We start from the raw sequence: 55523 nt of genomic DNA, 5'->3' as shown, positions 1-55523 counted from the left end.
GGGTCCGGCGGGGTCCGGCGGGGTCCGGCGGGGCCGTCATCGCTCGAAGCGGTAGCCCATCCCCGGCTCCGTGATGAAGTGCTTGGGGTGCGACGGGTCCGCCTCCAGTTTCCGGCGCAGTTGTGCCATGTAGACCCGGAGGTAGTTCGTCTCCTTGCCGTAGGACGGGCCCCAGACCTCCTGAAGCAGCTGTTTCTGGCTGACCAGGCGGCCGGTGTTGCGCACCAGGACCTCCAGCAGCTGCCACTCGGTCGGGGTGAGGCGTACGTCCTCGCCGCCCCGGTCGACCTTCTTCGCGGCCAGGTCCACGGTGAACCCGGCGGTCTCCACCAGGACGTCCTCGCCGGCGGTGGGTTCGGCGCGGCGCACCGCCACCCGCAGCCGGGCGAGGAGTTCGTCCATGCCGAAGGGCTTGGTGACATAGTCGTCGGCGCCCGCGTCGAGCGCCTCGACCTTCTCGTCCGAGGTGTGCCGGGCGGACAGGACGATGATCGGCACCCGGGTCCAGCCGCGCAGGCCCCTGATGACGTCGACGCCGTCCATGTCGGGCAGCCCCAGGTCGAGGACGACCACGTCGGGGTGGCGCGAGGCGACGAGCTGAAGGGCGGTGGCTCCGTCGGACGCCGCGTCGACGTCGTACTTGCGCGCCTTGAGGTTGATCACGAGCGCGCGCACGATCTGTGGCTCGTCGTCGATCACGAGCACCCGGGTCATCAGCTCTGCCTCTCGGTGGGTACCAGGTGGTGCGGCTCCGCGGTCGCCGCCGGTACGGGCTGCCGGGGTCCGGTGCCCGTTCCCGCGGCGCGGAGGGTCAGGACCATTGTGAGGCCGCCGCCGGGGGTGTCCTCCGCGGTGAGGGTGCCGCCCATGGCCTCGGCGAAGCCGCGGGCGACCGCGAGGCCCAGGCCGACCCCCGCGCCGCGCGGGGCGTCGCCGTGGCGCTGGAAGGGCTCGAAGATGCGGTCCTTCGCCTCGTCGGGGACGCCGGGACCGCGGTCCACGACCCGGACCTCCACCCGGTCGGCCAGGGCGCTGGCCGCGACCACGACCGGCTCGCCCCGGGGGCTGTACTTGACGGCGTTCTCGACGACGTTGGCGACGACCCGCTCCAGGAGTCCCTTGTCCGTGACGACCATGGGCAGGCTCTCCGGCACGTCCAGGACGACCGCCACCCCGGGGTCCGGAATGCCGCCCATCGCCATGGGGACGACCTCGTCCAGGTCGGTCTCCGTCATGAGCGGGGTGACGGTGCCGGTCTGAAGGCGTGACATGTCGAGCAGGTTGCCCACCAGGTGGTCGAGGCGGTCGGCGCCGTCCTCGATCGCCGCCAGCAGCTCGGCCCGGTCCTCCTCGGACCACTCCACGTCGTCCGAGCGCAGCGACGACACCGACACCTTGATCCCGGCGAGCGGGGTGCGCAGGTCGTGGCTGACGGCGGCCAGCAGAGCGGTGCGGATGCGGTTGCCCTCGGCGAGTTCCTCGGCCCGGTCCGCCTCCTGCCGCAGCCGCTGGCGGTCCAGGACCACGGCGGCCTGGGCGGCGAAGGCCGCCAGCACCCGGCGGTCGGAGGCGGGCAGCACCCGCCCCGACAGCGCGAGCGCCATGTGGTCGCCGACGGGCATGTCGACGTCCGCGTCCTCGGGGCTCCCGGCGGGGCGCGGGCCGACGCTGCCGGCGCGTATCCAGGGGTCGACGTCGCTCGTCCGTTCCAGCAGCGCCGCCGACTCCATGGCGAAGGTCTCCCGGACGCGTTCCAGCAGCGCCTCCAGACTGGTCTCGCCGCGCAGCACGCTGCCGGCCAGGAAGGAGAGGATCTCCGACTCCGCGCGCAGCCGGGCCGCCTGGTGGGTGCGCCGGGCCGCCAGGTCCACGACGGACGCCACCGCCACCGCCACTCCGACGAAGATCACGATGGCGAGGATGTTCTCGGGGTCGGCGATCGTGAGCGTGTGGAAGGGCGGGGTGAAGAACCAGTTCAGCAGCACGCAGCCCACCACGGCCGAGGCGAGCGCCGGGTACAGGCCGCCGAGCAGGGCCGCAGCCACCGTCAGCGCCAGGAACAGCAGCATGTCGTTGGCCAGGCCGGCGTCGGGCCCGAGCTGGAGCAGCAGGGTGAGCAGGACGGGCCCCACGACGCCGACGAGCCAGCCCGCGACGATCCGCGCCCGGCCGAGCCGGGCGCCGCGCGCCACCGGCAGTCCGCGCCCCTTGCCCGCCTCGTCGTGCGTGATCAGATGGACGTCCAGGTCGGGGCCCGAGTCGCGGGCCACGGTCGCGCCCACGCCCGGTCCGAACACGTACTGCCAGCTCTTGCGGCGCGAGACCCCCAGCACGATCTGGGTGGCGTTCACCCCGCGTGCGAAGTCCAGCAGCGACGCCGGGATGTCCTCGCCGACGACGTGGTGGAAGGTGCCGCCCAGGTCCTCCACCAGGGTGCGCTGGACGGCCAGTTCCTTGGGCGAGGCGGAGGTCAGCCCGTCGCTGCGGGCGATGTAGACGGCCATGACCTCGCCGCCCGCTCCCTTCTCCGCCAGCCGGGCCGCCCGCCGCAGGAGGGTGCGTCCCTCGGGACCGCCGGTCAGGCCGACGACGATGCGCTCCCGCGAGCCCCATATCGTCGACACCCGGTGCTCGCTGCGGTACTCCGTCAGGTACTCGTCGACCCGGTCGGCCACCCACAGCAGGGCCAGCTCGCGCAGGGCGGTGAGGTTGCCGGGGCGGAAGTAGTTGGACAGCGCCGCGTCGACCTTGTCCGGCTTGTAGACGTTGCCGTGCGCCATGCGCCGCCGCAGTGCCTGCGGGTCCATGTCGACCAGTTCGATCTCGTTGGCGCGGCGCACCGTCTCGTCCGGCACGGTCTCCCGCTGCCGCACTCCCGTGATCGACTCCACCACGTCGCCCAGTGACTCCAGGTGCTGGATGTTCACGGTGGAGATGACGTCGATCCCGGCCGCGAGCAGTTCCTCCACGTCCTGCCAGCGCTTGGTGTTGCGGGAGCCGGGCACATTGGTGTGGGCGAGTTCGTCGACCAGCGCCACCCGCGGGCGCCGTGCGAGGACCGCGTCGACGTCCATCTCGGTGAAGACGGTGTCGCGGTACTCCAGCTCGCGGCGCGGGATCTCCTCCAGACCGCGCAGCATGACCTCGGTGCGCCGCCGCCCGTGGTGCTCCACGAAGGCCACCACGCAGTCGGTGCCGCGTTCGGTCCTGCGGTGCGCCTCGGACAGCATGGCGTACGTCTTGCCGACGCCCGGTGCCGCGCCGAGGTAGATCCTGAGCTTCCCGCGTGCCATGGTCTCGTCTCTGCTCTCGTCTGCTGTCGTGCGCGGTTCCGGCCGTGGGGCGGGCGGTCACGTCTCGAAGCGGTAGCCCGTCCCCGGCTCGGTGACGAGGTGACGGGGCCGGGAGGGGTCCGCCTCCAGTTTGCGGCGCAGCTGGGCCATGTACACCCGCAGGTAGGGGGTCCGGTCGCCCTGGGGCGGCCCCCACACCTCCCGCAGCAGGTCCTGCCGCGGGACGAGGCGGCCGGGGCTGGTGATCAGGATCTCCAGCAGATGCCATTCGGTCGGGGTGAGGCGGATGTCGTGGCCGTCCCTGGTGGCCTTCCTGGCGACCAGGTCGACGGTGAGGCCGTCCGTCGCGACCCGTGTCACGCCGGGTGGGACGGGGGTGGCCTCCGGCCGGCGGGCGGCGGCGCGCAGCCGGGTCACCAGCGCGTCCATGGCGAACGGTTTGGTGATGTAGTCGTCGGCGCCCGCGTCGAGGGCCGCGGCCCTGTCCTGCGAGGCGGTCCGCGCGGACAGCACGAGGATGGGGGCGGGGGTTCGGCCGCGCAGGCCCCTGATGACGTCGACGCCGTCCATGTCGGGCAGCCCCAGGTCGAGCATGACCACGTCGGGCCGGTGTGCGGCCGCCAGCCGGAGTGCCGTGGTCCCGTCGGGGGCCGCGTCGACCGCGTAGTGGCGGGCGCGCAGGTTGATGACGAGCGCGCGTACGAGCTGGGGGTCGTCCTCCACGACCAGCACCCGGGTCATCGGTGAGCGCCTTCCTGTTGTCGGCTGCGGTGGTCAGCTCTCGGCCAGGAGTTCCTTGAGCGCGATGTTGAGTTCCAGGACGTTCACCCGGGGCTCGCCCATGAAGCCGAGGGTGCGGCCCTCGGTGTGCTCGTCGACCAGCTTCCGCACCCGGGCGACGGTCAGGCCGTTCTTCTCGGCGACCCGGTGGATCTGAAGGTCGGCGTAGGCCGGGGAGATGTCGGGGTCGAGGCCGGAGCCGGAGGAGGTGACCGCGTCGGCGGGGACCTGGGAGGGCTCGACGGTGTAGCCGGGCACGGAGTTGTCCTCGACGACCTTCGCCTTCGCCTCCTCGACCGACGCGACGAGCTTCTTGTTGTCGGCGGAGAGGTTGGTCGCGCCCGAGAGGATCAGCCGGTACCGGGTGTTGACCGAGTTCTCGCCGAGACCGCCCGCCGGCCGGGGCTGGAAGTAGTCCAGGCTGTAGCCCTGTTGGCCGATCAGCGAGGAACCGACGACCTTCCCGTCGTACGAGATCTCCGAGCCGTTCGCCTTGTCGTGGAACAGCGCCTGGGCGACGCCGGTGACGGCCAGCGGGTAGACGACGCCCGTGAGCAGGGTCAGCACCAGCAGGGCCCTGAGCCCCGCCCACAGCAACCGGCCGGTGTTCGATACGGAGTTGTTCATGGCGGTCAGGCGGCCTTTCAGGAATCACAGCCCCGGGATGAGGGAGAGGAGCAGGTCGATGAGCTTGATGCCGACGAAGGGGGCGATCAGTCCGCCGATGCCGTAGACGGTGAGGTTGCGGCGGAGCATCCTGTCGGCGCTCATCGGCCGGTACCGCACGCCCTTCAGGGAGAGCGGCACCAGCGCGACGATGATCAGCGCGTTGAAGACGACGGCGGACAGGATCGCGGAGTCCGGCGAGGACAGGGCCATGATGTTGAGCTTGTCGAGGCCCGGGTAGACGGCCGCGAACAGCGCCGGGATGATCGCGAAGTACTTCGCGACGTCGTTGGCGATGGAGAACGTGGTGAGCGCGCCCCGCGTGATGAGGAGCTGTTTGCCGATCTCGACGATCTCGATCAGCTTGGTCGGGTCGGAGTCGAGGTCGACCATGTTGCCGGCCTCCTTGGCGGCCGACGTCCCGGTGTTCATGGCGACGCCCACGTCCGCCTGGGCCAGGGCGGGCGCGTCGTTGGTGCCGTCGCCGGTCATCGCGACGAGCTTGCCGCCGGCCTGCTCCCGTTTGATGAGGGCCATCTTGTCCTCGGGGGTGGCCTCCGCGAGGAAGTCGTCGACGCCGGCCTCCTCGGCGATCGCCTTCGCGGTCAGCGGGTTGTCACCGGTGATCATGACGGTCCTGATGCCCATGCGGCGCAGTTCCGCGAACCGCTCCCGCATGCCGTCCTTGACGACGTCCTTGAGGTGGACGACGCCCAGCACGCGGGCGCCGTCGGTGTCCTCCACGGCGACCAGCAGCGGGGTGCCGCCGGCCGCGGCGATACGGTCGGCCGCGCTCTCCGCGTCCTCGGCGACCGTCCCGCCCCGCTCCCGGACCCAGGCGGTGACCGCGCCCGCGGCGCCCTTGCGGACCTTGCGGCCGTCCACGTCGACACCCGACATGCGGGTCTGCGCGGTGAAGGCGATCCACTCGGCCTGCGCCAACTCGCCCCGGTGCCGCTCGCGCAGCCCGTACCGCTCCTTCGCCAGGACGACGACGGACCGGCCCTCGGGGGTCTCGTCGGCCAGCGAGGAGAGCTGGGCGGCGTCGGCGACCTCGGCCTCGGTCGCGCCGCTCACCGGCACGAACTCGGCGGCCCGGCGGTTGCCGAGCGTGATGGTGCCGGTCTTGTCGAGCAGCAGCGTGGACACGTCCCCGGCGGCCTCGACGGCGCGCCCGGACATGGCGAGCACATTGCGCTGGACCAGCCGGTCCATGCCGGCGATGCCGATCGCGGACAGCAGCGCGCCGATCGTCGTCGGGATGAGGCAGACCAGCAGCGCCACCAGCACGACCGTCGTCAGATGGGTGCCCGCGTAGTCGGCGAACGGCGGCAGGGTCGCCACCGCCAGCAGGAACACGATGGTGAGGGACGCCAGGAGGATGTTCAGCGCGATCTCGTTGGGTGTCTTCTGACGGGCCGCGCCCTCGACGAGGTTGATCATCCGGTCGATGAACGTCTCGCCGGGCCTCGTCGTGATCCTGATGACGATCCGGTCGGAGAGGACCTTGGTGCCGCCGGTGACCGCGGACCGGTCGCCGCCGGACTCGCGGATGACCGGAGCCGACTCGCCGGTGATCGCCGACTCGTCGACGGACGCGACGCCCTCGACGACGTCGCCGTCACCGGGGACGACATCACCCGCCTCACAGACCACGAGGTCACCGATCCGCAGGTCCGTGCCCGGGACCCGCTCCTCCGCGCCGCCGTCGAGGAGCCGTCGGGCGACGGTGTCGGTCTTGGCCCTGCGCAGGGTGTCGGCCTGCGCCTTGCCGCGTCCCTCGGCGACGGCCTCCGCCAGGTTGGCGAAGACGACCGTCAGCCACAGCCAGGCGCTGATGGTCCAGCCGAACCAGTCGCCGGGGTCCGTGAAGGAGAACACCGTGGTCAGGACGGAGCCGATCCACACCACGAACATCACGGGCGACGTGACCATCACCCGTGGGTCGAGTTTGCGGAAGGCGTCCGGCAGCGACCTGATGAGCTGCCCGGGGTCGAAGAGGCCGGCGCCGACCCGGCCCTCGGGGGTCTTGTGCCCGGTGGGTCGGTCGCCGTGCGGCGCCCGGGTCGGGGTGGCTGTGGACATCTCTTCGCTTTCGGTACGGGTGATCATGACGCCAGCCCCTCGGCCAGCGGGCCCAGCGCGAGCGCCGGGAAGTACGTCAGACCGGCGATGATGAGGATCGCTCCGACCAACAGGCCGGTGAACAGCGGCTTCTCGGTGCGCAGGGTGCCCGCGGTCACCGGGATCGGTTTCTGCCCGGCGAGCGAGCCGGCCAGCGCCAGGACGAACACCATCGGCAGGAAACGGCCGAGCAGCATCGCGAGTCCGATCGTGGTGTTGAACCACTCGGTGTTCGCGTTCAGGCCGGCGAAGGCCGAGCCGTTGTTGTTGGCGCCCGAGGTGTAGGCGTAAAGGATCTCGGAGAACCCGTGGGCCCCGCTGTTGGTCATCGAGTGGGCGGGGGTCGGGAGGGCGATGGCGACGGAGGTGAGGACGAGCACCAGCGCGGGGGTCACCAGGAGGTAGCAGGCCGCCAGCTTGATCTCGCGGGTTCCGATCTTCTTGCCGAGGTACTCGGGCGTACGGCCGACCATCAGACCGGCGATGAACACCGCGATGACCGCCATGATCAGCATGCCGTAGAGGCCCGAGCCGGTGCCGCCGGGCGCGATCTCGCCCAGCATCATCCCCAGCATGGTGATGCCGCCGCCGAGACCGGTGAAGGAGGAGTGGAAGGAGTCCACGGCGCCGGTCGACGTGAGCGTGGTCGAGACGGCGAAGATCGACGACGAGCCCACGCCGAACCGCACCTCCTTGCCCTCGTACGCCCCGCCCGCGACCTGCGTCGCCGGGCCGTGGTGGGCGAACTCGGCCCACATCATCAGCACGGTGAAGCCGAGCCAGATCGTGGCCATGGTCGCGAGGATCGCGTATCCCTGCTTCACCGAGCCGACCATCACGCCGAACGTGCGGGTGAGGGAGAACGGGACGACGAGCATCAGGAAGATCTCGAAGAGGTTGGTGAAGGGCGTCGGATTCTCGAAGGGGTGGGCGGAGTTGGCGTTGAAGTAGCCGCCGCCGTTCGTCCCCAGCTCCTTGATCGCCTCCTGCGAGGCGACCGCTCCCCCGTTCCACTGCTGCGAGCCGCCGAGGAACTGGCCGACCTCGTGGATGCCGGAGAAGTTCTGGAGGGCGCCACAGGCCACCAGCACGATCGCGGCGAGGAAGGCGCCCGGCAGCAGGATGCGGGTGACGCCGCGCACCATGTCGGCCCAGAAGTTGCCGAGTTCACCGGTGCGTGAGCGGGCGAAGCCCCGGACCAGCGCCACGGCGACGGCGATGCCGACGGCCGCGGAGACGAAGTTCTGCACGGCGAGACCGGCCGTCTGCACGACATGGCCCATGGACTGTTCGCCGTAGTACGACTGCCAGTTGGTGTTGGTGACGAACGACGCGGCGGTGTTGAACGCCTGGTCCGGGTCGATGGCGGAGAAGCCGAGCGAGCCGGGCAGGACGCCCTGGAGTCGCTGAAGCAGATAGAGGAAGAGCACCCCGACGGCCGAGAACGCCAGCACTCCGCGCAGATAGGCGGGCCAGCGCATCTGGGTGCCGGGGTCGGCGCCCACGGCCCGGTAGATCCACTTCTCGACCCGCCAGTGCCGGTCGGAGGAGTAGACCCTGGCCATGTGGTCGCCCAGGGGGCGGTGGGCGAGCCCCAGTGCCACGACGAGCGCGAGCAGTTGAAGCACACCGGCGAGTACGGGACCCATGGCGCTGGTCAGAACCTCTCCGGGAAGAGCAGGGCGAGGACGAGATATCCCAGCAGGGCGACGGCCACGACCAGGCCGACGACGTTCTCGGCGGTCACAGCTTCGTCACCCCCCTGGCGACGAGAGCCACCAGCGCGAACACCGCGATCGTGGTGACGACGAAGGCCATATCGGCCATCGCGAACTCCTGGATGAGGTGCGGAAGTACGTCGGACACCTAGAGGAGAACGCCGTTCGGGTGGGAAACGGCCGCTCTTGACGGGTCCCTTACGGCCGTACGGGCATCCTTGACGGACCCCTGACGGTGGCCCGGACTTCCTCGACCCGCCACTGACTTGGCGCCCCGCCACCCGCCGGGACACGCGGCAACCCCTGGATCCATATCGCGATATAGCGCTAGCCTTGGCCTCGCGTCGCGGGCCGCGTCGCATCGATGCATTCGACGGGGAGCGGGACGGAAGCATGCCGGGAGAGATCTCACCCACCTGGAAGCGCCTCGGCGCCGTGTCGTCGCCCGAGGTGCGGGCCTCCCACGCGGACCGCGACCGGGTGGTGGACGTGCTGCGCGTCGCCGCGGGCGACGGCCTGCTGACCGCCGAGGAGCTCGACGAGCGCCTGGAAGCGGCCCTGTCGGCGCGAACCCTGGGCGATCTGGCCCCGCTCACCGCCGACCTGCCCGCGTCGGCCATGGCCGGCGCGGCCGGGGCGGAGGCCAAGGACCTGGTGCGGATCGAGCAGGTCCACAGCGGCCCGGTCGAGCGTCTGGGCCGCTGGGTGGTGCCGCGGAGGCTGCACCTCGCGGTGACGTTCTGCGCGGTGACGCTCGACTTCACCGACGCGGTGATCACTCACGACACTCTGCGCATCGACCTGAACATGATGGGCAAGACCCTGAAGCTGATCACGAGGCCGGGCATCGTGGTCGACACCGACGGACTGCAACTGACGCACAGCAAGGTCAAGCACCGGCCCGCTCCGGCGAGTTCGGACACCCCGGTGATCCTGCGCGTGGAACTGGTCGGCCGGAAGATCCACGGCCGGGTGGTGGTCCGGGCTCCGCACAGCCGCCGTTGGCGATGAAACCCCGTCGCTCATGAACTCCCGGCGCTGACGGGGCTGTCCGGCCGTCGCCCCGCACAGGACGCGCAAGGTGACGCGGAGCACACGCGTCGGCCGATGATTCGACCGCTGCCGCTCGGTCATACCGGCGACGACATGCTCCCAAGGCAACGGACAGACAGGATCATCGACATGACCGCCACCGTGAAGGGCCCTGCCAGTTACTTCCCCTCCATCGAGAAGAAGTACGGCCGACCGATCGCGGAGTGGAAGGACCTCATCCGCTCCTCGCCGCTGACCAAGCACATGGAACTCGTGAACTGGCTGAAGACCGAGCACCGCCTGGGTCACGGCCACGCGAACGCCCTCGTCGCACACACCCTCGCGGAGGGGACCGGCGACTGAGTCGCTCCGTCCGTTCCGTTCAGCTCCCGGACCCCAGGCACACGACGGGTACCCGTTGGACCAGGTTGTTGGTGAACCCGCCCCGGTTCCAGGGCTGGTCCAGCGGCTGGGTGCGGCCCTCGGCGTCGGTGGCCCGTGCCATCAGGACATGGTCGCCGGGCACGGCCCTCCACGCGAAGCGCCACCGGCGCCAGGCCCAGCGATGCGCGCCCTCCGGCTCGACCTCGGCCTCGCCCCAACCGCGTCCGCCGTCCGTGCTGATCTCCACCCGCGACACCGGCGCCCGCCCCGACCAGGCGCGGCCCTCCAAGGCCAGAACGCCGGGCCGGACGACCCGCGCCCGCGACATGAAGTCGGGGAAGCCGGGCGGGATCAGCAGGGCGCGAGGTGCCATGCGGGTGACCGGTTCGCCCTCCTCCTCGGGCTGCTGCCGGAGCCGGTAGGCCACGGTCTGCTGGAAACCGGTGAACGGACGGTCGGTCACGGTGATGTCGCGCAGCCACTTCACGTGCGCCATGCCGTACCAGCCGGGGACCACGAGGCGCAGCGGGCGGCCGTGCTGGGGAGGCAGCGGGGCACCGTTCATCGAGTGGGCGACCAGCACGTCGGCCCGGTCGCCGACGGCCACGTCCACGGGGAGGGCGCGCTGGTAGTCCTGTTCGACGCCGCGCTCCACGCCGTGGTCGGCGCCGGTGAAGACGACGTCGACGGCACCGTCCTCGACCCCGGCGTCGGCGAGCAGCAGCCGCAGCGGGACTCCCGTCCACTCCGCGGTGCCGACCGCCTCGACCAGCCATGGCTGGCTGACCGGCCGGGGCGTCAGCAGGGCCCGCCCGTTGCCGGCGCATTCCAGGGTGACACGCAGGGTGACGGCGGGGTACGCGCGCAGATCCGCCGGGGTGAGACGCAGGGGCCGGCGGACGCCACCCCCGACGGTCAGTTCCCAGGACGCCTCGTCGGCGACGTACGGGATGTCGTAGTGGGTGAGGACGTAGTGCAGTCCGGGCGGAGTGAGGTCGTACCGCAGGGCCTCCAGCGGCAGGCCGTGATTGCGGGCGGCCAGCGCCAGTTCGTCCTGGCCGATGCCTTCGTCCGGTCCGGCCAGCCGCGCTGGTGCGCTCACATCGGAGAGCCGACGCCCCATGCTCGTATTGTCCGCTTCTCGGACGGTGCCCGCACGGCGGTCACGCCTCGCCGCTGAGGCAGGCCCTTCCTGCACTGGCCCGTCGGTCAGTCCTCCACCGTCGTCCTCCCACCGTCGCCGTCCCACCGTCGTCGTCCCACCGTCGTCGTCCCACCGTCGCCGTCTTACGGAAGCGTGACGTGCGCGGCGTGGTCCTGGGATGCGGCCGGTGGCCGGTTCTAGCGTGGGCCGTATGCGAGTACTGGTCACCGGCGGTGCCGGATTCATCGGGTCCCATGTCGTCGACGCGTTGGCGGAACACGGCCACGAGCCGGTCGTGTTCGACGTGGCGGCGGACGCGGGCGCGGACGTACGGGACCGCCATGCCGTCGCCCGTGCGCTGGACGGTGTGGACGCCGTGTGCCATCAGGCGGCGATGGTCGGTCTGGGCACGGGGTTCACCGACGCGCCGGAATACGTCTCCCGCAACGACCTGGGGACCGCCGTGCTGCTCACCGCCATGGCGGACGCGGGGGTGCGGCGGCTCGTGCTGGCGGGGTCGATGGTGGTGTACGGGGAGGGACGGTACGCGTGCGCGCGGCACGGCGTGGTGCGGCCGGGGCCACGGGATACCGTCGATCTGGACGCCGGGCGCTTCGAGCCGCTGTGCCCGAAGTGCGGGGCCACGCTGTCGCCGGGGCTGGTGGAGGAGGACGCGCCGGTCGACCCGCGCAATGTGTACGCCACGACGAAACTCGCCCAGGAGCATCTGGCGGCGGCCTGGGCGCGGGCCACGGGCGGAACCGCCGTCTCACTGCGCTACCACAACGTGTACGGGCCCCGGATGCCGCGGGACACCCCGTACGCGGGGGTGGCGTCGTTCTTCCGTTCCGCGCTCGCACGCGGTGAGGCGCCCCGGGTGTTCGAGGACGGCCGTCAGCGGCGGGACTTCGTCCACGTCCGGGACGTGGCGGCGGCCAACGCGGCGGCGCTGGAGGCGGACACGGCCACCGGCGCGCTCACCGTGTACAACACCGGGAGCGGCGAGCCGCACACCGTCGGGGAGATGGCGCGGGCGCTGGCCGCCGCCCACGGCGGACCCGAACCGGTCGTCACCGGGGAGTACCGGCTGGGGGACGTCCGGCACATCACCGCCGACTCGCGACGGCTGCGGGCCGAGCTGGGCTGGAAGCCGGAGGTCGGGTTCGCCGAGGGGATGCGGGAGTTCGCCCGGGCCGGGATGCGCGGCGCGTAGGCCCCCTGGACCGGTGGTGCTGCCCGCTTTCAGGAAGCGGCCGCGGGCAGCACCACCTCGAAACGGCAGCCGCCGGGGATGTTGCGTACGGAGGCGTGGCCCTGGTGGGCCTCCACGATGCCCCGGACGATGGCGAGGCCGAGGCCCGCGCCGGCCGGGGGTGTGCGGGCGTGGGTGCCGCGCCAGCCGGTGTCGAAGACCCGGGGCAGGTCCTCCTCGGCGATGCCGCCGCAGCCGTCGGTCACGGAGAGCACCACGCCGTCCGGGGACCGCTCGGCCGCCACCGCGACGGTGCCGTCGGCGGGGGTCCGGCGGATCGCGTTGACCAGCAGGTTGGCGAGGACCCGGCTCATCTCCTTGCCGTCGACCTCGACCGGCACGGGTTCGACGCGCACGGCGGCGAGCCGCACACCGTGTTCGCGGGCGAGTGGGTCGGCGCCCGCCAGGGCGTCCCCGACGAGGTCGTACAGGGACATCCGGGAGAAGGTCAGCGTCAGGCTGCCCGCGTGGATGCGGGAGAGCTCGAAGAGGTCGCCGACCATGCCGTCGAGGCTCTCGACCTCGGTACGGATCTGCCGGAGATAGCGGTGGGGGTCGGCGGCGACCCCGTCCTCCAGCGCCTCGGCCATGGCGCGCAGACCTGCGAGCGGGGTGCGCAGGTCGTGGGAGATCCAGGCGACGAGTTCACGCCGGGAGGACTCCAGGGCCCGCTCGCGTTCCCTGGACGCGGCGAGCTTGGCACTCGTGGCGGCCAACTCGGCGCTGAGCGCGGCGAGTTCGGCCGTGGCCGGGCCGTCGGGGGCGGTGAAGTCGCCGCCGTCGCCGAAGGAGCGGGCGGCGATCTGGAGGGCGCGGCTGCGGGCGACGACCCAGCGCCCGAGGAGCAGCGCGGTGACCAGGGAGACGACGGCGGCCATGGCGACGACCGTGGTGACGACGGTCAGGTCGTGCGGGGAGAGGAACATCGCCCAGGCGACGGCGAGCGTGCCGGCGAGCATGGCGGTCACGGCGACGGCGGCCACGACGGCGAGCGACGCGGTGAGCGAACGGCGGCGCAGCGGCCACAGTGCCAGCGCGCCCAGCCCGCCGGACGCGACGGCGCCGAGGAACGCGTACAGGGCGATGAGCAGCGTGTCGCGCATCGTCAGTCCTTCCCGCCCTCGGACGGGGCGTGCCGCGCTTCACCGTCGGCGGGCGTGCGCGTGGGGTCGAAACGGTAGCCGACGCCCCACACCGTCTGGATGAGCCGCGGTCGCGCCGGGTCGTCCTCGATCTTGCCGCGCAGCCTGCGGACGTGGACGGTGACCGTGGAGAGATCGCCGAAGTCCCAGCCCCACACCTCGCGCATCAGGTCCTCGCGGCTGTGCGCGCGGCCCGGCTTGCGGAGGAAGAAGGCGAGAAGGTCGAACTCCCGCAGGGTCAGGGCGAGTTCGGTGCCGTCGCGGGTGGCGCGGCGGGCGGCCGGGTCGAGGCGGAGACCGGCCGAGCCGAGGAGCCGGACGTCGGGTGCGGGCCGGGCGCGGCGCAGCACGGACTCGACGCGCAGGACCAGCTCGCGCGGGCTGAACGGCTTGGTGACGTAGTCGTCGGCGCCGACCTCCAGGCCCAGGATGCGGTCGTCCTCGTCGCCGCGCGCGGTGAGCATGATGACCGGGACCGGACCGCGCGCCCGCAGCCGACGGCACACTTCCAGGCCGTCCATGCCGGGCAGCATCAGGTCCAGCACGACCAGGTCGGGCCGGTGCGCGGCGGCGCGGGCCAGCGCGGCCGGGCCGTCGTCGGCGCGGTCCACCGCGTATCCGGCGCGGTCGAGGTATCCGGTGACGACCTCGGCGACCGTGGGATCGTCGTCCACCACCAGGACGCGCGTAGCCGCCGGTGGGCTCGGTTGCTGTTCCATGCGGTCAGCCTCGCACCTCGCCGGGCGTTCGGGCGGCGCGGACCGTGCGGGGGCCGTCGACGTCCGCGTTTCGTAAGGAGACGGCGCCCGTTGTGCGAAGTTCGTCCTCGTAGGGTGAAAGCCGTGACTACCTCTCCCCCGCCTTCCGGCGTCGACGTCGTGCTGCCCTGCCTGGACGAGGCGGAGGCCCTGCCCTGGGTGCTGGCCAGGATCCCGGCCGGCTGGCGCGCCCTCGTCGTGGACAACGGCTCGACCGACGGTTCGGCGGACCTCGCCCGCTCGTTGGGCGCGCAGGTGATCCATGAACCGCGCCGTGGCTTCGGGGCGGCCTGCCATGCCGGGCTGACCGCCGCGACCGCCGACATCGTGTGCTTCTGCGACTGCGACGCCTCCCTCGACCCGTCCCTCCTCGTCCCCTTCGTCACCGAGGTCGCGGACGGGCGGGCCGACCTGGTGCTCGGCAGACGACGTCCGCAGGGCCGGGGCGCGTGGCCCGCGCACGCCCGGGCCGGCAATCTGGCGCTCGCCCGGATGGTGCGCCGCCGTACGGGGCTGCGCCTGCACGACCTGGGCCCGCTGCGCGCCGCCCGCCGTGAACCGCTCCTCGCCCTCGGCCTGACCGACCGGCGCAGCGGCTATCCGCTCCAGATGGTGGTGCGTGCCGCCGACGCGGGCTGGCGCGTCACCGAGCACGACGTGCCGTACCGGCCGCGCACCGGGGCCTCGAAGGTGACGGGTACCTGGCGGGGCACCTGGCAGGCGGTGCGGGACATGAGCCGCGTCCTCAACGAGACTCCGGCGCCCGCCGAGGCGGAGGGGGCCCGCCGATGACCACGCTCCTCGTCATCGCCAAGGAGCCGAGGCCGGGCCGCGTGAAGACCCGGCTGTGCCCGCCCTTCAGCCCGGCCGAGGCGGCGGCGCTCGCCGAGGCCGCCCTCGTGGACACCCTGGACGCGGTGGCCGCGGCCCCCGCGGACCGTCGTGTCCTGGTCCTGGACGGGGAGCCGGGCCCCTGGCTGCCGCCCGGCTTCGACGTCGTACCGCAGCGGGACGGCGGGCTGGACGAACGGCTCGCCGCCGCCTTCGCCGACTGCGACGGCCCCGCCCTGCTCATCGGCATGGACACCCCGCAGATCACCCCGGAGCTGCTGACCGTGGACCTGGCGGCCTGCGACGCGTACTTCGGTCCGGCGCGGGACGGCGGGTTCTGGGCCCTCGGGCTCACCGCACCGGACCCGGAGCTGCTGAGGGGGGTGCCCATGTCGACGTCCGCCACCGGTGCCGTCCAGCGGGCCCGGCTGACCGCCGCCGGTCTGCGGGTCCGCGACCTGCCGGTCCTCAGGGACGTCGACACGGCCGACGACGCCGAGGCCGTGGCCGCGGTCGCGCCGCACGGCCGGTTCGCGGCGGAACTGGCCCGGCTGCGCGCGGTCAGCGGCCGATGAGCGGGCAGAGGCAGGACACCATACGGCGGCCGGCCCGGCCCTCGGACCCGGCCCGGCCCTCGGACCACCCGGCCTGGGCCTGCGATCCCTACGCCGACGCCCTGCGCGCCGGCCGGGGCCCGCTGTTCCTGCGCCGCGGCGACGGCTGGATGCTGCCCCTGGACGTGGAACGGTGGTGCGCCCGCGCCGACGAGGTGGACCTCCAGGTCCTGGAACGGTGCGAGGGCGCCGTCCTCGACGTCGGGTGCGGGCCGGGGCGGCTGGTCGCCGAACTCGCCGCCCGCGGGCGGCCCGTGCTCGGCGTCGACGTCAGCCGGGCCGCCGTCGCCCGCACCCGGCGGCTCGGCGGCCAGGCCCTCACCCGCTCGGTGTTCGAACCGCTGCCCGGCGAGGGCCGCTGGGACACCGCGCTGCTCCTCGACGGCAACCTCGGCATCGGCGGCGACCCTGCCGCCCTGCTCCGCCGACTGGCCCGACTGCTGTGCCCCGGTGGTCTGTTGATCGCGGAGACGGTGCCGATGGATGTGGACGAGCGGGCCGAGGTCCGCCTGGTGAGCGGCGCCGGATCCGACGCCGGCGCCGAGGCTGCGTTCCCGTGGGCGCGACTCGGCACCCCTGCACTGCTGCGGCACGCCCGCCCCCTCGGCTGGCGTGCCGCCGATCAGTGGACGGCGGGCGGGCGGTCCTTCGTCGCCCTGCGGGCCCGCAGCACCAACAGCAGCGCCGAACAGCCGAACAGCAGCGCCGTGATCAGCAGCCAGCGGCCCAGGAAGCCACTGGCCGACATCCCGGTGGCGGAGGCGTAGCGGTCCGCGACCCGCCCGCTGATCAGCGGGAACCACACCAGCAGGAGCAGCCCGGACAGGGCGGCGGGCACCCGCACGTACATGACGCGCGCCCGCCCTCCCTGGGGCGGCGTGGCCGCCGCCCCCGCGCGGGACCCGGCCCTGTCCGCCGCCCGGACGAGCGCGCGGTCCGCCGCCGCGTACAGCGGCAGCAGGACGAGGTCGTGCACCACCGCGGCTCCCACGAACCACAGCGCGACGCCGAGCCAGTCGTCCGCGAGCAGCCGCACCCCGGCGTACCCGGCGAGCGCGAACGAGCAGGCCAGGAGCAGCAGTTGCAGGGGGCTGCCGAGCGGCAGCCGGTACGTGGTCATCACAGCTCTCCGAACGTCATCCGTGCCACCCACTTGGTGTTGAGGACTCCGGGCGCGGCGGGCACGATGATCCGCGCCGGGTGGCCGTGGTCCGGGGACAGCCGCTCGCCGTTCACGTCCAGGGCGAGCAGGGAGCGGGGGTCGCGGACCTGGTTGGCGCGCAGGGCGGCGCGGCGGAAGGCGCCGTGCCGCTGGAGGGACTCCACCAGGACGTCGGGGGCGGTCTCGGGTTCGTGTCCGACGAGTGCGGCGAGGTCCCGCAGCCGTACGCCCCGCCACCACTGGTCGGAGGTGGACCAGCCCTCGACGCAGGCGATGGGCAGTGCCGCGCTGTGCAGGGGCAGTTCCGCCAGTTCGGCGCGGCTCAGCCGGACGGTGCCGGAAGGTCCGGTGACGACCAGGCGCCATGCCTCCTCGCTCGTCTCCGCCGCGCTGATCCCTCTCGCCGCGGCCGTCTTGTTGATCTGGAAGCCGTTCGGTCCGCTGCCCGGGTCGGCGCCACCGTGCGGGGCGAGGAGGGCCGTGCGTCGTACCGGGCCGTCGAAGTTCTGGCCCGCGGTCGTCCCGAGCAGCAGCAGGGATCCGCCCCCGACCAGCCACACGGCACCGCGCCGTGACACGGTGGGCTCGTCCGGACTCGGGGACACCAGCGAGGGTTCCTCGGCCGACACCGGAGGCGCGGCCCCTTCCTCGTCACCGGTGCGCATCCGGCGCAGGTTGCGTAGGGCTGTCGGCGCCCTCAGCACCACGTGGACGGCGAACGCCGCGAAGAACACCCAGGCCCCGTAGAAGTGCAGGGGGTAGAAGGAGCCGGGAAAGACGTAGGCGAGCTGGATGTTGAGCACACCGGTCACGAACTCGAACAGCACACCGCCGACGAGCAGGAGCAGGGAGAGCCGCTCCAGGGCGTGGGCCACGGACCGCGCCGGGGGCAGTTGGAACAGCCTCGGCACCACAGACCACAGCTTGGCCAGCAGCACGGGGACGAGCGCGATCCCGAGGGTGACGTGGACGCCCTGGGTGAGTCGGTAGAGCCAGGGTGGGTCCGTCGGCCAGGGGAACAGATAGAAGCCGAGGACGCCCTTGTCCGGGGTCTTGTCGTTGACCGGCGACAGATCCGGGTTGTACGCGGCGTACGACAGCAGTCCCGTCACGAACAGCACGGTGATCCCGGCGAGGAGGACCACGCCGAGGAGGGAGGTGAACCAGGGACCGCGCAGGGGACTGCGCCAGAAGGCGGGCGAGGAAGGGGACCGTTCCATGCCCCCGACGCTAGGCCCGGGGGACCCGGTGCGGGGGTGCGCGACTCATGACGAAACGCTGACGTCCGCGCCCGTCGGGCGGGCACCGGCCGCTGTCCGGCCTAACGTCTCGGAGCGTGAACCGCGATCTCCGCCGCGACCTGTACGCCGTCGCCGCCGCCGCGCTGCTCGTCGTGACGGCCGCGCTGGTCGGCGTCGCCGTCAAGCGCGCCAAGGACGTCCTGCACGTGGGGTGGCCGCCCCTGTACGCCAACTGGCTGCCCCACGTCGGCCCCGGCACGCCGGCGGCGCCGGCCGTGGCCGTCGCCGTCGTGGCGTACGGCCCGGCCCTGGCCGCCCGGCTGCCCTGGCGGCCCCTGCTGTGGACCGCGTGGGCCACCGCCACGGCGTGGACGTTCTCCCTCGCCCTCGTCGACGGCTGGCACCGTGGAATCGCCCGTCGGCTGACGACCCGGTACGAGTACCTCCAGGTCATCGACCGCTTCGACGACATCCCCCGCACCCTGCGGGACTTCACCCGGCACATCCTGCTCGGCTCACCCGACCACTGGCCCCCGCACGTCGCGGGCCACCCGCCGGGGGCCACGCTCACCTTCGTCCTCCTCGACCGGATCGGCCTGGGCGGCGGTGCCTGGGCGGGCGTCCTCGTCATCACGGTGGGGGCGGCCACCACGGCCGCGGTTCTCGTCACCGTACGGACGCTCACCAGTGAGGCCCTGGCGCGGCGCGCCGCCCCGTTCCTGGTCCTGTCCCCGGCGGCGGTGTGGGCCGGGACGTCGGCGGACGGGTACTTCGCGGCGGTCGCCGCCTGGGCCGTGGCGTTCCTGGCCCTCGCGGTGACCGGGCACCGGCCGCGGACGACCGCCTTCGCCGCCGGGCTCCTGCTCGGTCTCACGGTCTACCTGTCGTACGGCCTCACGCTCTTCGCCGTGATGGTGGCGGCCGTCCTGTTCCTCGGCTCCCGGCGGCGGGCGGTCCTCCCGTACGTGATCGGGGGACTCTGCGTCGTCCCGGCGGCGTTCACCGTGGTGGGCTTCGACTGGTGGGAGGCGTACCGCCTGCTGGTGGAGCGCTACCACCAGGGCGCGGGCGGCTTCCGCCCGTACGGCTACTGGGTGTGGGCCAATCTCGCCTGTACGGTCCTCGTCGTGGGCCCGGCGACAGTGGCGGGTCTGCGCCGCACGGGCGCCGTCCTCGCGCGATGGGGCGCCTTGCCCGCCGTCGAGCGCCGTCTGGGGCTGCTGGTGTGCTCGGCCCTGCTCATGCTGCTCGTCGCGGACCTGTCCGGGATGAGCAAGGCGGAGACGGAGCGGATCTGGCTGCCGTTCGCGATGTGGCTGCTCGCGGCGGGCGCCTTCCTCGACCGCCCCCGCGCCTGGCTGACCGCCCAGGCGACCCTGGCACTGCTCCTCAACCACCTCCTGCTGACGGGCTGGTGAGGCGAGCCCGGCCCATCCGGCGCCCCCGGCGGCACCGTTCGCCGTTCGGGCTCCCTCGGTGCGGGCGGCACGGAGTGAACCCGTCGCACCGACAGCCCCGGGTATTTTCGGCAAGGGCCTTGCGGGCAGACATCAGGCACTCCTGAGGGAACGTTGGTGCACATAATCGGGGGAACACGCCCGGCGACCCCTCCCCGGAAGTGGCCGATTCCCTTTCGCATGCGCTCTTTGGCTTTCGGTCAAGGCCGGGCGACCATCGTCCGCCTGTTGGTGAGAAGGGCATGGTCGCACTCAAACAACCTCCCGCCACCTTCTTCGCTTTGGCTCGTTCTCGCTCCGTTGCACATTCTGCTCGAATTCCGCGCTGGTAAAGTGAATTCCGAGTACATCGTTCCTTCGGGAGAGCTTCCCGCAGGGTTCACGACGAGTCGTCCGGAACTGACCATTCTGGTGATGCGGGGGTACTGGTGCGTGTCGTCCCGAGCGACGGTCGACCAGGACCAGGAGGGAAGAAGGACCGGCTTCCGGCGGCCGTCCGAGCGGCCTCTCGGGGCGTCGCCCCGAGAGGTTCACAGGGTGTCGCACCCCTCTCCCCACGTCCCGGAAGAAGGCTTCGTTGTCCGACCAGAACAGTTCTCGCTCCATGCTCGCCCGCGGCCTGAGCATCCTGCGCTGCTTTCGCCCGCACGAACGGGAGCTCCCCCTCTCCGAACTCGCACGACGTGCCGACATGCCCAAGGCAACGGCCCATCGCATCGTCGCCGAATTACTGAAGGAGCGCATGCTGGAACGCGGTGAGAACGGGTTACGGTTGGGCGTCTCCCTCTTCGTACTGGGCGCCCGTGTACCGAGGCAGATGGAACTGCGGGGGGTGACACGACCGTTCGTCGAGCGGCTGCACCGCCTCACCCGCGGCGGCGCGTACGTGTTCATGTCCGACGCTCTCGACGGCAGCGCGGGACTGGTCGATTCTGTTTACTTCTCCCACGACAGCGAAAGAGAATTCGGAGAACAGGTCTCCATCTCCACCAACGCCGCCGGAGAGATACTCAGATTCCACAACACGCCGTCGAACCATACAGAAGGGAACGACGCGGTCCTCGGCACCTTCGGCGGCGAGGAACCGACCCGCGAGCGCCGGAAGGACCTCGTCGTTCTGCGAAGGGCGGAGACGGTCGCTCTCGCGGCTCCCCTCCTGCTGTCACCGGACACGGTGATCGGCGCCCTCGCCGTCTCCTCCCCCGCCGGCCGGCTGCGTGAGACCCAGGCCGCCTCTCACCTCCAGGCAGCCGCCGCCGCTGCCTCCCGCGCCCTCCAGCGCACCCCCGAGCTGGCTCGCTGGTCCTGACGCGCTGCCGGGTGCCCCGCACTCGGGGCACCCGGCAGCGGGTGTCCCGCGTGTCCGGACAGCGGTGATCAGACCTGGCCCCCGGCCGCCGCCCGAACAGCGGTGATCAGACTCGGCAGCAACCGCCCCGCCCGGTACTCGGCCCGCGCGGCAAGCAGCGTCTCCCGGATCAGGTCGGTCGCGGCCTCCCCGTAGATGCCGGCGACGCTGCCCCGGAACAGCCGCACCACTTTGAGCCGTTCCGCGAGCAGCTCCACCGCCCACGGCGTCAGATCCCGCCGTGCCACGTCCGCGAACCCGGCCTCCGCGAGCTGCCGCAGCCGGTCCGGGAGCGGCGTCGTGAAGAAGACCCCCTCCGGGTGTGTGCGGCGGAACTCCGGCGACGGAGGAGCGGACGCGGGGGTGAGGCTGACCTCCTCGGTGAGCACCAGCGCTCCGCCCGGCCGCAACAGTCGCGCCGCCTCCCGAAGGACCGCCCCGGGGTCCGGGAAGTGCGGCATGGACCCCGTCACCACCACCACGTCGAGTGAGCCACCCGGCAGGGGAACCTCGGTCGCCGACGCGCACACCTCGGTGACCCGGGCGAAGCCGTGCCGTTCACTGATGCGGCGGCTGACCGCGACGTGTTCGGCGACCAGCTCCACGCCGAAGGCGCGCCGCACCGGTACGCCGACCGACGCGAGCCGGTCCACGGTGTAGCGCAGCGCGCCGCCGAACCCGCTGCCCAGCTCGCACACCGCCACGGGCGCGGACCACGCGGCCCGCACGGTCCGGTCCCGCACGGCGTCGGCCACCAAGTCGCAGCCCTGCGGGCCGAAATGACCCATCTGGTCGAGTCCGAGCAGTCCGCTCGGACCCGTCTCGCCGGTGAACTCCACGATCGACCGCTCGGTGCGCTCCCAGTCGTGCAGGGCCGGGAACAGCTCACGGTGGTAGGCGTACTGCGTCTCGCGCTGCTCGGGGACCTCCGCGGAATGCGCCCCCCGGCCCGGTACACCGCTCACCGTTCCTCCCCGGCGGGCAGGGCGACACGGGCGCGGGGCGCCGGGGATCCGGTGACGGGCACGGGGATTCCTCCTCGGAGAGGGGCGACGGGAGCGGGGACGTTGGCGGGACAGCGGTGTGCCGGGGCGGCCTCCGCGCGGGACGGTGATGACGTCGGGCTCACGACGGTGCGCGGGCACGGAACTCGTCCGGCACCGCGGCGCACACCGCTTCCAGCACGGACAGCGCCTCGTCGGCGTCCTCGTCCGTGGCGACGAGCGGCGGCAGCAGGCGCAGCACCTCCGGGCGGCCCAGGCACGGGGAGACCACCAGGCCGGCACGGCCCAGTTCCATCAGGACGTGTCCGGCCACCGGGGCGGAGCTGAACTCCACCCCCCACAGCAGTCCCCGACCGCGCACCTCGGTGACGAGCGACGGGTGCCGTCGCGCCAGACCCTCCAGCCCCGCGGCCAGCAACGCGGCCAGGCGGTCGCCGCGTGGTGCCAGTTCCTCCACGGCGGCCAGCGCGGCGATGCCCGCGGCAGCGCCCAGGGGGTGCCCGGAGAACGTCGTGGTGTGCGTGAACGGGTCCTCGGTGAGCGGCCGGTACAGCTCGGGTGTGGCCACCACCGCCGACACGGGCTGCACCCCGCCGCCGAGGGCCTTGCCGAGGAGCACCGCGTCCGGGCGCAGACCGCTGTCCGCGCCGGCCAGCCTCGGCCCGCAGCGGCGCAGGCCCGTCTGGATCTCGTCGGCGACGACGAACGCGCCGTGCGCGTGCGCGGCGTCCCGCAGCGCACGCAGGAAGTCCGGGTCCAGGGGACGCACCCCGCCCTCGCCCTGCACCGGCTCGACCAGGACGGCCGCGACCTCGGGGCCCGCGAACGCCTGCGGGATCGCTAAGACGTCCGGCGCCACATGGGTCACCCCGGTCAGGAGCGGCTCCAACGAGCGCCGGTAGCGGGGGTTCCAGGTAGCCGCGAGGGCGCCGAGGGACTTGCCGTGGTAGCCCCCTTCGACCGCGAGGACACGGGTGCGTCCCGTCGCCAGGCGGGCCAGCTTCAGCGCGGCCTCCACCGCGTCGGAGCCGTTGAGGCCGAACCACACCTTCGTCAGACGGTCGGGCTCCGCCCAGTCCACGACCGCCCGCGCGAAGCGGGCCGTGGTCGGGTTGCCGAGGACCCGGGTGGAGACCGGCATCGCCTCCAACTCCCGGCGCACCGCGCGCACCACGTCCGGATGACGCTGTCCCAGCAGCGTCACCGCGTAGCTGCCGAAGTCCAGCAGACGGCGGCCGTCGGAGAGGCGCAGTCGCGCGCCCGCGCCGTCGGCCTCCACGGCGCCCGTGCCGTTCATGCCGTAGAGCAGGGCCAGCTGTGGCGACAGATGGGCGCGGACGGCGGCGAGCGCGCCGCGTGCCGGTTCCTGGCCCGTGACCGCTGTCATGGAGGCCCGTCCTCTCGTCTGTGTCGACCGCTCTGTCGTCCCGCGTCTGTAGTCCCGCGTCTGTCGTCCCGCGTCTGTCGTCCCTTGCGTCCGCGACGCGCCGGGCCCTGTCGTCGGTGACGCTTCGGTGGATCACACCCGGCCGTGAGGCGCCGCGACCCGCGGCCCGGGGCGATCCGAACGCCAGGCCGGGGAGGCCCGCGGCGGATGTGGGATCCGGCGGCGGCGAGGGCGTTCGGCACACCGCCCCGGGGCAGTTGTAGCCCGTCGCCGGTCGCGAGGGAAAGCCGTGTTCCGGCTGCCGGAACACCCACTCGTCCACCCGGCGGGGCGTTGGCAGGATGCCGTGCCATGGCCGCCCCGACTCCGGCCCCGGCCCGCCGCCGCTCCTTCGGCCACTGCCCGCGGCGGGGCCGGACGGAGTCCGTCGGGAGCCGCCCACGGACCGTCATCAGGCCCGCCCCCCGTCCGTCAGCGGAAAGGTGCTCGACCGCATGCCAACCACGTCAGCCGGCGCCACCGCGTTCCCGGACGTCGGCACCCTCGCCCGGCGCCTGGACACGTTCCTGGAGCAACGCGGCCTGACCCGAGAGGCGGTGAGCGGTGAGGCCGACCAGGGGGTGGGCGCACCGCTGCTGGCCGTCGCCGCCGGGTCGGTGCTCGCCGGGTTCGGCAACCACCGCAGCGACCTCGATCTGCTGGTCCTCGTCGAGAACGACCGGCTCACCCGCTTCCCGATCCAGTCCCACGAGCACGGCTCCCTCATCGACGTCAACATCCGCCGGGCCAGCTCCGTCCGGGACACCACCGCGGCGCTCGCCACGCACCCGTGGCCGCGGTTCGACAGCGTCACCGAGGACGCCTGGAACCACCGGCGCCGGGCCCTGAACACCGTCGGCCGCCTCGCGCTGGGCCTCCCCCTCACCGCCGAACCGCCGTGGGACGAGTGGCACACGTCGCTGCGTGCCGCCTGGCTGGCCGGGGCGATCGAGCAGTGGTGGACCGTGGAGGCGCACCGTCTGGCCCTCGCGGCCCGCTGGCTGCTGCCGCACAGGCCCCATGCCGCCGCCGTCCGTACCCGCGAGGCGGTCACCGCCGCCCTCAACGCGCGCGCCGCCGCGGCCGGCGAGATCTACTTCGCGGCCAAATGGGCCGGCGAGAAACTCAAGGTCCTCGGCGACACCGACGGACTCGCCGTCCTGCGTGCCGCTCTTGCCCCCGACATCGACGTGCCCCGCTCGCTGGCGGCCGTCGAACGTCTCGTGGGCGCCCCCGAGGGACTGCACGCGGTGCTGCGCTGGGCCACGGGTGTCACGGCGACCCCGCTGGACGACCGGACCGTGGTGGACCGCTGGCAGCTGCGCACCGTCGAGACCCCCGGAGTCGGCCTGCCGCCGGGCGACGGCGACGCCGTCGTCTGGTCCGGCCCCGCCGGCACCGGGCCCCCGGAGGACCTGCTGCGGCTGTTCGTTCACAACCTGCTGTGGTGTGCCCTGGCCCACCCCGACCCGGAGGTGCCCGCGTGAGCCGGACGCAGCCGCTCGACGGCGACGCCCCGACCGACCTGCGGCGCCTGCTCGCCTTCCGCGCCCATGGCGCCGCCCGGCTGCTGCTCGGCTGCCGGGCCCGCCTGGAGGACGTGGAGGGCGCCGTCGCCGCCGGACAGCGGGAGACGGCCGTCCTCATGGCCTACGAGCTCGTACAGCTGTCCCTGTCCGTGCGGGGGCTGCGCACCGAGGGTGAACTGACCTACGGGCGCGACGAGGTCGCCTTCGACCCGTTCGCCGGCGTACCGGCCGACGAGGTCCGGGACGGACTGCGGCTCGCGGCCGAGGGCGGCGACGTCACCGACGAGGATTCCGAGGCATGGCTGGAGCGCCTGCGCGCCCACATCGCAGCCACCGAGGCGCGGCTGGGGTACACCGAGCCGCTGCCCGACGTCCGCTCCGGCAGCGGCATGATGAAGGGCTTCAAGCTGGCCCGCACCTGGGAGCCCCTGCTGCGCCGCGCGTCCCTGCCCGACCTCCTCCCGGACGCCTGGAAGCGCCGTGCCGACTGACCGCGCGCCGGACCCGGCCGGCCCCCCGGTCCTGTCGCTGCGCGGCGTCGGCAAGCGGTACGGCGACACCGTCGCCCTGCACGACGTGAGCCTCGACATCGCGGAGGGCGAGATCGTGGGCCTGCTCGGCCACAACGGGGCCGGCAAGTCGACGCTGATGTCGCTGACCGCCGGGCTGCTGCGACCGGACACGGGCCAGGTCCGGGTGTGCGGGCAACCGGTGGCACGCGCCCGGCACCGTCTCGGTCTCGCCCCTCAGGACCTCGGCGTGTACCCACCGCTGACGGTGCGTCAAAATTTACGTTTTTTCGCCGAGTTGGCGGGGCTGCGCGGACGTGACGTGCACCGTCGCACCGACGACGTCGCCGAGCCGCTCGGCCTGACCGCCCTGCTCGACCGGCAGGTCGCCCGGCTCTCCGGCGGCGAGCAGCGGCGTGTGCACACCGCGGTCGCCCTGCTGCACCGCCCGCGGCTGCTGCTGCTCGACGAACCCACCGCGGGAGTCGACGTCGAGACCCGCACCCGGCTCATCGACTTCGTCCGGGACCTGGTGGCCACCGGCACGGCGGTCTGCTACTCCACCCACTACCTCGCCGAGGTGGAGGCACTGGACGCCGACGTCGCCGTCCTCGACCACGCGCGGCTGATCGCCAAGGGGTCCTTGCAGGACCTGGTGCGCAGCCACGGCGGCGGCTGGGTGGAGCTGACCTTCAACGGTGCCCCGCCCGAGGCGAGGCTGCCGTGGCCGGTCACTGCCGACGGCGACACGCTGCGTGTGCGAGCCGACCAACCGCACCTCGCCCTGCCCGAGATCCTCGCCGCCCTCGGCGACGACACGTCCCGGCTCACCAACCTGAACGTGGTCCGGCCCAGCCTGGAGAGCGTCTTCCTCCACCTGACCGGACGCCGGTACACGGCGCGGGACGACAGCCCGGCGGGACCGTCCTCGACCCGGGCACAGGACACCTCGGACGGTCCGCCCGCGGACGGCCCCCGGACCGCGGAGACGGTGCCCCATGCGTGACGGATCCCTCGGCCGCGTCGTCGCCCTCGTGCGGCAGGACTGCCGGCTGCTGCTGCGCGACCCCGCGCCGTTGATCGTACGGACGGTCATGCCGCTGCTCATCATGGTCTTCATGCAGCCCCTGTTCCGGGCGGCGCTGCGCGCCGACGGCGAGAGCGACGCCAACGGAGCCGAGCAGGGCGTGCCCGGCATGGCGGTGATGTTCCTGTTCTTCCTGGTCAACATCGTCGGCTTCGCCGTCTTCCGCGAACACGGCTGGAACACCTGGGACCGGCTGCGCGCCGCGGGCGCCCGTTCCGGCGAACTCGTCGCGGGCCGCGTCGTGATGCCCCTGCTGGTCGCCCTCCTCCAGCTGGCGGCCGTCTTCGGTGCGGGCGTGCTGCTGTTCGACCTGCGGGTGCGCGGTTCCTGGGCGGCCCTGCTGGTGGTGGCCGTGCCGTTGTCGCTGTGCGTGGTGATGGTCGGCATGGCGCTGACCGCGGTGTGCCGCACCATCGCCCAGCTGAGCGTCCTCGCCAACCTGCTCGCCCTGTTCTTCGCCGGTCTCGGCGGCGCCCTCGCCCCGCACGCCACGCTGCCCGACTGGACCAGGCCGCTGGCGCCCGGTGTCCCCAGCTACTGGGCGATGCGGGGCTTCACCACCGTCATCCTCGACGGCGGCGGCGTCGCGGACGTCCTGGTGCCCGCCGCGGCGCTGTGCGCCTTCGCCGTCGGACTCACCGCGATCACCCTGGTCTTCTTCCGCGCCGACCAGCGCAAGCTCTCCTGGTCCTGACAGCCCGTCGTGGACCCGGGGGCCGCCCCAGCCCACTCGACGGGGCGCGCCCGCCCGTGCGTCCCGGCTCCGCCCCAGCCCGTCAGAGAGGCACCCATGGCCGCCGTCGTGGTATTCGACTGCTTCGACACCCTCGTCACCTCCGCACCGCTGCCCGGCCCCGACGTGTGGACCGCGACCCTGGTCCGGACCCTGGATCTCGACCCGAGCGAGGCGGGCGCCGTCGTGCGGTCGGTCTTCGGCACGCTCTACGCCGCCATGTCCGACCGGTCCGCGCCCCAGCCGGCCACCATGGATCTGCTCGACGCCGCCCTGCGTGAACACGGCGTCCCCCGCGAGGCCGCGGCGCAGGAACGGGCACTGTGGCGGGCCCTCGGCTGCGAGGACCCCGGGCAGTACCGGTTGTGCGAGCCGGTGGCCGAGGCCCTGCGGCGCGTCGCGGACGCCGGGCACACCGTTCGGCTGCTGTCCAACTGCTATCTGCCGTCCCCGCTCATGCGGCGGCTCCTGGAGCGCCTGCGTGCCCCCGAGGTGTGGGACCGGGGCGTGTTCACCGCCGACGGCGGCCCGAAGAAACCCGACCCGCGTGTCTTCCATGACATCGGGGACGGCGCCTTCGCCCGGCGCGTCATGGTCGGGGACTCACCTGAACTGGACCTCGCGCCCGCCGCGGCCCTCGGCTGGGACACCGTCCGCGTCGACCCGGCGGCCCCCGACCCGCGGCCGCTGTACGCCCTCCTCAGGTGCTGAACACACCACCCGTCCCGCCCTCACGAAACGGCGTTCCGCACAAAGAAACACCCGCTGAATTCCACGGACCGCGCTCCTAACGTGTCCGATGGCGCCGCTCGAAGCGGCCGCGTCCGCGCCGCGACCCCGGCGCCCCCCACCTCCCCGCGCCCACGCGGAAGGAGCCCCCGTGTACCTCCTCGCCCCACTCCGGCCCGCAGCCCACGGAGCCGTCGCATGAGCGTGCCCCCGGCCGACACCCCTCCCGCGCACCGCGCGCTGCTCGACGCGGGCTGGCGCACCCCGCTGCACCCCGGTCCGCCCCGCGAAGGCGCCGACGGCCCCGAACGCATCCGGGCCCTCGCCGCCGAGGGCTACGCCGCCCTGCCGATCCCCAGCGAGTTCGGCGGGGCGGGGGCCGGGCTCGCCGAGGTGGCCGCCGCCCAGCGCGCCCTCGGTCAGAGCGATCCGTCGGCGGCCGTCGCGCTCAACATGCACGCCTTCACCGTCGGACTGATGGCCGACTACTGGCAGCGCCACCGCGACACCAGCTGGATGCTGCTGGAAGGCATCGCCGAGGCCGGCGCCCTGGTGGCCTCCGCGTTCGCCGAGCCGGGCGGCAGCCCCAACTTCATGAGCAGCCGTTCCGAGGCGGTACCGCTCGGCAAGGGATACCGGGTGACCGGCGTGAAGTACCCCTGCTCGCTCGCCACCACCGCCACCCTCGTCTGCCTCACGGCCCGTGTCACCGGCACCGACGAGACGATCCTCGCGCTGGTGCCGCGCACCTCGCCGGGCCTGACCGTGGAGGGCGAATGGCCCTCGCTCGGCATGACCGGCTCCGACACCGCCCGGCTCGTACTGCGCGACGTGGACGTCGACGACCGGCTCGTCTTCCACCGCGGCCCCGCCGACGTCATCGACGACACCGTCGTCTCCGGCATGGTGTGGTTCACGGTGCTGCTGACCGCCACGTACCACGGAGTGCTCAGCGCGCTCCTGGACCAGGCGGCCCGGCAGATGACCTGCGCGGGCACCTACGGACCGCGCACCGCGCTCCTCGGCCGCGCCACCCGCGAACTGCTCGCGCTCGGTGGCGCCTGCCGCCAACTCGCCGCCGACTTCACCGACGGGGCCGTGAGCGGGCACGCCGCCCTGGCCTGCGCGGTGGGTCTGCGCGCCTCGCTCAGCGAGACCCGGGACCGCGTCCTCGCCGCGCTCACCCCCGTGCTCGGCGGCCGCCTGTACGGCAGGGGCCACCCCGCCGCGGACCTCCTGCTGGACTCCCTCGCCGTCCACCACCACCCGCCCTCCCTGCTCACGTGCGACGAGGCGGTGGGTGCCCACTGCACCGGCCGGGACATCACCTTCGACCCGGCGGGCTGACCCACCGCCACCCGTCGCCGGTCCCGCACTCTTCGAAGGAGACGCACGGAATGCCCCATGTCGAGGTCCAACTGCCCATCGAGGCCCCGGTCGCCGACGCCTGGCGGGCCGTCACCAGGCTGGAGGACTACGCCGCCTACATGGAGAACGTCGAGTCCGTCACCGTCCTCGGCGAGGACGCCGACGGCGTGCGCACCAGCGCCTGGTCGGTGCTGCTGAAGGGCTCCGTCCTGGAGTGGGTGGAGGAGGACGAACTGGACGAGGAGGCCCGGGTGATGTCCTTCTCCCAGACCTCCGGGGACCTCGACGAGTTCACCGGCTACTGGCGCGTCGACGACACCGGCGACGGCACCTCGCTGGTGACCTTCTCGGTCACCTTCGAGATCGGCATCCCGCTCCTGGCCGACATGCTCAACCCCGTCGCCAGCAAGGCTCTTCGGGAGAACTCCGAGCACATGCTGCGCGCCATCGAGCGCCGCATCACGGCCACGCCGTGAGCGCGGGCGCCCCCGTCCTCGTCACCGGCTCCACCGGAGCCGTCGGCAGCGCCGTCCGGCGCGCCCTGGAGGCCGCCGGACACACCGTCCACGGCGTCAGCCGCAAGGGCGGCCCCGGGCCCGGGCAGCACGCCTGGCAGGTCGGACAGGAGGAGCCGCCCGACGCGCTGCGCCGACCGTGGCGGGCCGTCGTGCACTGCGCCGCCGACACCCGCTGGAACCTGCCGGGCGACGAGGCGGCACGGGCCAACGTCGACACACTGCGCGCCGTGCTCGCCCTCACCGACGCCGGCACCCACCTCGTCCATCTGTCGTCCTCCTTCGCGACCGGCCTGGAGGGAGACGTCACCGCCGCCTCGCCGGACGCCTACCGCAACTCCTACGAGTGGTCCAAGGCCGCCGCAGAACGCCTACTGCACGCCGAGCGGGACCGGGCGGACATCGTGCGGTTCCCGATCGCCATGGGCGCCCGCGCCGACGGCGGCCTGGACCGCTACAGCGGGTTCTTCTGGCTGCCCGCCGCCCTGTGCAGCGGCGCCGTGCCCGCCCTGGTCGCCGAGGACAAGGCGCTGTTGGACATCGTCAGCACCGACGATGTCGCCGCGCACGTCACCCGCTTGGTGGCGGGCGGGCCCCCGGACGGGGTGCGGCTGTCCGTCCTGGGGCGCGGCGACCGGGCACAGCGGGTCACCGAGGCGTTCGACACCGTCCGTGAGGCGCTCAACGACTGGCGGGCCGAGCACGGTCTGCCGCTCCTGGAGGGGCTGCCCTACGTCACGCCCGAGCAGTGGAACCGCTTCTACCTGCCCTTCGCGGAGGAGTACCTGGACCGCACCCAGTTGCTGCGCGTCACCGCCTTCCGCGCCTACCAGGGCTATCTCTCGGTGACCGAGCCCTTCGCGGTCACCGACCAGGTCGAGGACACCACCGGGACACTGTTCCGCTCCATCCGCCGCTGGGCCTCGACCCACCAGACCGCCGCCCGCCGCACTCCCCGGCCCTGGCGCGCCTGAACCACCCCTCTGCCCGGCTCCGGCGCCGGGTCCCGTCCGCGTCCGCGCGGCCCGTCACGGCGGGCGTGCGGCGCGAGCGTCCCGGCCGGCCGGTGGCCGGTCTTCGCCAGAAAGGAACCCTCCAGATGAAGGCCATCCGTGTCGCGCTCGCCGGTACCGGCAACTGCGCGTGGAGCTTCAGCCAGTTCGTCGCCCAGGCGCAGGCTGACCCCGAGGTGTCGCTGCCGGGACTGATGTGCCGGACCGTCGGCGGATACCGGCTCGCCGACGTGCGGGTGGTGGCGGCGTTCGACGTCGACGCCGACAAGGTCGGCCGTCCCCTGGCCGCCGCCTTCGAGGCGCCCACCGTCTCCGCGACCCGCTTCACCGACCTGGGCGCCGACCGCGACGCGCCCGTCCTCGCGGCGCCGCTGCTCGACGGGCTCGCGGGGCCGCTGGGCGAGGTGATCACACCGGCCGGGGCGGCGCGCGACGCCACCTCCGAAAGTGTCGCGAAGGCCCTGGTCGAGCATGACGTGGACGTCCTGGTGATCACCCTGCCCACCGGCGCCGCGCAGGCCGTGCGCATGTTCGCCGAGGCCGCCCTCACCGCGGGAGCGGCCGTGGTCAACTGCACGCCGGAAGTGGTCGCGCGTGACACGGGGCTCAGCGCCCGCTTCGCCGACGCGGGCGTGCCCCTGCTGGGCGACGACCTGCGCAGCCACGTCGGTGCCACCACGCTGCACACCGCGCTCATCGAGCTGCTCCTCGGCCGCGGTCTGGAACTGGACAGCACCTACCAGCTCAACGTCGGCGGCAACACCGACTTCCTGAACCTGGCCGACGCCACCCGCTCCGCCACCAAGTTCACCTCCAAGGCCAACGCGCTGCGGGCCGCCGGCATGACCGACGTCAGCGGCGTGGCCGGACCCACCGGCTTCATCGGGCACCTCGCCGACACGAAGCTGTGCTTCGCCAATGTGCGGGCCACGTCCGTCCTCGGCTCGGAGGTGCAGATCGACGTCAAACTCACCGTCGAGGACAGCCCCAACGCCGCCGGTGTCATCGCCAACGCCGTCCGCGCCGCGAAGACCGCCGCCGACCGCAATCTCTCCGGGGCCGTGCACGGGCCCGCCCCGATGCTGTTCAAGAGCCCGCCGAACGGCCTCCCCGAGTCGCAGGCGCGCGCCGCCTTCCTCGACTTCGCCTCCTGACCCGCACCCCGCCCCCGCCCGCCCCGCCACCAGAAGGACGGACCATGCTGTCGATCGAACGGCACCATCAGTCAGTCGAGGACCTGCCCTACGAACTGGTCGAACGCAAGGGGGTGGGCCACCCCGACACCATGTGCGACGCCATCGCCGAACGCATGTCCCGCACCTACGCGCGGTACTGCCTCGACCAGTTCGGCGGCGTCGCCCACCACTGGTTCGACAAGGTCACCCTGTACGGCGGCGGCGCCGACATCGACTACGGGCGGGGCGAACTCACCCAGCCGTACCGGGTCAAGGTCTTCGGCAAGGGCGCCTTCCGCGTCGGATCCACCGAGATCCCCGTGCGGGAGCTGATGTTCCAGGCCGCCGCGGACGTCCTCGCGGAGGTCACCACCGGATTCGACCCCGACCGGCACCTCGTGCTGGAACTGGGCGTCGTGGACCACCAGGGCTCCGGCCGCGGCGTCTCCCGCTACCAGCCGGCGACCCCGGACGACCTGGTACCGCTGTACGCCCCCGGTCTGGTGTCCAACGACACCAATCTGCTGCACGGCTACGCGCCGCTGTCCCGGCTCGAGACGGCGGTCATGGGGCTGGAGAACCTGATCAACGGCTCCGACTTCAAGAAGCGCCATCCCGACTCGGGCTGGGACGTCAAGGTGTTCGGCAGCCGCCGCGGCGACACCTTCAGCCTCGTGGTCAACATGCCCTTCCTCGCCGCGGGCATCGAGTCCCTGGACCACTACTGGGCACGCAAGGCCGTGATCCAGAAGGAGCTGGAGGAGTACACCCGCTCCCTGGGCCTGGACGACTTCACCATGCTGATGAACGCCACGGACCGCAACGGCCGTCCCTACCTCACCGCGCTCGGCTCCGTCGCCGACACCGGTGACGTCGGGGTCGTCGGCCGCGGCAACCGCGTCAACGGCCTGATCACCCCGATGCGGCCCATGAGCATCGAGGCACCCGCGGGCAAGAATCCGCTGGACCACACCGGCAAGATCTACAACGTGATGGCGATGCGGCTCGCCCGTCAGGTGCACGAGCAGTGCGGCGGTCCCGCACAGGTGCACATCTTCACCTCCAAGGAAGCTCCGCTGGAGCGGCCCGACGAGGTCGTCGTCACCGCGCCCGACGCCGACGAGGAGAAGGTGCGCGTCCTCGTCGAGGCCGCCGTCGCCGGGTCCGGCGCCCTCACGGCGGAACTCATCGAGCAGGGCATCACCCTGTGGTGACCGTCGCGCGGGCCCGTGCCCTGGCCGCCGCCGCGCGGCAGACCGGGGAGCGGCGGGACACCGGACCCGCGTCCGTCGGCCCCCCGGAGACGGGCAGCCACTTCGCTGTCCTGGTCAAGCCCGAGGTGATGACCCCCGACCTCGCCGACGAGGCACTCGCCACCGCCGTCGACGTCCTCACCGCCGACGGCGTCCTGGTGCTGCGGGCCGCGGTCCTGCCCGCCGCGGACTTCGTCCGTCGCGGGCACCTGCTGCTGCACTACCCCCGGCTGCACCGCGTGGCCGCCGACGGCACCGCGGCCCTCACCACCGCCGCCCGCCGGGCGCTGCTCACCCTGCTGCCCGGCGCGGACGACGATGCCGCGTTCGGCGCGTACGAGGCGATGACCCGCGACGCAGGCCTGAGCCCCGAGGCCCTGGAGGAGCGGTGCCGGGCCGCGGGGATCCACAAACTGGGCTCGGGCTCGTACGCCTCGCTGGTCGAGTTGGGCGGGCGGCTCGTCGCCGTGCTGAACGGCTTCCTGCCCGCCCTCACCGAGAGCTACCGCGTGCCGGGAGCCCTGGTGGGTCTGCTGGAGTGCCACAGCTCCCGTGAGATCGCCGACCTGCGCGGCGGGCTGCTCGGCGCGCTGCATCCGGGCTCCGCCGACCCCGCGTCCCTGCGCGGCTCGCTCGGCGCGCTGGCCCGGCGGCACGACGTCGCGCTGTCCGAGGGTCGCAACGCGGTGCACCTGTCGGCCGGGCACCTGGAGGCCATGTTGCAGGTGTGGCGGTACTTCGCCGCGCCGGACGGGCGCGGCCCCGGGGACACCGCCTTCGGACGGACCCTCACCGCCGCCGGGGTGCCGCGGGCGGCCCTCGCCGCCCTCGCCGCCGACGCGGACCTGCCCGCCGGCCCGGACCTGCCCGGCGACGCGGACCCCGGCACGGGGACGGACCCCGTCGTCGGTTTCGACGGGACGTTCTCGCCGCACGGCGCCACCGAGAACCTCACCCGGGGCGCGGTCGTGGAGCGCGTACGGCACTGGACCGCCCGACAGGCCACGGCCGGACGAAAGGAGAGGTCATGACCACCACCGCCTCACGGGAGACCACACCGCGCGGCACCAGGGGGCTGACCGGACGCACCGCCGTCGTGACCGGCGGCGCCCAGGGCATCGGCGCCGCCGTGGTGGAACGGCTGTGCGCCGAGGGCTGCCGGGTCCTCGTCTACGACAAGAGCGCCGAGCACGGCGAGTCCGCGGTGGCCCGCTGGCGCGGGCAGGGCCATGCCGTGGCGCTGGCGGTGGGCGACGTCACCGACGCGGACGCCCTCGCGGCCGCGTTCTCGGGCCTGCCCGCCGACTGGCCCACGCCGACGCTCCTGGTGAACCTCGCGGCCGGCTTCGTGTTCAAGGGCATCGAGGCGACCGCGTCGGACTGGCACGCCGCCCTGGACCCCACCATCATCGGCCTGTCCCTGGCGACACGGGAGTTCGTGTCGCGCCTGCCGGAGCGGGACGCGGACGCGGCGATCGTCAACATGGCGTCGATCTCCGCGCACATCGCGCAGAGCGGCTACCTCACGTACAACACCGGCAAGTCCGCCGTCCTCGGCTTCACCCGGTGCGTGGCACAGGACCTCGCGCCCCGCGGGGTCCGTGTCAACTCGGTGAGTCCCGGGACCGTGTGGAACGCCAACAACGAGCGGTACCACAAGGAGGCCCTCGGTCTGGACCGGGCCACCGCCGAGGCCGCCCCCGAGCACGGCGGCAAGTTCCTCCTGGGCCGGTTCGCCGACCCCGCCGAGGTGGCCGCCCCCATCGTGTTCCTCCTCTCCGGCGAGGCCAGCTTCGTCACGGGCGCCGATCTGCCCGTCGACGGCGGATACCTGGCGGTGTGACGGTGATCGACCTGCACACCCAGCACGAGCGCTGCGGACACGCCACCGGCTCGCTGCGGGACTACGTCACCACGGCCCTGGAGATGGGCGTCGACGTCCTGGGCCTGTCCGACCACACCCCGATGTTCGCCGCCGCCGAGGACCACGCGCTGCCGCGGGTGGCGATGCCCAAGTCGGAGTTCCCGGCGTACGTGGCGGAGGCCCTCGCCCTCAAGGAGGAGTTCGCGGGCCGTATCGAGGTCCTGGTGTCCACCGAGGCCGACTACCTGGCCGGGGCGACCGAGCCGTACGCGCGGGAACTGGCCCGCCACCCCTTCGACTACATCATCGGCTCCGTGCACATGTTCGAGGGCAAGGACATCTTCGACACCAGCCGCTGGGACGGACTGGACGACGACGAACTGCCCGCCGTCAAGGCCCGGTTCTTCCGCACCGTCGCCGACTGCGCGCGCACCGGCCTGTTCCATGTGATGGGCCACGTGGACGCCCTCAAGGGCAACCACCCGCGTCTGGGCGCCGTGCCCGCGCCCGCCGCCGCCGACGAGATGCTGCGGGCGATCCGCGACTCCGGGGCCGTCCTGGAGGTCAACACCTCCGGCAACACCAAACAGCACGGCGGCTGGTACCCGGAGACCGACGTGCTGGAGCGCGCCCACCACTTCGGCGTCCCCGTCACCTTCGCCTCCGACGCGCACGTGCCCGAGCGGATCTGCGACCAGTACGCCGACGTGGTGCGCGTGCTGCGCGACATCGGCTTCCGCCGGTGGACGGTCTTCCGGCAGGGCAAGCCCCGTCTGCTGCCGATGGAGTGACCGCCCTCCCCTCCCACCCCCTGCCCGTACCGTCCCGCGAGGAGCGCCCATGCGCGTCATCGACGCCACCACCGCACTGCCCGCCGGAGCCGTCGCCCGCCATCTGCGGGTGCGCGGCCACACCCTGCGGCTGATCACCGCCTCCGGGGGCTCCGACGCCCTGGTCTCGGAGACCTTCTGGCCGCCGGGCATGCTGGGCGTCACCCCGGCGGAGGACGCGCCGGCGCCCGACCTGACCGTCGTCGACCTGGTCCGCGAGCCCGCGGCGATCGCGGCGCTCCTGGACGACGCCGCCGCGTCCGGCACCGCCGGCGACTTCGAACTGACCCGTGGTCACCGCCAGCCCCGCCACGACGGCTCCACCTGGACCGTGTTCACCCTGCGGGACGCCAACATCGACGAGGACGCCGTCCTCGTCCGCACCGAGGACCGCCTCACCCTGGTGAGGCCGCCGACGGGACTCGGCGACCGGTGGCTCACCCGGATCGTCCGGGACGTCGCCACCCGCGTCGCCAAGGCAGAGGGCTCCCTCGTCCTGCACTCCTCCGCGTTCGTCCACGCGGGCGGCGCCTACCTCGTGATCGGCGACTCCGGCGCGGGCAAGTCCACCACAGCGGTCGCGCTCGCCCGGCTGCTGCCCGACGCCGGGTGGATGGGCAACGACCGGATGCACCTCGACCGGCGCGCCGAGGAGTACGAGGTCACCGCCTGCCCGCTGCCGCTGGCGATCAACAAGGGCTCGCTCGACGTCATGGGGATCACCGACTTCGCGTCCTGGCCCGTCCGCGCCGGCTTCCCGCCGCCGGGTTCGGACTGGGACCGGCTGCACGGGGAGGACAAGCTCAAACTCAGCTCGCGGGAGGTCCACCGGCACCTCGGCGTACCGGTGGTGCCGCGCGCTGAACTCGCCGGGGTGGTCCTCCCGACGGTCGACCTCACGGCCGACTACGCCTTCGCGACGGCCGACCCCGACCACACGGCCGAGGTGGTCCGCCGCAACTGCTTCTCCCTCGACGACAACCTGTACGGCGAGGACTGGCTCGGCGTGCCCGTCCGCGACCGCGCGGAGCCCCCGTCCCTCGACGTGTTCCTCACCGACCTCGGCAAGCTGCCGGTAGTGCGCTGCACCCTGACCGGTGCCTCGGACGTGTCCCGGCTCGCCGACGACTTCCGGGCCGCCGTGCGCAGGTGACCTCAGGCAGTGGTGCGCGGGCGGCCGTCCTCACCGGCCCCCGCGCACCGCCGCGTCCAGCTCCGCCGCCGTCGCCGCCACCAGGGCGGCGTTCTCCGCGTAGCGGGCCCAGAACCGTCCGATCCAGCCGAGGTACCAGGGGCCGAGCTCGGCACCGCGGCGCGTCAGCAGGTCGATGTGCTCGCGCCGCGGCAGGAACCACACCGCGCCGAGCCGGGCCACGTCCGCGGCCTGCCCGTACGGCACGCCGACCCGGCCGCGCAGCGCCCGCAGGAAGTCCCGTAACGCCGCCGGGTCCAGCACGAAGTCGCCGCGGCCCTGCCGGCACGACAGCCACAGCGCCTTGGCCGCGTCGGCGGGCCGCCGGGAGAAACCGGTCTCGTCCCAGTCGATCACGGTGAAGCGGCCCGCTCCGTCCGTGATCAGGTTCCGGCCGTGCAGGTCCCCGTGGAGCACCACCACGGCGCCCGCCCGGGTCAGCCGCGCGGCGCCCGCCAGCGTCGAGGGCAGCCGTGCGTCGACGGCGCGCCCCAGTTCCGTCCACGGGCCCGTCAGGAGGGGTGCCACCCGGGCCCGTTCCCGCTCGGCGTCCGCCAGCCAGGGCGTGGCGTAGTCGCCGACCAGGGCGTCGTCGACGGCCGTGTCCCGCGCGCCCTCGGTCAGCTCCGCCAGCACCTCCATCACGTCGGGCACCTGGGCGCGCGCGTCGTCCGAGGCGACGCCGGGCGCGTAGGGCCGCACCACGACCAGGTGGTCCCGGCCGTCCCTGCGCACCGTGGCCAGGTCCAGCAGCGGCGGGTACCAGGGCGTGCCGCGCAGCAGGGCGTCGACGCGGCGGATCCGGGCGGCCTCCACGGCGCCGGAACGCTCCGCGCAGTGCACCTTCACGGCGTACGGCACGCCCGCCTCGACGAGCCGGTACGAGGCGTTCAGGCCGCGTCCCGTCAGGCTCTCGGCGGCCCCTGCGGCGACGCGCGCGGCGGCTCGCACGGCGTCCGGCGCCGCTGCCGCGCTCATGCCGTACGGGGGCCGGCGGCGGGCTGGGCGTCCAGCCAGCCGGTGACGTCGGCGACGAGCTCCTCCAGGGGCCGGGAGCTGTCCTGGCGCAGCACCGGGCAGTCCAGGGTGGCCAGCCAGCGCTCGTCCTTCGCCTGCCGGCCGGGGGTGTCGCCGCTCTCGTACCCCGCGGCCCACCGCATGAAGTCGTGGTGCGCGGCCTCGTGGCTGCCACCCCGCTCGATGGTGTCCCCGTAGCGCACCCGCTCGCGGGCCATGAGTCTGTCCATGCGGGTGTCGGGGTCGATGGTGAGGAACACCACCGCGTCCGCCTCGGCGATGACGGGGTCGCCCCAGCCGCGCAGGGTCCCGGAGAGCACCCACGCCTCCCGTGGCACGAACAGCGCCCGCATCAGTGCCAGCCGCTCCTCGACGGGCCGTTTGTCCGTGTAGGGCGGGTCGCTCGGCAGCCACAGGTAGTCGTCCACGTCGGCGTGCGGCACCGCCCAGCGGGTGGCGAGGGCACGTCCCAAGGTGGTGCTGCCCGCTCCGCTCGGCCCGGTGACCAACAGCCGGTGTCCCCCCATGGGGCGCCTCCCTCTCCACGCGTCAAGATCGGTCCAACCACCCTACCCACAACAGGTGTTGACGCCGCGCCGCACCTGCGGGGGTTACCCTCACGGCCATGCCGACTGCCTTGGTGACCGGCGTTTCCCGCGGCCTGGGAGCGCATCTGTGCCGTGCCCTGAAGACCTCCGGCCACCGTGTGCTGGGCGTGGGCCTGGCCCCCGCGCCGGCCCACGGACATCTGGACGACTACCGGGCGACCGACCTTCGCGACCCGCTGCCGCCGGACCTGTTCGCCGGCGAGGAGATCGACGTCCTGGTGCACAACTCCGGGATCTACGTGGACGATCCGCGCCGCGGGTACGGCGACCTGTTCGCGCTGTCGGAGCCGGACCTGCGCGACACCTTCGAGGTGAACCTGTTCGGTGCCGCCCGTGTGGTCCAGCGGTACGCCCCGCCCATGCTGGCCCGCGGATCGGGGCGGGTGGTGTGCGTGTCCTCGGGCATGGGGCGCCTCCAGGACGCCGACGGGGCGTCGTTCGCCTACCGCTCGTCGAAGCTGGCCCTCAACGCGCTGGTCCTGTCCGTGGCCCGCCACTTCGAGGCGGGCCACGGCGACCTCGCGGCGTTCGCGTACTGCCCTGGCTGGATCCGCACCGACATGGGCACCGGGGACGCGCCGCTCGATCCCGGCCCCGTCGCCGAGGACCTCGTCCGGCTGCTGGACCGGCCCGCCGCCGAGGCCAACGGCCGGTTCTTCCGGGGCGGCGCGGAACTCGGCTGGGACACCCGCGGCCCCTTCGTGGGCCCGGCCGCCGAGTCCGGCGGCGGGGTGCCGCCCCGGGGGGCGGGCCGGGGACGCGGGTGACACCGGGGCCTCGGCCCGGCGGTGTTCCGCCCAGCGGAATCGCCCCGGACACCCTGCCCGCCGCATTGCCATGATCGGTCGAGCGGTCCCTGCGCGCGGCCTCGCGGCCGCCCCACCCAGGGGTCGCGGGCCGCCGCGAGACGCGGTGCGCACCGGCCCGTGGCACGGGCCCCACCCTGACCTGGAGGTGAGCCCGGCATGCGACCGACCGAAGCGCCGCGCCCGTACGTGGTCCGCTCACGCTTCGCGACCACCGGCCTGATGTGCGGACCGTCCGTCGCGGCGGAGATCGACCGGCTCGCCCGCCCCTATCTGACGGTGGAGCCGGGCACCGCGGGACCGGGTGACTGGCGGATCGGCGAGGGGATGCCGCCCAGCCCCGGTGCCGTGCCCGAACGGGTCACCGCGCTCGGCGAGCCCACCGTCGAGTACGCCGTCGACCACGCCGAACGGCAGGTGTTCCATCTGGCTCCCGAGGGCCCGGCCTGGGCGTGCCAGTCCCTGTTGCGGGCCACCCGTGCGGTCCACCGTTCCGCGGCGGCCCGCGGCGGCATGCTGTTCCTGCACGCCGGTCTGGTCGAGCTGAACGGTCTGGGTGTGGCCCTGGTCGGCGGCAGCCGCGCGGGCAAGACCTCCTTCGTGATGGCGGCCGTCCTCGCCGGTCAGGGCGTCATGGTGTGCAACGACGACGTGAGCCTGTCGGCGGACGACTCCGGGCACGGCGTGCTCGGCGTGGGCTGGCCGCGGTCGGTGTCGGTGCGCCTGGACACCCTGGACCTGCTGCTCGGACCCGAGGGTGCGCGGGCCGCCCTGGACGGGCTGACGCACCCGGCGAACGCGACCCTGCCGAGCCTGCGCGCCTCCGGCGTGGAACGGCACGGCACCGCCCTCATCTACCCCTGGGAGTACGCCGATCTGCTGGAGACGAAGCTCGGGCACTCGGCCCGGGTGGACGCGCTGGTGCATCTGAGTCTGGCGGACGCCCCCGAGGAGGCCGGGCTGTCCGCTGTCGACCCGCGGGAGCGGCGGACCCGGCTCGACCGGCACGTCCTGGACACGCCGAACAAGCACCTCAACATCTTCGGCCACGAGCCGGAGCCGGGAACCCTGCGACGGACCCGCGGCGCGCTGACCGCCCTGCCCACGTTCCGTTTCCGGTACGTGTTCCAGGACGTGCGCCGCGCGGTCGACCAGCTCGGCGCGCACCTGCGCGCCGAGGTGCCCGCGGCGTGAGGGCGGCGCGGGTGCCTTCGTACGCCGTCAGCCGGCGGCGGCGCGCGGCCGACGGCTCACAGGCCCAGTGGGACCGGCCGGTCCGGGACCCCGTCGGCGAGCAACCGGGCCAGCGGCGTGCCGAGGTCGCGGGGCGAGAACAGGTCGGGGCCGTCGTGGCCGGTGATCTCGTCGAGACTCCACCACCGCGTGCCGTGCACGTTCTCCCGGGCGAGCGCGGCCTCGCCCAGCGCGCCCGCCGGGGTGAACGCGGTGGTACGCACCAGGTGGTAGTCGTTGACGACGCCGTCGTGGCCCGGCGCGATCGCCGGGTCGACGATCTCCTGGTGCCAGACGTGCGGTGCCTCGTCGGTGAGTACCAGACCGACCTCCTCCACCAGTTCGCGCTCGAGGGCCTGCGACGGTGTCTCCCCGGGGGCGATGCCACCGCCGGGCGCCGCCCACAGGACGAACGGCCGTCCGGTCCGGTCCGTGAGGGCGAAGCGGCACAGCAGCAGCCGCTCCCGCTCGTCGAGGATCAGTGCGCGGACCGAGTGGCGCATCCGGGGCTCGGCCGTCGAGGCGTACGGGGCAGTGGAGTTCACGGATCCACGCTATCCGCCGGCCGCGCGCGGACCGAGCGGCCCGCCACCGGCGCGGTACCCGCCCCCCGACCGTGCGGGCGCATCGACCTCCCCGGACGTACCCCTGACCGACACCAGGCAGAAAGGGACAGAGCGGACGTGCTCTCCTTGCGATCCCACATCGCCGCAGTCACCGCCCTCGACGACTTCGACGAGGGGGACGTGCTCGACCACATCCATCTGGCACCGGACGACATCCTCGTGCTGTCCGGCTCGCTCGTCGACGGTTCCGGCACCCCGTCGTCGGACTTCGACTTCTGCGTGCTGGCGCGTGAGAAGGACGAGCGCTTCCACCGCGAGTCGTTCCCCAGGGAGCGGCACATGCGGTACTACACCAGCGGGGACCGGGTGAGGGCGAGCTTCGACTACCTGCCGCAGAGCCTGCTCGGTGTGGACGTCGAGTACCGCACCGTGGGCGAGGTCACCGACATGCTGGCCGCCCACGCCGACCTGTACGCGTATCTGCGCACCCGGGCCCGCAAGTCGTCCGCGTTCGCGGCGTCCGCGGTCGACTTCCGGCTGCTGTCCCGCCTCACGTACGGTGTCCCGCTCACCAACGCGCCCGCCTTCGAGGAGGTCGCCCGGCTGGTGAGGCCCGGCGAGGTCGCCTACACCGCGTTCCGCACCGCCGTGGGCAGCTACCCCGACTTCCGGGACCTGGCCGGCATGTGGGCGCAGGGGGATCACGAGTCCGCTCTGATCGCGGCGCGCAAACTCGGCGTCGACACCTTCCGAGGCCTGACGCACGTCTACGGCAACACCAACCGCAACCCCAAGTACCTGGCGCGGTTCCTGGCCCGCCTGCCGGAGCGGCTGGCCCCCGTCACCGACCGGTTCCGGCATCTGAACGCCTACGGCGTCCAGCACCCCGAGGCCGCCGCCGACGCGGTGCTGGAGTGGCTCGACCTCATCGACGTCGCGTTCGCCGAGATCCGCCGGGGCCGCGAGGGGGCCGACGCGTTCGTGAGCGGGCCGGACTTCATGGACCTGCTGAAGGGCGAACTGCACCAGACGATGAGCTGGAACGCCGAGATCTCCAACGAGTACTGCTTCCGCGCCCGTGAGGCCGCCGCCGACGTGCCACCGCTGCGGGACCTGCTGGCCGCGATGACGCGGCGCCGCGCCGCCGGCCACGCGCTGCCGCTGCGCTCCTGGGCCGAGGGCCGCGTCGCACCGTCCGGGGAGGACAACAAGTCCGCCTGAGGGCCCGCTTGATCGCGCTTGTCCCGCACGTCATCGTCCCCACCCGGCCCCACGTCAGCTCCAAGGAGACCCGCTCGTGTGCCGCATCTACGGCTACTTCGGCGCCGACCTCGGCCCCGCCGCGCTGGACCGGGCCCGTGACGCCCAGCTGCCGGGCGGTCCCGACCAGCAGGACCGGGTGCTCGGTGACGGGTGGGGCCTCGGCTGCAACCGCCTGTCGATCCAGGACCCGGCCCACGGCCGGCAGCCGTTCACCAACGCCGACGGCACGATCGCCCTCGTCTTCAACGGCGAGATCTACAACTTCCGCGCCCTGCGCGACGAACTCGCCGCGCACGGGGTGACCGTGGAGGGCGACTCGGACGGCTCGGTCCTGCTGCCCTGCTACGAGTTGTACGGCGACGACTTCGTCGACCGGCTCGAAGGGATGTACGCGATCGCCGTGGTGGACCTGCGGGCGGGGCGGCGGCTGCGCCTGTGGTGCGACCCGCTCGCCGTCAAGAGTCTGTACCACCGGATCACGGACGACGGTGTCGTCTTCTCCTCCGAGCCCGACGGCCTGACCGCGCTGTGCGGAGCGGCCCTCCCGCTGGACCCGGCAGCGGTGGACCACTATCTGAACTGGCAGTGCCTGCCCGGCGGCGCGACCTGGTACCGGGGCGTGGGCACCCTCCGGCCCGGCGAGCGCCTGGAGCACGACGGCCGTCGCGCCCTTCTGCGCGCGGCACCCGCTCCCGCTCCGGTGACGCCCGACGGGACACACGGCCCGCGGGCCCTGCGTGAGCTGCTCGACCGGGAGACGGCCCGTATGTGCCAGCAGGAGTCACCGGTGGCCCTCCAGTTGTCGGGCGGCCTCGACTCGGCGATCCTGGCGGGCCTGCTGTCCGCCCACCGGTCCGACGTCACCGGCTTCCACGTCACCCACGAGGGCACACACGACTCCGACGAGGAGAGGTACGCGCGCGTGGCCGCCGAGCACGCGGGCATTCCCCTGGAGGTGGTGGAGGTGCGCGAGGCGGAGGTGCCCGACCTGCTGCCGCCCATGGTGCGCGCGCTGGGCACGCCCAACGCCACTCCGCACGCCCTGAGTGCGTACGTGCTGTTCCGGGAGATCTCCGCCGCCGGGTTCCGGGTGTGCTTCGTCGGTGACGGGGCCGACGAGCAGTTCGGCGGCTACCGGCGTTACAGCACCGCCCTCGCCGCGACGGACGACGGCTGGCGCGAGCGCTACCTGGACCGTCTCTCCCTGATCCCCCACGCCGAGTACCGTCGCCTGTTCACGCCCGACTACCGGGCACTGCTCGACGAGCACGGCGGCAGCCGCCGGCAGGCGCGGGAGCTGCTGGACCGGGCCGCGCCCTCGCGCCTGGAGCAGGTGCTGACGTTCGACCGGCTGCACAAGCTGCCCGCCCTGAACCTGCGCAAGCTCGACCACCTGTCCATGGCCCACTCGGTCGAGGGCCGGGTGCCCTACTGTCAGCCGGCGGTGACCGCGTTCGCCCGCCGTACCCCCGACCCGGCCAAGATCGACGGCGACCGGCGCAAGGGAGTCCTGTGGGACGCGGGCAGCGACCTCGTCCCGGCGGAGGTCCGCAGCCGGGCCAAGCAGCCCTTCACCTTCCCCGTCGCCCACTTCCTGCGTCCGGGCGGGAAGCTGTGGGAGTTCACCACCGACCTACTGACCCGGCCCCGCCTGTGCACGGCCGGCTATCTGAGCGAGACGGCCGTCCGCGACGTCCTCACCGCCCACTCGGCGGGCCACGACCGGGCGAGACTGCTGTGGGGCCTGATGGTGCTGGAACTGTCCTTCCCCGGCACGTCCGCCTGACCGCCCTGCGGTACCGTCCCGCGAGTCGCGGGCCCGATCCGGCCCGTCACGCCACGTCCCAGCAGAAAGGCACACCACGGTGCGCAACATCTATGTCGTCACCCACCCCGAGGCGAGTCATCACGTCGACGGACTGGTCGGCGGCTGGCACGACTCCGACCTCACCGCGAAGGGCCGGAAGGACGCCGCGGCGATCGCCCGCGCGCTGCGCGACAGCATCCCCGCCGGTGCGGACGTCGACGTCACCGCCTCCGACCTCCTTCGCACCCGCAGCACGGCCGAGGAGATCGCCGGGCGGTTCGACGTCACTCCCGTCTGGGACGCCCGGCTGCGTGAGAAGTCCTACGGCGAGGCGGAGGGCCGCCCGCAGGAGTGGCTGGACAAGCGTTTCCTGCCGCCCCCGGCGACGGGCAATCGGATGGACCACCACGAGGGCGTCGAGGGCGCGGAGACCAAGACGGCCTTCGCGATGCGCGTCTACGCCGCGATGGACGACGTCCTGCGTCTCGACGCCGAGCACCAGATCGTGGTCACGCACGGCTTCGCGCTGACCTTCGTGGTGGCGGCCTGGTCCCGACTCCCCGTCGAGTCGCTCGGCTACATCAACTTCCGCGCCCCGTCCGGCAGCATCACCCATCTCCGCGAGGACGACTTCTTCCACAACCGTCAGCTCGTCCACCTCGGCGACACCCGTCACCTGGCCACGGCCTGACACCGCCGCGACGCGCCCTCGCGCGGGCCGCGCGCACCGGGTTCCTGGGCCGGCCCCAGTCACCGGAGCGGCCTCTCGCCCGGTGGCGGGCGCCGAAGTGAACGGAGGGTCGACCGGGATCCGCCGGCATCCGCCGGGATCCGTCCGTCGGCCCTGTCGAGCGGGACGGAACCCGGCGGTCAGGTACCGCGTCAGCGGGTCACGGCGGCGGCGGGTCACGGCGGCGGTCGGGCGACTGGCTCCCACCGGCCACCAGGCGGGCCGAGCCGCTGCCCCGCCCACCGGCACCCGGTGTCATCCCACAGGAATGCGGAACTCGAATTCGGGACGGTCCCACGGCACGGCGGGCGGGTTCGCGTACGCGGTCCCTGTCCGCACCGCGCCGACGCGGTGGTAGAAGCCCTCGGCGAGAACATGCGACACGACCTTGAGGCGTTCGATCCCGGCGGCACGGGCCTCGGACCGCATGTGCGCGACGAGCAGCCGGCCGATACCCCGTCCTTGCACGTCGTCGGCGACGAACAGCAGGTCGAGCTCCGGTGGAGCGAGGACGAGGGAGTAGAACCCGAGGACCCGTCCCCCGTCTCCGTCGGCGCTGACAGCCGCAAAGGTGCGGTGGGCCTCGATGTAATCAGCACCGACCCGGTAGCCCGCGACCGCCGCCGCGTACTTGCCCTCGTAGGCACCTGAGCCACGCACGAGCCGCGTGAGCCGCTTGGCGTCCCCTGCGACGGCCCTCCGGATCGTGATCGGCCGGTTGCCCGGAACATTGCGTGAACTCATCGGGAGAGTATCGCGCACCGAAAAGTGCCTTCATGCGGCGGGCCGACTCGCCGGGCGCGGTGTTCGGTGGGCCGATGGACCGGCCACCGGCATCGCCGACGAGTTCGCCCCCCATCGCCCGTCCCGCACGCGGCCTCAGGCTGCCGGCCGCCCGGCACCGGATGATCGCCGAGTTCCGGCGGTCCCCGCACGGCGGTTGGCTGAAGAACCCGGCTCCCGCGTCCGCTCGACGCTCATCAACGTCTTGCTGCTCTGCATGAACGTGTTCGCCGGAAGGCCGACCACGGCATCCTCCGCGGGGCAGCGCGTCCAGCCGTGTGGGACTGTTCGAACAGCGCACCGGCGGATGGATGCCGCCACACATACCTGGAGACCGCACCCATGCAGAAGATCTCCCCGGACGCACAAGCTCGCGAGCAACTGGAACGGGCCGCCTCCACGCCCGGCGGGCGCAGCGCCACCACCGTCGACGGCGGCCAGGAGCACACCCTGCGCCAGACCACCGGGAAGGGGCGCGGGGGCGACCTGATCGTCTCCCCCCAGCCCGCCACAGCCTCCAGGGGCTCAACGACGCGGCGGTGCGCCTCACCGCCGCCAGACCCGGCCGACGTGTGAACCGCACGGAGCAGAGCCGCGGGCAGTTGCTCACCTTCGGGCACAGCACCGCCACCAGAGAACAGATGGCCGCCCTCCTCGACGGCGCCGAGGTGCTGGCGGTGGTCGATGTCCGCACCGCTCCGGGAAGCCGCCACAACCCGGACACGAACCGAGGCGCACTGGAGCAGTGGATGCCGCGTCAGGGGATCGCCTACCGGTGGGAACCCCGACTCGGGGGCTTCCGCAGGGTCGCGCCGGACTCACCCGACACCTTCTGGCAGAACGCCTCCTTCCGGGGATACGCCGGGTACACGCGGGACCCGCAGTTCGTGGCGGCGATGGACGAGCTCCTCGCGCAGGCCGCGGGCGTACGCACCACGGTCATGTGTGCGGAGGCGGTGTGGTGGCGCTGCCACCGGCGGATCATCGCCGACTTCGCCGTACTCGCGCGCGGGACCCCGGTGTTCCACCTGGCCCATGACGGGCGGCTGGCCGAACACCGGCCGACGCCTGGTGCCCGGCTGCGCGACGACGGCCTCCTGGTGTACGACCAGCGCTGACGGGCGCCATGCGGCGCCGCATCCGCTGATCACGCCCTGCGGGCCGAGCGGACCGTGCAGGCCAAACGGGCCCTGCGGACCGAGGGGGGGCAGGAAGCCGAGCCACCCCGACCGGAGTCAGCGGATGTACTGGGCGGGTTTGGTGGCGGCGTTGAGCAGATACTCATGGTGATCGGGGCGTCGGGGTCGGGCAAGTCGTCGTTGTTGCGGGCCGGGCTGGTGCCGCGCCTTGAGGACACCGCATCGACGACGGTCGTCGTACTGACGCCGGGGGCGCGACCGTTGGAAGAGTGCGCCGTGCGACTGGGAGCCATGGCCGGCCTCAGCCCGGGTGCCCTGTACGGGGAGTTGAAGGAGGACCCGAGGAACCTGGGTAACGCGCCGACTTCTACGCGCAATGCACCCGCCACGCGCCCCTGGTGGAGGCGATCCGCGACGCACAGGTCCCCGTCGGCCCCATGAGCCTGGACGAACCGCGCCGTGCCGTAGTGCAGCCCGCGCAACGGGCCGGACTGATGGTCGCGGCCAGGGACATACCTCGGTAACGGGCACGCGGCCGGGAGGTCGTGATCGGCGGGGCCGGTCGCGCTCTCCCGGCCGGGCAGGCGACTGGCCGGGCCGCCGGCCTCAGGGGGCCGGGTCCGGACGAAACGTCACGAGGAACGTCTCCAGGGCCTGGCGATTGGCGGCCTTGTCCCAGTCGGCGGACGGCGTCGTCCAGCGCAGTGAGAAACTGCGGTGTCCGCCGAGGAGGAAGCCCCGCCCGAAGGTGCGGCCCCGTCGGCCGTCGGTGTCCGAGAACCACTCCATGTCGGCAGCCTCGTATCCCTGGTACGTCGTCGCCTCGATCGCGCCGATCCGCTGGAAGCCGGCCTGCAGGCGCAGCGCGGGCTCAACGTCGTCGCGCCAGACGGCGACCGGGTCCGAACCGGCCCGCGTGCTGTACGTCACCGCGAGTGTGCGCGGGTCGCCGTCCGACCCGAACGTGACCCGGTACGCCACATCGCCCTGTTTCCGGGTGCTCAGCCGTTTCCAGCCGTTGGGCAGGGCCACGGAGAACCCCTCGGGCGCACGGTAGACCCGGTACCCCTCCGGGAGCGCGTCGACGGACGCGGCGGGAGGGGACGGAGCGGCGGAGGCCGTCGGAGCGGGAGAGGAAGGGGTGCCCGAGGAAGCGTCGGACGGGCGGGGGGTCGCGTCAACCGGCTCACCGGCGTCCTCGGCAGCGGGTGCGGTGGACACCGGCGGCCGGGTCTGCGCGCCCCCGCCCGCCGTCTCCTCGGTGTGGGGCAGCCGGTGGGTCACAGCCAGGGCTGCGACCGCCACCATGACCACGGCCAGCGCCGTCCCTGCGGCCATGGCACGTCCGCTCCGCCGTGGCCCGAGGCGCCGGGCCGCGCCCCAGGCCCGCCGCAGCCGGGACGCCGCCACGACGGCGTGCGGATCCTGTTCCAGCACGCGGTTCAGGCTCTGGCGCACCGTGGTCCGCGTCAGCCGCTCCCAGGAGTCCTCGCGCAGCAGCCCCTGGACGGTGGCTGCGAGCGGGCCCTCCCGCAGCGTGCTCCCGAGCGGCAGCCCGGTCGCGCCCTGCGGGTTGCTCGCCGACCAGTCCGGGTCCCGGTACGGCGGCCTTCCCTCGAGCATCGTGTACAGGATGGCGCCCAGGGCCCACAGGTCGGCCGCCGGACCGATGCGCTCGTCCCGGGCCTGTTCGGGAGAGGCGTACGACGGTGCCGCCAGCCTGGGCACGAGGGTTGCCCCCGCCAGCCCGAAGCCGGTGACGACCACGTGGTCGTGCGCCCGGAGGAACACCTGCCCCGGGCTGAGTTCGCCGTGCGTGATGCCCTCGCCGTGCGCGGCTTCCAGCACGTCGAGCAACTGGAGTGCGACGGTGGCCGCCATGGCCGGATCGAACGGACCCTCCTCATCGACGAGCTGATCGAGCGGCAGTCCGTCGATCCACTCGGTGACGGTCCATAAGGAACCGGCCTCCGTCAGCGCGTCAAGGACCGGGGCCACCCGGCCGGGGCTGACCCGCGCCATCGTCTCCGACATACGCACCACGCGGTCCGCGGCCTGCACCGCCTCCTCCTGGCCCAGGTGGGCGGGGAGACCGACCCTGGTGACCAGGCACGGAAGCCCCTCTCGCACGTCCTCACCGCGCCAGCTGACCCGGTTGGTCTCACGGTGCACGACGTCGATGAGCCGGTACCTGCCGGCGATCGACTCGTCCGTCGACACACGCGCCTCGACCATGGCCGTCCTTCGCTGAGACACCGGGCTTCCTTCCTTTCCCGGAAGTACGGGCGACGCCCCGGAAGCTGTTCAACCGGCCGCGACCCCGGCACATTTCCCACCGCTGTCCGGCCGTTCCACCAGCGGAAACACGGCGGGTCACCGCAACGTCCGACTCGACCGCCGGCCAGGTCAGCATCGGTCCGGACGGGCGACGGTTGGAGGAATCTGGGCCAGGCGACGGCGGAGACCTGGAGCCGGCCTCCGTGGTGCATCTGGAATCGCTGCTGAACATCCACCTGCTGCCGCGACAAGCTGAAGGCGAACTCGCTGGACGCGAACCCCTTCACTGGCCGGCCGGTGCGGGAGTGGGGTTGCCGTAGTAGGCGTCGGGGCCGTGTTTGCGGGTGTAGTGGCGGTCGAGGAGGTGCGGGGGCGGCGGGGCGGTCGGAGACAGGGCCAGGGTGTGGAGGGCGATGTCGGCGACGGCCTCGCAGATGATGGCGTGTTCGAGGGACTTGCGGGCGGTGGCGCCCCAGGTGAACGGGCCGTGGCCCGCGACCATGGCTGCGGGTACCTCCACGGCCTTCTGGTCGTCCTCCTGAAGCATGTCCACGATCACGCGGCCGGTGTTGTACTCGTAGTCCTTCGCGCACTGCTCGGCGGTGAGGTCGGGGGTGCAGGGGATGGGGCCGTTGAAGGTATCGGCGTGGGTGGTCCCCAGCACCGGTATCTCCCGGCGGGCCTGGGCGAAGGCGACGGCGTGGGTGGAGTGGGTGTGGGTGACGCCGCCGATGGAGGGGAACGCCAGGTAGAGGCAGCGGTGGGTTTCGGTGTCGGTGGAGGGGCGCAGGTCTCCGTCGAGCACCTCGCCGTCGGAGAGGCGGACGGTCACCAGGTGGTCGAGGGCGAGATCCTCGTAGGGCACGCCGGAGGGCTTGATGACGAAGACGCCCGCCTCACGGTCGACGCCGCTCACATTGCCCCAGGTCAGCGTCGCCAGGCCGACCTGAGGGATGGCCAGGTTCGCGTCCAGCACCTCTTGCCGCAGGCCGTCACGGACTCGTACCGTCATCGGTCGTTGTCTCCTTGGGTGCGCATCCGGTTCATGGTCTTCACAGGGCCTGGGCGAGGCGGTGGTAGGCGGCGTTCCAGCGGACTTCCTTGGCGAACTGCTCGATGCTGGTGGTCTCGTCGATGGTGAGCAGTTCGACGCCGGACATGGCGGCGTAGTCGGTGAGTGTCTCGTTGTCGACGGCCGAGCTGAGCACGGTGTGGTGCGGGGCGCCGGCGAGCAGCCAGCTCTCGGCGGACTCCGCGAGAGAGGGGCGGGGCTTCCACACGGCGCGGGCCACCGGCAGACGGTGCAGCGGCTCGCTGGGGCTGATGACGTCCACGGCGTTGGCGGTCAGCCGGAACCGGTCGCCGAGGTCGGAGAGGCCGACGACGACCGCTTCTCCGGGCGCCGCGTCGAAGACCAGGCGGACGGGGTCCTCGCGGCCGCCGATGGAGAGGGGATGGATCTCGCAGCGGGGGCGGGCGGATGCGATGGAGGGGCAGACCTCCAGCATGTGGGCGCCGAGGACGCGTGGGGTGCCCGGGCCGAGGTGGTAGGTGTAGTCCTCCATGAAGGAGGTGCCGCCGGGCAGCCCGGCGCCCATGACCTTCATCGTGCGCAGCAGGGCGGAGGTCTTCCAGTCGCCCTCGCCGCCGAAGCCGTAGCCGTCGGCCATCAGCCGCTGGACGGCGAGGCCGGGCAGTTGGCGCAGGCCGCCGAGGTCCTCGAAGTTGGTGGTGAAGGCGGTGAAGCCGCCCTCGGTGAGGAAGGTCCGCAAGCCGGCCTCGATACGGGCCGCGTAGAGCAGGGAGTCGTGGTGGATGCCGCCGGGGCGCAGCGCCGCGACCACGTCGTACGACTCGACGTACTCCTCCGCGAGTTCGGCCGCCACCTTGTCCTCGACCGCGTCCACGACCGCGACGAGGTCGTTGACGGCGTAGGTGTTCACGGAGAAGCCGAACCGCAGCTGGGCCTCCACCTTGTCGCCTTCGGTGACGGCGACGTCGCGCATGTTGTCGCCGAAGCGGGCGAGGCGCAGGGTGCGCGAGGTGTGGCGGCCGACGGCGGCGCGGGCCCAGGCCGAGACGCGTCGGATGACTCGCGGGTCGGTGGCGTGCCCGGCGACGATCTTGCGGTCGATGCCCACACGGGACTCGATGTGGCCGAACTCGCGGTCGCCGTGCGCGGCCTGGTTGAGGTTCATGAAGTCCATGTCGATGCTCGGCCAGGGCAGCGACAGGTTGTACTGGGTGTGCAGGTGCAGCAGCGGCCGGTCCAGGACGCTGAGTCCGCCGATCCACATCTTGGCGGGCGAGAAGGTGTGCATCCACGCGATCACGCCCACGCAGGTGTCGGAGGCGCTCGCCTCCTGGCAGATCCGCCGGATCGACTCGGCGTTGGTGAGGACCGGCTTCCACACGATCCTGACCGGCAGCTTGTCGGGGCGGCCGAGGGTCTCGCAGATGTTCCGGGACTGGTCGGCCACCTGACGCAGGACGTCGTCGCCGTACAGGCCCTGGCTTCCGGTGAGGAACCAGATCTCGTGCTCGCGGTAGGGGGTGGTGCTGGTGTTCATGAGGGTTTCCTTTCAGGGTGACGACCACCGAGGAGGCGGGGGCCGTCGGGCACAGGGAGTCGCTCAGGCGGACGCCTCGGCGCGGATCCGGCGCAGTCGGTGCATGACCTCGTTGGCGCCGCGCCCGAAGTAGTCGTGCAGGAGCCGGTATTCGGCGTAGAGACGGTCGTAGGCCGCGGCCCGCTCCGGGTCGGGCTGGTAGACGCCCGCACGCGCCTTGCCCATGGCCTGGGCGGCGGCCCGGATGTCCGGGTACGCCCCCGCCGCGACAGCCGCGTGCATGGCAGAGCCGAGAGCGGGTCCCTGGGCGGAGTCGATCACGCCGAGGGGACGGCGGGTGACGTCGGCGTAGATCTGCATGAGCAGCGCGTTCTTCGTCAGGCCGCCCGCGATGATCAGTTCCTGGACCGGCACGCCGGCGGTCTCGAAGGTCTCGATGATGGTGCGGGTGCCGAAGGCGGTGGCTTCCAGCAGCGCCCGGTAGACGTCCTCCGGGCGGGTGGACAGGGTCAGGCCCACCAGGACTCCGCTGAGGTCGTGGTCGACCAGGACGCTGCGGTTGCCGCTCTGCCAGTCCAGAGCGATCAGTCCGTGCCGGCCGATCTCCTGTTCGGCCGCGAGGGCCGTCAGGTGTTCGTGCGCGTTCCGTCCGAGCGCGGCGGCGTCCTTGGCGTACGACTCGGGGAAGCCGGTGCGGATGAACCAGCCGAAGATGTCGCCGACGCCGCTCTGTCCGGCCTCGTAGCCCCACAGGCCCGGCAGGATGCCGCCGTCGACGACCCCGCACATGCCCGGGACCTCGGCCCACTGGTCGGAGCTCATGACGTGGCAGGTCGAGGTGCCCATGATGGCCACCATCCGGCCCGGTTCGACGGCCGTGGCGGCGGGCGCCGTCACATGGGCGTCGACGTTGCCGACGCAGACCGCGATGCCTTCCGGTAGCCCCGTCCACGCGGCGGCCTCGGCCGTCAATGTGCCTGCCAGGTCACCCAGTTGACCGATGGGGTGGTCCAGCTTGGTGGTCACGAAGTCGGCGAAGCCGGGATTGAGCGCGGCGAGGTACTCGGGGGAAGGGTAGGTGCCGTCCTGGTACTGGCCCTTGTAACCGGCGGTGCAGGCGTTGCGGACGTAGGTGCCGGACAGCCGCCACACGATCCAGTCGGCGGCCTCGATCCAGCGGTCGGTCAGCTCGTAGAGCTCGGGGTCCTCCTCCAGCAGTTGCAGCGCCTTGGCGAACTCCCACTCCGAGGAGATCTTCCCGCCGTACCGCTTCAGCCACGGCTCCCCGCGCTCCGCGGCCAGGTCGGTGATCCGGTCGGCCTGGGCCTGCGCCGCGTGGTGGCGCCACAGCTTGACGTAGGCGTGCGGGCGGCCGGTGAGGTGCGGCAGTTCGCACAGCGGGGTGCCGTCGGTGAGCACCGGCAGCATCGTGCAGGCGGTGAAGTCCGTACCGATCCCGATGACCTGCTCGGGCCGCACACCGGCCCGAGCCAGCGCCTGCGGTACGGCGGTACGCAGGACGTCGATGTAGTCCGAGGGCACCTGCAGGGCCCAGTCGGGCGGCAGCGGGGTCCCGTCGGGCAGCTCCCGGTCGAGGACGGCGTGGGTGTAGGGGTGGTCGGCTGAGGCGAGTTCGGTGCCGTCGGACACGCGCACCACGACGGCCCGTCCGGACAGGGTCCCGTAGTCGACTCCGATGACGTAGGTGTCGGACTGCGGCTGTTGCGTGTGTTCGGCGTTCACCATCTATCGTCTTTCTGTTCGGCATTTCGTACGTCGTTCGAATGAACGGACAAGGCGAAGGAGTGGGATCCAGGGAGGCGAGAAGCCCGCCGAGGCCGGGTCGGACCCCGGCCGGCGCCGCGTCAGCAGTCGAGCGGCGCGACGGCCACCTTGTCGACGTCGGGCGCGAAGACGGAGGGACCGAAGAAGGAAAGGGTGCCACCACCGGCGTTGAGCGCGGCCGGGACCGCCGGGTCCCGGAAATTCGACCAGCCGCAGGGGCACCGCCGCCGGCCGGGAGGGCGCCACCCGCCCGCCTCCCGCCGGAGGGGTCGCCAGAACGCGGCACTGGTGGACCAGCGACGGGTGCTGAACACCTACTGCCCCCTTCGACACTGTTCGACATCCCGAACTGCGTGCGTAACTTCGAACCGCGAGGGAAAAGATAAGTTTCAGCCATACGCCCGTCAATGGAACTGACTGGTAAGTTCCGATCAGTTCCTGTCACACCCGTTATCCGGGCAGCACTCACAGGACTCGTGACGCCACGCTCGCAGCTCGGCGGTGGACACGGCACGGCACGGGAGAGCGCCAGCATCCCCTTCCCTGCCATGGATCCGAACAGGAGTGCACAGAAAGACTTCGCGTGACGGAAGTGTTGACTGGGGCAGGCTCAGAACTTACCTTCTGGTCGAGTTTGCGAACGATGTTCGATATCTCGCACTGCGTGGAGGCAGGTGCTCCATCCGCCCCGCGAGCACCAGAGGGAGTCCCCCATGAGACCTGCGCTCACCCGCCGCACGGTCCTCGGCCTCATGGCCGGTTCGGCCGCCGCCACCTTCACCGGGATCTCTGCCGGTACCGCCCGCGCCGCCGTCCCCGCGTCGCCCGGTGTGACGTACACGAACACCATCGCCGAGCAGCGGGCCGACCCGCACATCTTCAAGCACACCGACGGCTTCTACTACTTCACCGCGACCGTGCCGGCGTACGACCGCATCGTGCTGCGCCGGGCCACCACGATCCAGGGGCTCACCTCGGCCACCGAGACGACCATCTGGACCAAGCACGCCACCGGTGAGATGGGCGGCTACATCTGGGCCCCGGAGATCCACTTCATCGACGGCAAGTGGTACATCTACTTCTCCGCCGGCGCCGCGAACGACATATGGAGGATCCGGCCCTACGTCCTGGAGTGCGCGGACCCGAACCCGATCACGGGCACCTGGACGGAGAAGGGCCGCATCGCACTGCCCCTGGACACGTTCTCGCTCGACCCGACCACCTTCGCCGTCAACGGCACCCGCTACCTCGTCTGGGCGCAGGACAACCCGCCCGTGTTCGGCCTCGGCACCAACCTCTACATCGCCCAGATGTCCAACCCGTGGACCATCACCGGCACACCGGTCCTGCTCAGCCGGCCGACCGCCGCCTGGGAGAAGGCCGGAGGCGCCACGGTCAACGAGGGTCCGGCCGTGATCCAGAAGAACGGCAAGGTCTTCATAACCTTCTCGGCCAGTGCCACCGACGCCAACTACTGCATGGGCATGCTGACCGCGTCCGCCTCGGCCGACCTGCTCAGCGCCTCGTCATGGACCAAGAACGACGGCCCGGTCTTCGCCAGCTTCGCCGCCACCAGCCAGTACGGCCCCGGGCACAACCAGTTCACGGTCTCCCAGGACGGCAAGTCGGACATCCTCGTCTACCACGACCGCAGCTACAAAAACATCAGCGGCTCACCGCTCAACGACCCCAACCGCCGCACCCGCGTGCAGAAGATCTACTGGAAGGCCGACGGCACCCCCGACTTCGGCATTCCGGTCGCGGAC

At 72.7% G+C, this 55523-nt stretch carries 54 protein-coding genes and 1 pseudogene; 32 read left to right on the top strand and 23 right to left on the bottom strand.

Annotated features, from left to right (window positions below; translation table 11 throughout):
* Window positions 1–36: 36 nt before the first annotated feature.
* Genes SMA5143A_RS38615 through SMA5143A_RS44395 form a run of 8 tightly spaced genes read right to left on the bottom strand, consistent with a single transcriptional unit; the run spans window position 37 to window position 8729 of the window.
* Complete coding sequence (locus SMA5143A_RS38615; RefSeq protein ID WP_107467459.1) at window positions 37–714, bottom strand: response regulator; 678 nt, start codon at window positions 712–714, stop codon at window positions 37–39.
* Window positions 714–3293, bottom strand: coding sequence for a sensor histidine kinase (locus tag SMA5143A_RS38610; RefSeq protein ID WP_107467458.1), 2580 nt, complete (start codon window positions 3291–3293; stop codon window positions 714–716). The genes SMA5143A_RS38615 and SMA5143A_RS38610 overlap by 1 nt, the downstream gene beginning before the upstream one ends.
* A gap of 57 nt (window positions 3294–3350) precedes the next feature.
* Window positions 3351–4034, bottom strand: coding sequence for a response regulator (locus SMA5143A_RS38605; RefSeq protein ID WP_107467457.1), 684 nt, complete (start codon window positions 4032–4034; stop codon window positions 3351–3353).
* 33 nt (window positions 4035–4067) lie between these two features.
* The gene (locus tag SMA5143A_RS38600; protein ID WP_107467456.1) at window positions 4068–4700 is read right to left on the bottom strand and encodes a potassium-transporting ATPase subunit C; all 633 of its coding nucleotides are present in this window, start codon (window positions 4698–4700) and stop codon (window positions 4068–4070) included.
* Window positions 4701–4724: 24 nt separating this feature from the next.
* On the bottom strand, window positions 4725–6824 hold the full coding sequence (gene kdpB / locus SMA5143A_RS38595; protein WP_107467484.1) for a potassium-transporting ATPase subunit KdpB: 2100 nt from the start codon (window positions 6822–6824) through the stop codon (window positions 4725–4727).
* A gap of 23 nt (window positions 6825–6847) precedes the next feature.
* Entirely contained in the window at window positions 6848–8512 is a 1665-nt protein-coding gene (gene kdpA, locus SMA5143A_RS38590; RefSeq protein WP_107467455.1) for a potassium-transporting ATPase subunit KdpA, read from the bottom strand.
* Window positions 8513–8520: 8 nt separating this feature from the next.
* A complete protein-coding gene (gene kdpF, locus SMA5143A_RS38585) occupies window positions 8521–8610 on the bottom strand; it encodes a K(+)-transporting ATPase subunit F (protein ID WP_037817630.1) in 90 nt (29 codons plus the stop codon).
* Window positions 8607–8729, bottom strand: a complete 123-nt coding sequence (locus SMA5143A_RS44395; RefSeq protein ID WP_258193988.1) for a hypothetical protein — start codon at window positions 8727–8729, stop codon at window positions 8607–8609. The genes kdpF and SMA5143A_RS44395 overlap by 4 nt, the downstream gene beginning before the upstream one ends.
* A 245-nt stretch (window positions 8730–8974) precedes the next feature.
* On the opposite strand from SMA5143A_RS44395, the gene SMA5143A_RS38580 reads away from it, so the two are divergent.
* Complete coding sequence (locus SMA5143A_RS38580) at window positions 8975–9592, top strand: DUF1707 SHOCT-like domain-containing protein (RefSeq protein WP_107467454.1); 618 nt, start codon at window positions 8975–8977, stop codon at window positions 9590–9592.
* Between the two features lie 171 nt (window positions 9593–9763).
* Window positions 9764–9976, top strand: coding sequence for a DUF4287 domain-containing protein (locus SMA5143A_RS38575; RefSeq protein WP_107467453.1), 213 nt, complete (start codon window positions 9764–9766; stop codon window positions 9974–9976).
* 19 nt (window positions 9977–9995) lie between these two features.
* Here the strand turns inward: SMA5143A_RS38575 and SMA5143A_RS38570 are convergent, their stop codons facing one another.
* On the bottom strand, window positions 9996–11120 hold the full coding sequence (locus SMA5143A_RS38570; RefSeq protein ID WP_107467452.1) for a sulfite oxidase: 1125 nt from the start codon (window positions 11118–11120) through the stop codon (window positions 9996–9998).
* Between the two features lie 232 nt (window positions 11121–11352).
* On the opposite strand from SMA5143A_RS38570, the gene SMA5143A_RS38565 reads away from it, so the two are divergent.
* On the top strand, window positions 11353–12354 hold the full coding sequence (locus tag SMA5143A_RS38565) for an NAD-dependent epimerase/dehydratase family protein (protein WP_107467451.1): 1002 nt from the start codon (window positions 11353–11355) through the stop codon (window positions 12352–12354).
* Between the two features lie 29 nt (window positions 12355–12383).
* Here SMA5143A_RS38565 and SMA5143A_RS38560 read toward each other — a convergent pair whose 3' ends face one another.
* Both SMA5143A_RS38560 and SMA5143A_RS38555 read right to left on the bottom strand, forming a co-directional pair.
* Window positions 12384–13496, bottom strand: coding sequence for a sensor histidine kinase (locus tag SMA5143A_RS38560; protein ID WP_107467450.1), 1113 nt, complete (start codon window positions 13494–13496; stop codon window positions 12384–12386).
* Window positions 13497–13498: 2 nt separating this feature from the next.
* Entirely contained in the window at window positions 13499–14254 is a 756-nt protein-coding gene (locus SMA5143A_RS38555) for a response regulator transcription factor (RefSeq protein WP_107467449.1), read from the bottom strand.
* A gap of 114 nt (window positions 14255–14368) precedes the next feature.
* Between SMA5143A_RS38555 and SMA5143A_RS38550 the strand changes: the two genes are divergently transcribed.
* From SMA5143A_RS38550 to SMA5143A_RS38540, 3 genes are read left to right on the top strand one after another with little or no spacing between them, the layout of a single operon-like run.
* Window positions 14369–15085 (top strand): glycosyltransferase family 2 protein, encoded by a 717-nt coding sequence (locus tag SMA5143A_RS38550; protein WP_107467448.1) that lies wholly within the window; start codon window positions 14369–14371, stop codon window positions 15083–15085.
* Window positions 15082–15699 carry a TIGR04282 family arsenosugar biosynthesis glycosyltransferase gene (locus SMA5143A_RS38545; RefSeq protein ID WP_107467447.1) on the top strand — a complete coding sequence of 206 codons (618 nt, stop codon included), beginning with the start codon at window positions 15082–15084 and terminating at the stop codon, window positions 15697–15699. The genes SMA5143A_RS38550 and SMA5143A_RS38545 overlap by 4 nt, the downstream gene beginning before the upstream one ends.
* A complete protein-coding gene (locus SMA5143A_RS38540; protein ID WP_107467446.1) occupies window positions 15696–16505 on the top strand; it encodes a class I SAM-dependent methyltransferase in 810 nt (269 codons plus the stop codon). The genes SMA5143A_RS38545 and SMA5143A_RS38540 overlap by 4 nt, the downstream gene beginning before the upstream one ends.
* Window positions 16506–16857: 352 nt before the next feature.
* Here SMA5143A_RS38540 and SMA5143A_RS38530 read toward each other — a convergent pair whose 3' ends face one another.
* Window positions 16858–18120, bottom strand: coding sequence for a molybdopterin-dependent oxidoreductase (locus SMA5143A_RS38530; protein ID WP_107467445.1), 1263 nt, complete (start codon window positions 18118–18120; stop codon window positions 16858–16860).
* 116 nt (window positions 18121–18236) lie between these two features.
* On the opposite strand from SMA5143A_RS38530, the gene SMA5143A_RS38525 reads away from it, so the two are divergent.
* Both SMA5143A_RS38525 and SMA5143A_RS38520 read left to right on the top strand, forming a co-directional pair.
* Complete coding sequence (locus SMA5143A_RS38525; protein ID WP_107467444.1) at window positions 18237–19559, top strand: hypothetical protein; 1323 nt, start codon at window positions 18237–18239, stop codon at window positions 19557–19559.
* A gap of 643 nt (window positions 19560–20202) precedes the next feature.
* Window positions 20203–20907 (top strand): helix-turn-helix domain-containing protein, encoded by a 705-nt coding sequence (locus tag SMA5143A_RS38520; RefSeq protein ID WP_107467443.1) that lies wholly within the window; start codon window positions 20203–20205, stop codon window positions 20905–20907.
* 68 nt (window positions 20908–20975) lie between these two features.
* On the opposite strand, the gene SMA5143A_RS38515 is transcribed toward SMA5143A_RS38520, so the two are convergent.
* Window positions 20976–21911, bottom strand: a complete 936-nt coding sequence (locus SMA5143A_RS38515) for a class I SAM-dependent methyltransferase (RefSeq protein ID WP_107467442.1) — start codon at window positions 21909–21911, stop codon at window positions 20976–20978.
* A 160-nt stretch (window positions 21912–22071) separates the two neighbouring features.
* Window positions 22072–23337 (bottom strand): aspartate aminotransferase family protein, encoded by a 1266-nt coding sequence (locus SMA5143A_RS38510; protein WP_107467441.1) that lies wholly within the window; start codon window positions 23335–23337, stop codon window positions 22072–22074.
* Window positions 23338–23831: 494 nt separating this feature from the next.
* On the opposite strand from SMA5143A_RS38510, the gene SMA5143A_RS38505 reads away from it, so the two are divergent.
* The 14 genes from SMA5143A_RS38505 to SMA5143A_RS38440 all read left to right on the top strand — a co-directional run bounded on the left by SMA5143A_RS38505 (window position 23832) and on the right by SMA5143A_RS38440 (window position 37134).
* Entirely contained in the window at window positions 23832–24863 is a 1032-nt protein-coding gene (locus tag SMA5143A_RS38505) for a hypothetical protein (protein WP_107467483.1), read from the top strand.
* Window positions 24860–25396 carry a hypothetical protein gene (locus SMA5143A_RS38500; protein ID WP_258193987.1) on the top strand — a complete coding sequence of 179 codons (537 nt, stop codon included), beginning with the start codon at window positions 24860–24862 and terminating at the stop codon, window positions 25394–25396. Before SMA5143A_RS38505 ends, SMA5143A_RS38500 begins: the two co-directional genes overlap by 4 nt.
* Window positions 25386–26420 (top strand): ABC transporter ATP-binding protein, encoded by a 1035-nt coding sequence (locus SMA5143A_RS38495; RefSeq protein WP_107467440.1) that lies wholly within the window; start codon window positions 25386–25388, stop codon window positions 26418–26420. The genes SMA5143A_RS38500 and SMA5143A_RS38495 overlap by 11 nt, the downstream gene beginning before the upstream one ends.
* Window positions 26413–27195 (top strand): ABC transporter permease, encoded by a 783-nt coding sequence (locus SMA5143A_RS38490; protein ID WP_107467439.1) that lies wholly within the window; start codon window positions 26413–26415, stop codon window positions 27193–27195. The genes SMA5143A_RS38495 and SMA5143A_RS38490 overlap by 8 nt, the downstream gene beginning before the upstream one ends.
* Before the next feature lie 96 nt (window positions 27196–27291).
* Window positions 27292–27945 carry an HAD family hydrolase gene (locus SMA5143A_RS38485; protein ID WP_107467438.1) on the top strand — a complete coding sequence of 218 codons (654 nt, stop codon included), beginning with the start codon at window positions 27292–27294 and terminating at the stop codon, window positions 27943–27945.
* A gap of 216 nt (window positions 27946–28161) precedes the next feature.
* Window positions 28162–29310 carry an acyl-CoA dehydrogenase family protein gene (locus SMA5143A_RS38480; RefSeq protein ID WP_107467437.1) on the top strand — a complete coding sequence of 383 codons (1149 nt, stop codon included), beginning with the start codon at window positions 28162–28164 and terminating at the stop codon, window positions 29308–29310.
* Between the two features lie 50 nt (window positions 29311–29360).
* Window positions 29361–29807, top strand: a complete 447-nt coding sequence (locus SMA5143A_RS38475) for a type II toxin-antitoxin system RatA family toxin (protein WP_055523516.1) — start codon at window positions 29361–29363, stop codon at window positions 29805–29807.
* Entirely contained in the window at window positions 29804–30820 is a 1017-nt protein-coding gene (locus SMA5143A_RS38470) for an NAD-dependent epimerase/dehydratase family protein (protein ID WP_107467436.1), read from the top strand. Before SMA5143A_RS38475 ends, SMA5143A_RS38470 begins: the two co-directional genes overlap by 4 nt.
* Window positions 30821–30945: 125 nt before the next feature.
* Entirely contained in the window at window positions 30946–32013 is a 1068-nt protein-coding gene (locus tag SMA5143A_RS38465; protein WP_107467435.1) for a myo-inositol-1-phosphate synthase, read from the top strand.
* Window positions 32014–32057: 44 nt separating this feature from the next.
* The gene (locus tag SMA5143A_RS38460; protein WP_107467434.1) at window positions 32058–33248 is read left to right on the top strand and encodes a methionine adenosyltransferase; all 1191 of its coding nucleotides are present in this window, start codon (window positions 32058–32060) and stop codon (window positions 33246–33248) included.
* Window positions 33245–34318 (top strand): hypothetical protein, encoded by a 1074-nt coding sequence (locus tag SMA5143A_RS38455; protein WP_146194023.1) that lies wholly within the window; start codon window positions 33245–33247, stop codon window positions 34316–34318. Before SMA5143A_RS38460 ends, SMA5143A_RS38455 begins: the two co-directional genes overlap by 4 nt.
* Entirely contained in the window at window positions 34315–35130 is an 816-nt protein-coding gene (locus SMA5143A_RS38450) for an SDR family NAD(P)-dependent oxidoreductase (RefSeq protein ID WP_107467432.1), read from the top strand. Before SMA5143A_RS38455 ends, SMA5143A_RS38450 begins: the two co-directional genes overlap by 4 nt.
* Window positions 35127–35942: a histidinol-phosphatase gene (locus tag SMA5143A_RS38445; RefSeq protein WP_219923642.1), complete on the top strand. Its 816-nt coding sequence runs from the start codon at window positions 35127–35129 to the stop codon at window positions 35940–35942. The genes SMA5143A_RS38450 and SMA5143A_RS38445 overlap by 4 nt, the downstream gene beginning before the upstream one ends.
* 49 nt (window positions 35943–35991) lie before the next feature.
* Entirely contained in the window at window positions 35992–37134 is a 1143-nt protein-coding gene (locus SMA5143A_RS38440) for a hypothetical protein (RefSeq protein ID WP_107467431.1), read from the top strand.
* Between the two features lie 30 nt (window positions 37135–37164).
* Here the strand turns inward: SMA5143A_RS38440 and SMA5143A_RS38435 are convergent, their stop codons facing one another.
* Window positions 37165–38151, bottom strand: a complete 987-nt coding sequence (locus SMA5143A_RS38435; RefSeq protein ID WP_107467430.1) for a phosphotransferase — start codon at window positions 38149–38151, stop codon at window positions 37165–37167.
* Window positions 38148–38717: an AAA family ATPase gene (locus tag SMA5143A_RS38430; protein WP_107467429.1), complete on the bottom strand. Its 570-nt coding sequence runs from the start codon at window positions 38715–38717 to the stop codon at window positions 38148–38150. Before SMA5143A_RS38430 ends, SMA5143A_RS38435 begins: the two co-directional genes overlap by 4 nt.
* 98 nt (window positions 38718–38815) lie before the next feature.
* On the opposite strand from SMA5143A_RS38430, the gene SMA5143A_RS38425 reads away from it, so the two are divergent.
* Together SMA5143A_RS38425 and SMA5143A_RS38420 are read left to right on the top strand one after the other, a co-directional pair.
* Window positions 38816–39565 carry an SDR family NAD(P)-dependent oxidoreductase gene (locus SMA5143A_RS38425; RefSeq protein WP_107467428.1) on the top strand — a complete coding sequence of 250 codons (750 nt, stop codon included), beginning with the start codon at window positions 38816–38818 and terminating at the stop codon, window positions 39563–39565.
* A gap of 198 nt (window positions 39566–39763) precedes the next feature.
* The gene (locus tag SMA5143A_RS38420; RefSeq protein WP_107467427.1) at window positions 39764–40798 is read left to right on the top strand and encodes a hypothetical protein; all 1035 of its coding nucleotides are present in this window, start codon (window positions 39764–39766) and stop codon (window positions 40796–40798) included.
* 56 nt (window positions 40799–40854) lie between these two features.
* On the opposite strand, the gene SMA5143A_RS38415 is transcribed toward SMA5143A_RS38420, so the two are convergent.
* Window positions 40855–41382, bottom strand: a complete 528-nt coding sequence (locus SMA5143A_RS38415; protein ID WP_258193986.1) for an NUDIX domain-containing protein — start codon at window positions 41380–41382, stop codon at window positions 40855–40857.
* Window positions 41383–41520: 138 nt separating this feature from the next.
* Between SMA5143A_RS38415 and SMA5143A_RS38410 the strand changes: the two genes are divergently transcribed.
* The 3 genes from SMA5143A_RS38410 to SMA5143A_RS38400 all read left to right on the top strand — a co-directional run bounded on the left by SMA5143A_RS38410 (window position 41521) and on the right by SMA5143A_RS38400 (window position 45164).
* Window positions 41521–42624, top strand: a complete 1104-nt coding sequence (locus SMA5143A_RS38410) for a 2-hydroxyacyl-CoA dehydratase (protein ID WP_107467425.1) — start codon at window positions 41521–41523, stop codon at window positions 42622–42624.
* Between the two features lie 76 nt (window positions 42625–42700).
* Window positions 42701–44452 carry an asparagine synthase (glutamine-hydrolyzing) gene (asnB, locus tag SMA5143A_RS38405; RefSeq protein WP_107467424.1) on the top strand — a complete coding sequence of 584 codons (1752 nt, stop codon included), beginning with the start codon at window positions 42701–42703 and terminating at the stop codon, window positions 44450–44452.
* A gap of 79 nt (window positions 44453–44531) precedes the next feature.
* Window positions 44532–45164: a histidine phosphatase family protein gene (locus tag SMA5143A_RS38400; protein WP_107467423.1), complete on the top strand. Its 633-nt coding sequence runs from the start codon at window positions 44532–44534 to the stop codon at window positions 45162–45164.
* A 294-nt stretch (window positions 45165–45458) separates the two neighbouring features.
* Here the strand turns inward: SMA5143A_RS38400 and SMA5143A_RS38395 are convergent, their stop codons facing one another.
* Window positions 45459–45947, bottom strand: coding sequence for a GNAT family N-acetyltransferase (locus SMA5143A_RS38395; protein ID WP_181362222.1), 489 nt, complete (start codon window positions 45945–45947; stop codon window positions 45459–45461).
* A 381-nt stretch (window positions 45948–46328) separates the two neighbouring features.
* Here SMA5143A_RS38395 and SMA5143A_RS38390 point away from each other — a divergent pair, with 381 nt between their 5' ends.
* The 4 genes and pseudogenes from SMA5143A_RS38390 to SMA5143A_RS44900 form a co-directional block, all read left to right on the top strand.
* Window positions 46329–46562, top strand: a complete 234-nt coding sequence (locus SMA5143A_RS38390; RefSeq protein WP_375136599.1) for a hypothetical protein — start codon at window positions 46329–46331, stop codon at window positions 46560–46562.
* Window positions 46563–46627: 65 nt separating this feature from the next.
* Window positions 46628–47104: a DUF488 domain-containing protein gene (locus SMA5143A_RS38385; RefSeq protein ID WP_107467481.1), complete on the top strand. Its 477-nt coding sequence runs from the start codon at window positions 46628–46630 to the stop codon at window positions 47102–47104.
* A 165-nt stretch (window positions 47105–47269) separates the two neighbouring features.
* Entirely contained in the window at window positions 47270–47566 is a 297-nt protein-coding gene (locus tag SMA5143A_RS44905; protein ID WP_375136598.1) for an nSTAND1 domain-containing NTPase, read from the top strand.
* Window positions 47504–47649, top strand: a pseudogene (locus tag SMA5143A_RS44900) (hypothetical protein); the annotation flags it as partial. The gene SMA5143A_RS44905 and the pseudogene SMA5143A_RS44900, both read left to right, overlap by 63 nt.
* An 82-nt stretch (window positions 47650–47731) precedes the next feature.
* Here SMA5143A_RS44900 and SMA5143A_RS38375 read toward each other — a convergent pair.
* The 5 genes from SMA5143A_RS38375 to SMA5143A_RS38355 form a co-directional block, all read right to left on the bottom strand.
* On the bottom strand, window positions 47732–49360 hold the full coding sequence (locus tag SMA5143A_RS38375; RefSeq protein WP_107467421.1) for a serine/threonine protein kinase: 1629 nt from the start codon (window positions 49358–49360) through the stop codon (window positions 47732–47734).
* Window positions 49361–49685: 325 nt separating this feature from the next.
* A complete protein-coding gene (gene araD, locus SMA5143A_RS38370) occupies window positions 49686–50414 on the bottom strand; it encodes an L-ribulose-5-phosphate 4-epimerase AraD (protein WP_107467420.1) in 729 nt (242 codons plus the stop codon).
* A gap of 40 nt (window positions 50415–50454) precedes the next feature.
* Window positions 50455–51972 carry an L-arabinose isomerase gene (gene araA, locus SMA5143A_RS38365; protein WP_107467419.1) on the bottom strand — a complete coding sequence of 506 codons (1518 nt, stop codon included), beginning with the start codon at window positions 51970–51972 and terminating at the stop codon, window positions 50455–50457.
* A 63-nt stretch (window positions 51973–52035) separates the two neighbouring features.
* Complete coding sequence (araB, locus tag SMA5143A_RS38360) at window positions 52036–53718, bottom strand: ribulokinase (RefSeq protein WP_107467418.1); 1683 nt, start codon at window positions 53716–53718, stop codon at window positions 52036–52038.
* Between the two features lie 119 nt (window positions 53719–53837).
* Complete coding sequence (locus SMA5143A_RS38355) at window positions 53838–54071, bottom strand: hypothetical protein (RefSeq protein ID WP_107467417.1); 234 nt, start codon at window positions 54069–54071, stop codon at window positions 53838–53840.
* 399 nt (window positions 54072–54470) lie between these two features.
* Between SMA5143A_RS38355 and SMA5143A_RS38350 the strand changes: the two genes are divergently transcribed.
* A partial coding sequence (locus tag SMA5143A_RS38350; protein WP_107467416.1) for a glycoside hydrolase family 43 protein occupies window positions 54471–55523 on the top strand: 1053 nt, incomplete at its 3' end.

Source organism: Streptomyces sp. MA5143a (genome assembly GCF_900290235.1).
Lineage (GTDB): Bacteria > Actinomycetota > Actinomycetes > Streptomycetales > Streptomycetaceae > Streptomyces.
This window is presented reverse-complemented; position numbering and strand designations above follow the sequence as displayed.

Excerpts from the sequence above, each read along its gene's own strand:
- SMA5143A_RS38615 (WP_107467459.1), bottom strand. The coding sequence starts at position 714 with ATGACCCGGGTGCTCGTGATCGACGACGAGCCACAGATCGTGCGCGCG.
- SMA5143A_RS38610 (WP_107467458.1), bottom strand. The coding sequence starts at position 3,293 with ATGGCACGCGGGAAGCTCAGGATCTACCTCGGCGCGGCACCGGGCGTC.
- SMA5143A_RS38605 (WP_107467457.1), bottom strand. The coding sequence starts at position 4,034 with ATGACCCGGGTGCTGGTCGTGGAGGACGACCCCCAGCTCGTACGCGCG.
- SMA5143A_RS38600 (WP_107467456.1), bottom strand. The coding sequence starts at position 4,700 with ATGAACAACTCCGTATCGAACACCGGCCGGTTGCTGTGGGCGGGGCTC.
- kdpB (WP_107467484.1), bottom strand. The coding sequence starts at position 6,824 with ATGTCCACAGCCACCCCGACCCGGGCGCCGCACGGCGACCGACCCACC.
- kdpA (WP_107467455.1), bottom strand. The coding sequence starts at position 8,512 with ATGGGTCCCGTACTCGCCGGTGTGCTTCAACTGCTCGCGCTCGTCGTG.
- SMA5143A_RS38580 (WP_107467454.1), top strand. The coding sequence starts at position 8,975 with ATGCCGGGAGAGATCTCACCCACCTGGAAGCGCCTCGGCGCCGTGTCG.
- SMA5143A_RS38575 (WP_107467453.1), top strand. The coding sequence starts at position 9,764 with ATGACCGCCACCGTGAAGGGCCCTGCCAGTTACTTCCCCTCCATCGAG.
- SMA5143A_RS38570 (WP_107467452.1), bottom strand. The coding sequence starts at position 11,120 with ATGGGGCGTCGGCTCTCCGATGTGAGCGCACCAGCGCGGCTGGCCGGA.
- SMA5143A_RS38565 (WP_107467451.1), top strand. The coding sequence starts at position 11,353 with ATGCGAGTACTGGTCACCGGCGGTGCCGGATTCATCGGGTCCCATGTC.
- SMA5143A_RS38560 (WP_107467450.1), bottom strand. The coding sequence starts at position 13,496 with ATGCGCGACACGCTGCTCATCGCCCTGTACGCGTTCCTCGGCGCCGTC.
- SMA5143A_RS38555 (WP_107467449.1), bottom strand. The coding sequence starts at position 14,254 with ATGGAACAGCAACCGAGCCCACCGGCGGCTACGCGCGTCCTGGTGGTG.
- SMA5143A_RS38545 (WP_107467447.1), top strand. The coding sequence starts at position 15,082 with ATGACCACGCTCCTCGTCATCGCCAAGGAGCCGAGGCCGGGCCGCGTG.
- SMA5143A_RS38540 (WP_107467446.1), top strand. The coding sequence starts at position 15,696 with ATGAGCGGGCAGAGGCAGGACACCATACGGCGGCCGGCCCGGCCCTCG.
- SMA5143A_RS38530 (WP_107467445.1), bottom strand. The coding sequence starts at position 18,120 with ATGGAACGGTCCCCTTCCTCGCCCGCCTTCTGGCGCAGTCCCCTGCGC.
- SMA5143A_RS38520 (WP_107467443.1), top strand. The coding sequence starts at position 20,203 with ATGCTCGCCCGCGGCCTGAGCATCCTGCGCTGCTTTCGCCCGCACGAA.
- SMA5143A_RS38510 (WP_107467441.1), bottom strand. The coding sequence starts at position 23,337 with ATGACAGCGGTCACGGGCCAGGAACCGGCACGCGGCGCGCTCGCCGCC.
- SMA5143A_RS38505 (WP_107467483.1), top strand. The coding sequence starts at position 23,832 with ATGCCAACCACGTCAGCCGGCGCCACCGCGTTCCCGGACGTCGGCACC.
- SMA5143A_RS38490 (WP_107467439.1), top strand. The coding sequence starts at position 26,413 with ATGCGTGACGGATCCCTCGGCCGCGTCGTCGCCCTCGTGCGGCAGGAC.
- SMA5143A_RS38485 (WP_107467438.1), top strand. The coding sequence starts at position 27,292 with ATGGCCGCCGTCGTGGTATTCGACTGCTTCGACACCCTCGTCACCTCC.
- SMA5143A_RS38480 (WP_107467437.1), top strand. The coding sequence starts at position 28,162 with ATGAGCGTGCCCCCGGCCGACACCCCTCCCGCGCACCGCGCGCTGCTC.
- SMA5143A_RS38475 (WP_055523516.1), top strand. The coding sequence starts at position 29,361 with ATGCCCCATGTCGAGGTCCAACTGCCCATCGAGGCCCCGGTCGCCGAC.
- SMA5143A_RS38465 (WP_107467435.1), top strand. The coding sequence starts at position 30,946 with ATGAAGGCCATCCGTGTCGCGCTCGCCGGTACCGGCAACTGCGCGTGG.
- SMA5143A_RS38460 (WP_107467434.1), top strand. The coding sequence starts at position 32,058 with ATGCTGTCGATCGAACGGCACCATCAGTCAGTCGAGGACCTGCCCTAC.
- SMA5143A_RS38450 (WP_107467432.1), top strand. The coding sequence starts at position 34,315 with ATGACCACCACCGCCTCACGGGAGACCACACCGCGCGGCACCAGGGGG.
- SMA5143A_RS38440 (WP_107467431.1), top strand. The coding sequence starts at position 35,992 with ATGCGCGTCATCGACGCCACCACCGCACTGCCCGCCGGAGCCGTCGCC.
- SMA5143A_RS38435 (WP_107467430.1), bottom strand. The coding sequence starts at position 38,151 with ATGAGCGCGGCAGCGGCGCCGGACGCCGTGCGAGCCGCCGCGCGCGTC.
- SMA5143A_RS38430 (WP_107467429.1), bottom strand. The coding sequence starts at position 38,717 with ATGGGGGGACACCGGCTGTTGGTCACCGGGCCGAGCGGAGCGGGCAGC.
- SMA5143A_RS38425 (WP_107467428.1), top strand. The coding sequence starts at position 38,816 with ATGCCGACTGCCTTGGTGACCGGCGTTTCCCGCGGCCTGGGAGCGCAT.
- SMA5143A_RS38420 (WP_107467427.1), top strand. The coding sequence starts at position 39,764 with ATGCGACCGACCGAAGCGCCGCGCCCGTACGTGGTCCGCTCACGCTTC.
- SMA5143A_RS38395 (WP_181362222.1), bottom strand. The coding sequence starts at position 45,947 with ATGAGTTCACGCAATGTTCCGGGCAACCGGCCGATCACGATCCGGAGG.
- SMA5143A_RS38390 (WP_375136599.1), top strand. The coding sequence starts at position 46,329 with ATGCAGAAGATCTCCCCGGACGCACAAGCTCGCGAGCAACTGGAACGG.
- SMA5143A_RS38385 (WP_107467481.1), top strand. The coding sequence starts at position 46,628 with ATGGCCGCCCTCCTCGACGGCGCCGAGGTGCTGGCGGTGGTCGATGTC.
- SMA5143A_RS44905 (WP_375136598.1), top strand. The coding sequence starts at position 47,270 with ATGGTGATCGGGGCGTCGGGGTCGGGCAAGTCGTCGTTGTTGCGGGCC.
- SMA5143A_RS38375 (WP_107467421.1), bottom strand. The coding sequence starts at position 49,360 with ATGGTCGAGGCGCGTGTGTCGACGGACGAGTCGATCGCCGGCAGGTAC.
- araD (WP_107467420.1), bottom strand. The coding sequence starts at position 50,414 with ATGACGGTACGAGTCCGTGACGGCCTGCGGCAAGAGGTGCTGGACGCG.
- araA (WP_107467419.1), bottom strand. The coding sequence starts at position 51,972 with ATGAACACCAGCACCACCCCCTACCGCGAGCACGAGATCTGGTTCCTC.
- araB (WP_107467418.1), bottom strand. The coding sequence starts at position 53,718 with ATGGTGAACGCCGAACACACGCAACAGCCGCAGTCCGACACCTACGTC.